Genomic DNA, 57487 nt, shown 5'->3' with positions numbered 1-57487 from the left:
GCCAGTCATGTTCCTCACGAAACCCCAGAACCTCGCGGATCTTGCGGTTGGAGAGCGGGGCCTCGTATTCGTCCAGTTCGCGGGTAATCGGCGTGTTGGGCGCGTATTTGGCGAGGAAGCTTGCGGTTGGTTCGTTGGCGGTGATGGTGTCGTTGGTGGCGTTGAACACCTGAAAGCCGAGGCCGTCCTTCTGAAGGCACAGATCGACGATCTGGCCGAGATCGCGGGCGTCGATATAGCTCCAGGCATTGCGCTTCCGCGAGGGCGGGTCGGCGAGGAAGCCCGGGAAATTGACGTAGTCTTCCGGCGAGATCACGTTGCCGATCCTGAGGGCGTAAATGTCGGCGTTGAAACGCATGGCGAAGGCGCGGGCGGTTTTCTCGTTGCAGACCTTCGAAAGCCCGTAGCTGTCCATAGGGTCGACATCGTAGTCCTCTTCCAGCGGGAACGACTTGAAGTCCTTGTCGCCCTCGGTGAAGCAGACGCCATAGGTGGTTTCGCTGGAAGCGATGATCACCTTGCGCACGCCAAGCTTCATCGCCGCCTCGATGACGTTATAGGTCGAGACCACATTGGTCTCATAGGTCACATTGTCGGGCTGCAGCAGCACCCGCGGCACGGCGGCGAAATGGACGACCGCGTCCGGCGCCTTCGGCAGCGCGCCGCTCTCATAGCCCTCAAAGCCGAAATGCAACGACAGCGCGTTGAAAACCTCGCCGCTCTTGGTCAGATCGGTGGTGAGCGTGTTCACGCCCGGATGGTCGAGCGGTTTCAGGTCGAGATTGAGGACGCTGTGACCCCTGTCCAGAAGATAGGGAATGACATCGCGGCCGGCCTTGCCGCTGCCGCCGGTGAAAACGATACGCTTGCTCATGAGTTCCTCACTGCCCGCCACCTGGAAATGGCGGCTTTTCCCGATCCGTTCAAACGGCGCGAAATCGCCGCCGACCGCTTTTATCGTCTTTGCCCCCCGACCGACAAGCTTCCGCGTGCCGGAAACCGGTTTTCGGGGAATGAGCGGCGGCAGGCGCCGGGACCGGTTCCCTTCCAGCCTTGCAGGCACTAAGCTGCCGCTTGATGAAGGCTCAACGAAGGAAGATAGCGGCCCCGTAATGGCGAAGAAAACCGGCAAAACCTCCCGTCTCGACGACGCGGCGCGCGCCGGCTGGCTCTATTATGTCGCCGGCCGCACCCAGGACGAGATTGCCGCCGCCATGGGCATTTCCCGCCAGAGCGCCCAGCGCCTCGTGTCGCTCGCCATGTCGGAACGGCTGATCAAGGTTCGCCTCGACCATCCGATCGCCGAATGCCTGGCGCTTTCAAGCGCGCTGCAGCAGGAATTCGGGCTGAAACAGGCGGTGGTGGTGCCGAGCGATCCGGGCTCCGACAGTTCCGTCGCCGGTATTGCCGAGGAAGGCGCTGCCGAAATCGAGCGCTGGCTCAAACGCGCCGAGCCGACCGTGCTTGCCATGGGCACCGGCCGCACGCTGCGCGCCGCCGTGGAGCAATTGCCGCCGATGGATTGCCCGCAACACCGGATCGTCTCGCTCACCGGCAATATCAGCCCGGATGGCTCGGCGGCCTATTACAACGTCATCTTCCTGATGGCCGACGCCATCAATGCCCGCCATTTCCCGATGCCGCTGCCGGTTCTGGTCTCAACACCTGAGGAGCGCATCCTGTTTCACGCCCAGCCGCTGGTGAAGCCGACGCTGGAGCTTGGCGCAACGGCGGATGCGACATTCGTGGGCATTGGCGAGCTCGGCCAGCATGCGCCCCTGCTGGTCGATGGTTTCCTGACCGCCGGCGAGATGGAGGAACTGCTTGCCGCAGGGGCCGCCGGCGAAATCTGCGGCTGGATTTTTGACGATAATGGCCAGCTTCTGGACCACCCGATCAACCAGCGCGTCGCCAGCATCCCCATTCCCGTTCACGAGGATACCACCGTGTTTGGCCTCGCCCGCGGCGCGCGCAAGCATCGCGCCATTCGCGCCGCCGTCCGCGGCGGACAGATCAACGCGCTGATCACCGATGAGGACGCGGCGCGCTATCTGTTGAAGGGCTGATGGGGAGGCCCACCCTTCCCCTCTTCGCGATCCTTTTCCCGTAACCCTTCCGCTTCGAGGTTGATTTTACCGTCCGCTTGAATATGTAGACCCCGACAGCCCGTTGCGCCCGGGCGCTTCTTTGACGCCGCCTGAAAGAGGTCACGCCGATGCAAACGCCCTATTATCTCATCGACAAGCAGCGCCTGACGGCGAACATGGAAAAGATAGCATGGCTGCGCGAGGCTTCCGGCGCGAAAGCCCTGCTCGCGCTCAAATGCTTCGCCACATGGTCGGTTTTCGATCTGATGAGCCAGTATATGGACGGCACCACCTCGTCATCGCTCTACGAGGTCAAGCTCGGCTACGAGAAATTCGGCGGCGAGACCCATGCCTATTCGGTGGCCTACGGCGAAGACGAGATCGATGAGGTGCTGGAGAACTGCGACAAGATCATCTTCAATTCGGTCGGTCAGCTTACCCGGTTCGAGCGCCAGTCGGCCGACAGGATCCGCGGCCTGCGCGTCAATCCGCAGGTCTCGAGCTCGGATTTCGATCTCGCCGATCCAGCCCGGCCATTTTCGCGCCTCGGCGAACATGATCCGGCGGTGATCGAGCCGGTGCTCGACAAGGTCTCGGGCTTCATGTTTCACAACAACTGCGAGAACGAGGATTTCGAGCGTTTCGACGACATGCTCGGCGTGATCGAGCAGCGTTTCGGCCATCTCCTGTCGCGGCTCGACTGGGTGAGCCTTGGCGGCGGCATTCATTTCACCGGCGACAACTATCCGCTGGAACGGCTTGCCGCTCGGCTCAAGGCATTTGCGGAGAAATACGGCGTTCAGGTCTATCTGGAACCCGGCGAGGCGGCGATCACCGGTGCTGCGACGCTGGAAGTGACGGTGCTCGACACGCTGAATAACGGCAAGGACCTTGCCATCGTCGATTCATCGATCGAGGCCCACATGCTGGATCTGCTGATCTACCGCGAGCGTGCGAAGCTCTCGCCCGATACCGGGCCGCACAAGGTGATGATCTGCGGCAAGTCCTGCCTTGCGGGCGATATTTTCGGCGAATTTTCCTTCGAGCAGCCCGTCAGGGTCGGCGATCGTCTTTCGATCGAAAACGCCGCCGGTTATACGATGGTCAAGAAGAACTGGTTCAATGGCGTGAAAATGCCGGCGATCGCCCATCGGGAGCTGGATGGAACCATCCGCCCCGTGCGCCAGTTCGGTTATGAGGATTATGTCGCGAGCCTGTCGTGACGCCAGATTTTTCACCGGCCCAGCGGCCACAACGGACGAAACCGGAGACGTTGTCCTGATGAAGAAGAATGTCCTGATTATCGGCGCAGGCGGCGTCGCCCAGGTGGTGGCTCATAAATGCGCCCAGAACAATGATGTGCTCGGCGATATCCATATCGCCTCGCGCACCAAGGCGAAATGCGATGCGATCATCGAAAGCATCATGGAAAAGAAGGCGCTGAAGCAGGAGGGCGTCCTTCAGGCGCACCAGCTCGACGCGCTGGATATTCCGGCAACCGTCGGCCTGATCAAGGAAACCGGCGTCGAGATCGTCATCAATGTCGGCACGGCCTTCCTCAACATGTCGGTGCTGGAAGCCTGCCTTGAAACGGGTGCGGCCTATATCGACACCGCCATCCACGAAGAGCCCGACAAAATCTGCGAAACCCCACCGTGGTATGCCAACTACGAATGGAAGCGGAAGGATCGCTGCGCCGAGAAGGGCGTGACCGCGATCCTCGGCGCCGGCTTCGATCCGGGCGTCGTCAACGCCTATGCGCGCCTTGCCAAGGACGACTATGTCGACGACATCACCGATATCGATATCGTCGACATCAATGCCGGCAGCCACGGCAAGTATTTCGCGACGAACTTCGATCCGGAGATCAATTTCCGCGAGTTCACCGGCGTGGTCTATGCCTGGCAGAACAATGAGTGGACGACGAACAAGATGTTCGAGATCGGCCATGAATTCGACCTGCCGGTGGTCGGCAAGCAGAAGGCCTATATGTCGGGCCATGACGAGATTCACTCGCTGGCAAAGAACATGGGCTCGCCCAATGTGCGCTTCTGGATGGGTTTCGGCGATCACTACATCAACGTCTTCACCGTGCTGAAAAGCCTCGGCCTGCTCTCCGAACAGCCGGTGAAATTGGCCGACGGCCAGGAAGTGGTGCCGCTCAAGGTGGTCAAGGCCGTGCTGCCCGACCCCTCCTCGCTCGCGCCAGGCTATACCGGCAACACCTGCATCGGCGATTTCGTCAAGGGCACCAAGGACGGCAAGCCGGCGGAAGTGTTCATCTACAACGTCTCGGACCACAAGGAAGCCTATAACGAGGTCGGCTCGCAGGGCATTTCCTACACCGCCGGCGTTCCCCCGGTCGCAGCCGCCATGCTGGTCGCCTCGGGCGAGTGGGACGTGAAGACCATGGCCAATGTCGAGGAACTGCCGCCCAAGCCGTTCCTGCACATCCTGAACCAGATCGGCCTGCCGACGCGGGTTAAGGATAAGGATGGCGACCGGGCGCTCGATTTTTCGAAGTAAACCGAGTCTCGGCGCGGCTTGTCGAAACAGGCCGCGCCGCCTTCAGCGTGCAAGGCCGAACTGAATCTCGATCCGGTGATAACCGGCCTTGGCGCCGTTCCAAGCATGATAGATTTCCCGGCTCTCGCCAGAGAAGACATGGCGGGAGTGCTCGATCTCTTCCACAAGCGGCGCGTAGCCCTTCGTGAACAGACCCCGCATCGTGCCCTGATAGGTGGTGGTCGCGACGATGATCGGCTCGAATGCCGTGAGCGTGAACTCCCCCTGATGGCGGTATCCGTCGGGCGCCGTCACCGGGCAACAGATCGTCCAGTCAAACAGCGTCTTGCCGTCATGGGGCAGGTTCTGCGCGATGAATATCCATGGACCGGCGACCGCGAGGCCACATTCCGCGGCCTCGTATTCAATCTGCGGCGATAGCTCGGCCGCGGCCGCCTTGACGTCGCGAATGGCAAGGCGGCGCGTTGCCGTCAGCCCCTTGAATGCTTCCGTCTCGATAATTTTCATCTCGTCCAACCCGTTTCGACAGGCGTGATAGACCCGCATTCGTTTGGAACCAACGAAATCTGTAGAAGATTTTTTCTTTATCGGCGTTCATCAGGCCGTCAGATGAAACAGATTTTTCTTCGGCCAGACTCTCGCCCTTCAAGGGAGGGTTTTTCGGCGCAGCATCCATGCTAATGATAGCGGCAGAATGGTAGGGAAAGCACGCTCATGTCGCTTCAGGAAAAACGCATCCTTCTGATCATCGCCGGCGGCATCGCGGCTTACAAGAGCCTCGATCTGATCCGCCGGCTGAAGGAGCGCGGCGCGGCGGTTACCCCGATCATGACCGCGGCGGCGCAGGAATTCATCACGCCGCTTGCCGTTGGCGCGCTCTCCGGCGGCCATGTGTTCACCGCGCTGTTTTCGCGCGAGGACGAGCAGGATGTCGGTCATATCCGCCTTGCCCGCGAGCACGACCTGATCCTGGTTGCGCCGGCCACCGCCAGCCTGATGGCGAAGATGGCGACGGGCATCGCCGATGACCTCGCCGGCGCGGTGCTTCTGGCGCGTGATTGCCCGGTGATGATCGCGCCCGCGATGAACCCGAAGATGTGGTCAGCAGCGCCGACGGCGCGCAACCTTGCAACGCTTGTCAGTGACGGCGTCATGACCATCGGCCCGATGGCGGGCGAAATGGCCGAGCGCGGCGAGGCCGGCACGGGCCGGATGGCCGAGCCGCTGGAGATCGTGGCGGCCGTCGAAGCATTTTTCGAAGAAGCACCGAAACCGCTTGCCGGACGGCGCGCAATCGTCACCTCCGGCCCGACGGTGGAGGCGATCGATCCGGTGCGCTATATCGCCAACCGCTCCTCCGGCCGTCAGGGACATGCGATTGCAGCGGCCCTCGCGCGGCTTGGCGCGGAGGTGACGCTGGTCGCAGGCCCGGTCAATATCGCCGATCCCGCAGGCGTCACCACCGTGCATGTCGAAAGTGCGCGCGAAATGCTGGCCGCCGTGGAGGCGGCGCTCCCCGCTGATATTGCGGTGATGGTCGCGGCGGTATCGGACTGGCGGGCGGAGGATTCCGCCCCGCAGAAGATGAAGAAGAAGCCCGGCGAGGCCCCGCCGCCGCTGAAGCTCGTTGAAAACCCGGACATCCTGAAAACCGTCGGCCACCACCATGATCGTCCTTCGCTGGTCGTCGGCTTCGCCGCCGAAACCAACGATGTCGCCGCCTATGCCCGCGACAAGCTCGCCCGCAAGGGCGCCGACCTGATCGTCGCCAATGATGTGTCGGAAGAGGGTGTCATGGGCGGCCAGCGCAACCGGGTTACGCTGGTGACGACGGGTGGCGCGGAGGATTGGCCCGATATGGACAAGGCCGAGGTCGCCGAAAGGCTTGCCGCATGGATCGCGGGCCGATTTTAGAACCCCTCCCCCATCCGCAAAGCTGCCCTCACTCCGTCTCCATCCGCCAACGTGGCCAGGTGATGGTGATGCGGGCGCCGCCGTGGTTTTCGAAGGTCAGCGTCGCGCCGGCGCGTTCCAGCAGCGTCTTGGCGATGAACAAGCCGAGTCCCAGCCCGCCGGCCCGGTTGCCCTCCTCGCGATCGGGTTGGCGGTCCGAGACGAAGGGATCGCCGATGCGCGCGAGAATATCCGGCGCAAAGCCGCCGCCATCGTCGCTGACGGTGATGGTCACGCGGGTGGCATCATGGCGCGCCTCGATTTTCACGGCGCGGCCGGCATGCTCGACCGCGTTTTCGATGATGTTGCCGAGGCCGTAAAGCACCGCCGGATTGCGCTGGCCGACGGGTTCGGGGCCGTCGCCCTCGATGCTGATCTCCATTTCCGCGACGAACGGCCGGTGGGGGGCCGCCGCCTCCTCCAGCAGCGAGGACAGCGGCAACCGTCGCATATGGCTCTCGTCCTCCTTGGAAAGCGAGGCGAGCCGGGAAAGGATGTCGCGGCAGCGCTGGCTCTGGCTGACGAGCAGTTGCACATCCTCGCCGTGGTCCGGATCATCGCCGAGTGCGCGCGCCATTTCCTTTGCCACCACCGAAATCGTCGCGAGCGGGGTTCCCAGTTCATGGGCGGCGGCGGCGGCTAGACCGTCGAGCTGGGACAGGTGCTGCTCTCGCTGCAGCACCAGTTCGGTCGCCGCCAGCGCATCCGAGATCTGCTCGGCCTCCAGCGAAATCCGGTGGGCGTAGAAGGCGGCGAAGCTCAGCATCGAGACGATCCCGATCCAGATGCCGAATTTCAGCACCGGCTCGATCTGAAGCGAAAGCCCCTCATACCAGGGCAGCGGAAACGGCTCGATCGCCAGCAGCGAAACGCCCGCGACCGCCAGCACCAGAAGCGCCATCGCGTGGCGCAGCGGCAGCGCCGTGAAGGAAATGATCACCGGCACCGAAATCAGCGGCACGAACGGATTGGCAAGCCCGCCCGTCAGATAAAGCAGGGCGGTGAGCTGGGCGAGGTCGAAGCCGAGCAGCGCGAAGGCGAAGCGCGGCTCCACCCGCTGCGTTGCCGGATAGCGCAGCGTCAGGATCAGATTGCCGAGGGCGAGCGCGGCGATCAGCGCGAACACGGGGATGATCGGCATCGAGAAGTCGATCCCGAAGGCCACGAAGGTCGCGGTCGTTGTCTGGCCCGCGACCGCCAGCCAGCGCAGCCGCACCAGCGTCTGCAGGCGCAGGCTGCGGCGGCGTTCCTTCTCCAGCATTTCCGGCGGCGGCGCCCTCATGGCCTGTCTCCTGTCACGTTCCGCGCGGCTTTGCCCGGCGCGTTGCTTCGGCCTCGGCCGGGTTTTCCGGCCAGAGATGTTTCGGGTAGCGCCCGCGCATATCGGCGCGCACATCCTTCCACGATCCGGCCCAGAAGCCGGGCAGATCGCGGGTCGTCTGGATCGGCCGTCCGGCGGGCGAGGTCAGTTCCAGAAGCAGCGGCACGGAGCCTGCGATCGTCGGATGGGCTTTCAGCCCGTAAAGCATCTGCACCCGGATCGACAACACCGGTTCGTCGCCATCATAGCGGATCGGCAGCCGGTCGCCGGTGGGCGCGGGGAAATGGGTGGGCGCCAGCCGGTCGAGATCGGCGGCAAGCGGATAGGGCAGCAGCGATTTCAGCCCGTCCGTCAGGCTTTTGGGGGTGATCGCGGCAAGCGACGTCTGACCGGTCTGGAATGGCGTGAACCAGGTCTTGAGGCTTTCGAGCAATCCGTCATCGCTGACATCCGGCCAAGGCGGGCCGAGCTTGCGGTGGAGGAAGCCGATGCGCTCTCTCAGATGCGCCGCCTCCTTCGGAAAATCGATGAGCGCCAGTCCGTGCTGGCGCAGCCCCTCGGCAAGGGCCTCGGCTGCCTGCTCACCCGCAGGCCTCTTCACCGCGCGTTCGGACAGCACCAGCGCCCCGAGCCGGCGGACATGGCGGGCGCGCACCGACAGGCTGTCGCGGTCGAACACGCATTCCTCCAGCGTCTCGATCCCCGGCTGCGTTTCGATAACGGCGCGCGACAGCGGGCAGGCGGCGAGTACGCGCCCGCGCGCGGCCGAGCCGGTCAGATCGGCGATGACCAGAAAATCCTCGCCGGCGAGCGGATCGTCCTCGGCAAGCTCGGCCCCGCGCCCGTTCGCCATCAGATAGCGCCCGCGCCCCCCGCGCGCCATCGCGATCCGGTCGGGAAAGGCATGGATCAGCGCTTCGCCGGGGTCGAACGGGCCGTCCGCGCGGCCGCTGCCCGCCGCCTTTGCGATCCGGTCCGCAAGGCCGCGCGCGGCCTCGGCGCGGGGTGAGCGGTCGGCGGCAAACCGCCGCAGCCGCTCCGACAGATCGATGCTTGGACCGCCAAGCCCCTGCTCGCTCATCAGCACGGCAAGTCTTGCCGCATCGCGCCCATGGCCGGTGCGGCCGGCTTCGATCACCATGGCGGCAAGGCGCGGCGGCAGCGACAGCGCGCGGATGCGCTCGCCGGTTTCGGTCAGCCGTCCGTCGTCGCCAAGCGCGCCGAGGGCTGCCAGCAACTTCTTGGCCTCGGCGAGCGCTGGTCCGGGCGGCTGGTCGGGAAAGGCAAGCTGCGCGGGGTCGGTGACGCCCCAATGGGCAAGGTCGAGAACCAGACCGGAGAGATCGGATTTCATGATTTCCGGCGGGCTGAAGGGGGCAAGAGCCGCCGTCTGGCCCTCATGCCAGAGCCTCAGGGCAATCCCAGGCGCGGTTCGGCCCGCGCGGCCGGCGCGCTGGTCGGCTGCCGCGCGCGATACCTTCACGGTTTCCAGCCTCGTGATGCCGGTCGCCGGTTCATAGGCGGGCTGGCGCTGCAACCCGCTGTCGATGACGATCGTGACGCCGTCAATGGTGATCGAGGTTTCGGCGATCGAGGTGGCGAGCACCACCTTGCGGCGGCCCGCAGGCGCGGGCTTGATCGCCGCATCCTGCTCGGCGCGGGTGAGATTGCCGTAGAGCGGGGCGATGTCGGTGTCTTCCCCCACCCTTCCCTCAAGTCGCTCGGCGGTGCGGCGGATTTCCGCCTGGCCCGGCAGGAAGGCGAGGATCGAGCCTTCCTCCGTGGCCAGCATGGCGCGCACGGCGTCCGTGACGCTGTCCTCGATGCGCGATTGCGGCGGCCGGGCCTGATAGCGGATCTCGACAGGATAGGCCCGGCCCTTGCTCTCGATCACCGGCGCATCACCGAGAAGGGCGGCGATCCGGGCGACATCCAGCGTTGCCGACATCACCAGCACCTGCAGGTCCTCGCGCAGGCCGGCGCGGATATCGAGCGCGAGCGCCAGTCCGAAATCGGCATCGAGCGAGCGCTCGTGGAATTCATCGAAAATCACCGTCGAAATGCCGGCAAGCTCAGGATCGTCCAGCGCCATGCGTGCGAACACGCCCTCGGTCACCACCTCGATGCGGGTTTTCGCGGAGACTTTGGTGTCGAGCCGCATGCGATAGCCAACGGTGCCGCCCGGCTCCTCGCCGAGAAGGGCCGCCATGCGAAAGGCGCTGGCGCGGGCGGCAAGCCGGCGCGGCTCCAGCAGGATGATCTTGCCCGGCGGGCCATGTTCCAGCAGGTGTAGCGGCACCAGCGTGGTCTTGCCGGCGCCGGGCGGGGCGGAAAGGACCGCGCGGCCATGGCGCTTCAGCGCCGCCGTCAGCGGCTCCAGCACGGCGGTGACGGGCAGCGCCCTGGCTTCGTCCTTCATGTGTTGGCGGTCCTGCTTCGCATCCGCATCCTGATAGAGCAAAAGCGCGGCTCGGGCAAAGCGTAGCTTGATCGGGTGCTCCTGTCTGCTTCACAAAATCACACTCAAACATAACATATTATCTTCACAATGATTGATTATGGGGGATCGTGATGTTAGTGACCTGTCATCAAACGCAAGGAGCCGCCTGTTGAAGCTTGAAGATCGCCGCCGGGATATTGTCGACCTGCTGGTCGAGGAAGGCACGGTTTCGCTTGACGATCTGGCCGCGCGCTTCGCCGTCTCGAAGATGACGATCCACCGCGATCTCGACGACCTTGAGGCCGAGGGCCTGTTGCGCAAGGTGCGCGGCGGGGCGACGATCGAGGCGAGCGGCCAGTTCGAAAGCGACTATCGCTATCGCGCGAAGATGGCGCCGGCGCTGAAAAGCGCGATCGCGCGGCGCGCCGCCGATTTCATCGAACCGGGCATGAGCGTGATGGTCGATGACGGCTCGACATCCGAGGCGGTTATTCCCTTCCTGATCGAAAAGCGGCCGCTGACGGTGATCACCAACAACCTTTCGATCATTAACGGGCTGTCCGGTCAGGGCGGCATCAGCCTGATCGCGCTTGGCGGCGATTTTTCAAAAAAATTCAACGGCTTTTTCGGCGTCATCACCACCGCTACGCTTGCCGACCTGCGCGCCGATATCGCGCTGATCACCAGTTCTTCGATCCATGGCCGCATCGCCTGCCACCAGGATCAGGAGGTGCTGCAGGTCAAGCGCGCGATGATGGCGGTCGCGCAGAAATCCTATCTGATGGCCGACCATAAAAAGTTCGGCCGCACCGCCCTGCACCGGCTGGCCGATCTCGATGCCTTCGCCGGCGTGGTCACCAGCCGGGCGCTGCCGGAAGACCAGGCCGCGGAGCTCGCAAGCCAGGGCATAGAATTGTATTTCGCAGAGGAAGAATAAGCGATGGCACGGTTTGACCGGTTCTTTGTCGGAACCAGCTGGAAGATGAACAAGACGCTGTCCGAGGCCGTCGCCTATGCTGACGCGCTCGCCGCTGCCGGAAGCGATGACCGCATCCAGCGCTTCGTCATTCCGCCTTTCACCGCGATCCGCGAGGTCAAGGCACGGCTGGCTGATGCCGACGTTCTGGTCGGCGCGCAGAACATGCATTGGGACGATCACGGCGCGTGGACCGGAGAGATTTCGCCGGTGATGCTCGCCGATTGCGGCATGGACATCGTCGAGCTCGGCCATTCGGAGCGGCGCGCCAATTTCGGCGAGACCGACGAGACCGTCGGGCTGAAGACCGAGGCCGCCGTGCGCCACGGCATGATCCCGCTGATCTGCATCGGCGAGACCGAGGCGGAAAAGGATGCCGGCCGCGCCGACGACGTGCTGCACGCCCAGGTCGAGGCCGCGTTGTCGCGTCTGAGCGATGAGCAGAAACAGGCCGAGATCATCTTTGCCTATGAGCCGGTCTGGGCGATCGGCGAACGCGGTCACCCGGCCACGCCTGATTATGCCGAGGCGCGGCAGGCCAAGATCATCGACACCACGCGGCTTGTGACCGGCCGCGAACTGCCCTGCCTCTATGGCGGCAGCGTCAACCCCGGAAACGCGGCCGACATGATCGCCTGCGACCATGTCGACGGGCTGTTCATCGGCCGTTCCGCCTGGCATGTCGAGGGCTATCTCGACATTCTGGAGCGGGTCGCGAAGGTCATCTGAACCACTATTCTCTCGAAAGGAAAGCACCATGAAGATTGCAGTCGCAGGAGACAGCGCCGGAGCCCCGCTCGCCAAGGTCATCGCCGAGCATCTGGCCGGCCGCGAAGGGTTCACCGTCTCCGAACTCAGCACCCCACCCAACAATGGCAACGAATTTTACGCCAACCTGGCCGACCGGGTTACCGCCGGCATTCTGGACGGCACCTATGACCGGGCGATTCTCTGCTGCGGCACGGGCATCGGCGTCGCGATCTCGGCCAACAAGGTCCCCGGCATCCGCGCCGCCCAGACCCACGACACCTATTCGGCCGAACGTGCGGCACTCTCCAACAATGCCCAGGTCATCACCATGGGCGCGCGCGTGATCGGAACCGAACTCGCCAAATCAATCGCCGATGCCTATCTCGCCTGCGAATTCGACCCCAATGGCCGCTCCGCCGGCAATGTCCAGGCGATCAACGATCTGGACGCGAAGTATAACGCCAAGGGCTGATCTGGCCGGCAGGCTCGCCTTGCCCCTTGCGGGGCGAGGCGGCTTTGACAGACCTTTCTAGCTTGCTCTCAACCCCTTGAGCTCCGAAGATCAGCGTCACACGTCCACCGCAAACGCGTCGTCCTTGCCGATCAGCGCCAGCCCATGGGCGATCGACAGCAGTTCGCCGCCGGTCTCGATATCCGCAAACCGGTTCTCGAAAATCCGGCGCACCGCCGGCACGAAGGAGGTGCCGCCGGTGAGGAACACCTTGTCGATGTCTTTCGGCGACAACCCTGCGCCGTCGATGGCCTCGTCGAGCGCAGATTCCATCTGGGCGAGCTCGCCGGCAATCCAGCCCTCGAAATCCGCGCGACGAATGCTGCGGCGGCTGTTGCGACCGAGGGGCGCGAAGAAGAATTCGGCCTCATCCGTTTCCGACAGCGCCCGCTTTGTGGCCGAGACCGCCTCGTAAAGCGGATAGCCCTCGTCATTCTCGATCAGCTCGATGAAAAGCTCCAGCGCGTCCGGATCGGTGGCGTCGCGCACCAGGCTTTTCAGGTCCGTGAAGTCGCGGGTGGTCTTGAAGATCGAGAGCTGGCTCCAGCGGCCGAAATTGGCGTAGTAGTTCGACGGCACGTCGAGCGTCTTGCCGAAGCTCTTGTAATGCGTGCCCTTGCCGATCATCGGGCTCACCACATTGTCGATGATCCGGTAGTCGAACATGTCGCCGGCGACCCCGACGCCGGAATGCGACAGCGGTTCGGCGGAGAGCTTCCCGGCGGCCTTCGAAAACTGGATGATCGAATAGTCGGTGGTGCCGCCGCCGAAATCGGCGACCAGCACATTGGCGTCGCTTTTGAGCCGCTCGGCGAAATACCAGGCGGCGGCCACCGGCTCCAGCACGAAGCGGATTTCCGGAAAGCCGAAACGCGACAGCGCGTCGTTGTAGCGTTCGAGCGCCAGCTCTTCATCCGCGCTGATGCCGGCAAAGCGCACCGGCCGGCCCGCAACCACGCGCGACACGTCGGAAGGCCATCCGTCGCCTGCATAGGTCATCAGCTTCTCCAGAAACACCGCCATCAGGTCGGAGAATGTATGCCGCCGGCCCAGCACCGCCGTCTCCTTGAACAGCGGGCTTGCCGCATAGGTCTTGATCGATTGCAGGAACCGGCACTCGCCGGGATGGTCGATCAGCGTACGGATTGCCGCAGCACCCGCCTCCGTTGCCAGCGGCGCGCCGAAACCTGCCTGACGATCCTTCATGAAGGACAGGCAGGTGCGCATCGTATCGGTGATCCCGGCGCGGCTTTCGAAGGCGAGCGAGCGGGTTTCGCCGGCGCTTGCGCCGGGGATCGCGATCACGGTGTTGGTCGTGCCGAAGTCGAGGCCGAGCGCGGTCATGGGGCTTATCCTGTCATGGTGGGCAAGGGCCGGCGGTTATACGTCGGCGGCCGGCGATTGCAAGGTCCACACCGAAATTTCTGCGATAAACCTATGCGTGTCGGCGGTGGCCATGAAGCCGTGTATGATGCCGTCAGCATAACAGGAGGACCCCATGAAGACTGCTGCCCTCATCGCCATCTCGTTTTCTTTCGCCGCCCTTCCCGCCCTGGCGGAGGACGCGGTTTCGATCACGCTGCCGAGCGGAGCCGCCGAGATTTCCGCCAGCTATGACTGCGGCGATTTCACGCTCGACGCCCGCTATATCAACAGCGACCAGATCATGCTTGCGGAACTCCAGTGGCCCGACAATCACGTCATCGCGGCCAATGTCATCTCGGGTTCGGGCGCGCGCTATGCCGCCGGTCCCTATGTCTGGTGGAGCACGGGCGATGACGCCACGCTCTATGACGTCACCAAGGGCGAGAACGATCCGGGCATCGCCTGCACGGGAAAATCCTGAGACGCAATGGACAATTTCTTCGTCCTTTCCGGCTGTTCGGGCGGCGGCAAGTCGACGCTGCTTGCCGCGCTCGCCCGTCGCGGCTACGCGACGGTGGAAGAGCCCGGCCGAAGGATCGTTGCCGAGGAACTGGCGGGCGAGGGCGCGGCGCTGCCATGGGTGAACCTTGCAGCCTTCGCCCGCCGCGCCATAGATGTCGCGATCGCCGATTTCGAACAAATGCGCGACCATCGCGGCCCGGTGTTCTTCGACCGCGGCCTGGTGGACGCGGCGGCGGCGCTTGCCCATGCCGGCGGCTTTCTCGAACCCGACCTGCTTTCAGCCTATCGCTACAATGCGACGGCGTTTCTCACCCCGCCCTGGCCGGAGATTTTCGAGACCGACGACGAGCGCCGGCACGATCTGGAACAGGGCCGCGAAGAATATCAGCGCCTTCTGCATTTCTACCCCGAACACGGCTATCATCCGGTCATTCTGCCGAAGACGACGGTGGAAGCCCGGGTGGATTTCATCCTCGGCCATCTTTGAGCCTCTCTTTAAGTCTGCGGGCGAACCGCCCGGCCGGTTGCGTGGCTTGACCCTCCGCGAGGGCGGCGCTATCGGCTGGTGACATTGCCCGGCATGCGGGTACAGGCGGGAGGGGTTCATGGCAGCAGCAAGCCGGATGTCCGGCATCGGCCTTGCGGTGGCGGCGGTGGCCCTGCTTTCGGGCGTGGATGCGCTTGCCAAGAGCCTCGGCGCGGAGCTCTCGAGCTTTCAGGTCGTGTTCCTGCGCTACGCCGTCTCGGCGCTGTTTCTTGCGCTGTTCGTTCTTGTCTTCGTGCGCCGCTGGCCGCGCCGGGGCTTCATGAAGGCTCATATGCTGCGCGGTTTTCTGGCGGCGGTGACGGCAAGCCTGTTCTTCTATGGCCTCGCCGGCATGCCGCTGTTGATGGCGCTGGCGCTGGCGATGACCGCGCCGATCTATATGGCGATGCTCGGCGCGCTGGTGTTCGGCGAGCGGCCGGGCCGCTTCGTGCTGATCGCCCTTGTGCTGGCGGTGTCCGGCTCGGCGCTGATCGTCGCCGCCAAGGGCTCGGGCTTCGCCGGCCCGCCGGTGACACTGCCGGTGATCGCGGCGGGGCTCGCCGCACCCCTTGCCTATGCCTTCACCGCGATCGCGATGAAGAAGTCCTCCGCCGACGATCACCCCGTGACGCTGAGCCTTATGCAGACCGCCTTCGCCGCGCTGTTCTGCCTGCCGATGGCCGTGGTGCTGTGGCAGACGCCGGCGGCCGGGCTCACCTGGCAGATCGGGCTGATCGGGCTTTGCGGCGCGCTTGGCTTCATCTGCCTGATTTCGGCGCTCGCCCGCATTCCCGCCTCGCTCTACGCCGTCATCGATTACTCGGCGCTGGTCTGGGCCGGCTTCTACGGCTTCGCGTTCTTCGGTGAGATCCCGGCCTGGCCGACGCTGATCGGCGGCGCGCTGATCGTGATCGCCTGCGTGCTGACGGCGCGCGACCAGCGACGGCCCGACGCGCTACGGGCAAAATCGGGGCTTGAACCCTGATGGTCGCAAGGCCTACATAGCCCGCGACAGAACCGACCGACAGGTGACCCGTGAACACGATTCCGACCGATATCGACGCCCTTGAGGCCGAGCGTCTCCAGCGCGAGGCCATCATGAAGGCGGTGCATGATATTCTGGTGGCGCTCGGCGAGGACCCGACCCGCGAGGGCCTGAGCGACACGCCGCTTCGGGTCGCCAAGATGTACCAGGAAGTCTTCTCCGGGCGCGATGAAGACCCGCGCGCCCATCTTCAGACCGTGTTCCAGGAAGACGGCCATGATGACATCGTGATCGTGAGGGACATCCTGTTCCACACCATGTGCGAGCATCACCTTCTGCCGTTTTTCGGCAAGGCCCATATCGCCTATCTGCCGGAGGGCGGGCGGCTGACAGGGCTTTCGAAACTCGCCCGCGTGGTCGACACCGTCTCGCGCCGCCCGCAGCTGCAGGAGCGCCTGACCGGCGACATCGCCGACGCCATCAATGATGCGCTGGCGTCCAAGGGCGTGATGGTGATGGTGGAGGCCGAGCACATGTGCATGGCAATGCGCGGCATCAAGGCCCACGGCTCCAAGACCGTCACTCTCGTCACCCGCGGCCTGTTCGACACCGACCGCGACCGCCGCGCCGAAACGCTCTCGCTGCTGAAGGGCATTGGCTGACCGCCATTTTTTTAAATGCCCCGCGCGCAAGACGCTTGAAAAACCGCCCGAGAGCCTGTAACAGCGCACTGCAACGCGAAACCGCGTTCGGGCCGCTTTAGCTCAGTTGGTAGAGCACATCATTCGTAATTACCGGGTCCGCCCGAGAATGACGTTCGAAGCCAGCGGGTTGGCGGATGACAGAATAAAATAGTAGGGCCATAGTAGGCCGGCCCTGCGCTTGGTAAGCCGCCTTAGCTCAGTTGGTAGAGCATCGCATTCGTAATGCGGGGGTCACGTGTTCGAGTCACGTAGGCGGCACCAGCTCTCCGAAGAAGAAGATCAGAGTATTCTGGAGAGCTCAGTTTCGATGGTCGCTATCTCATTCTCCAAAAGCCGCTCTGAAATATTTGTAGGCGTTCTGTGAACCTTACCCGCAAAGGCATCGAGAATCCCAAATTTCTCATTACCTGACCCTCGGTAACCACGACTTAACAATATTAGTCCTGCGCCTGCCTGATCGCGATTAATGCGCACATCCTTACTCGGATATATAGCAACAACATGCTGCGCATTTTTAGCTTGGTAAGAAAGTTCGGGCTCGATATGAACCGAGAAGGTCTTATGCGGAGAACGCCAGACGGCGCGCTTCGGTATGCTTGCCTGACCCGGATGACCGGCAACCCAAACCGCTACCCTTTCAAACACTTCCTTATTTCTATCGACAGACTTTGTCGTGGCTGAATTTTCTATATCCCTGAGCACGTTCTCCCGCGTTCGACCTGCTGAGCAATGCTTAACAATGCCATCTCGGGACGGTCTGTAGAAGTCAAACCCGCCCGGCTTTGCATAACGTTCGAGATCCCTAATTTTGTCACCCATATTCAAGGTAAGTAGTTTAAGGAAGGTTGCGAAATGCATTACTACCGGCATGTGAGAAACTCGCTATTTTAGCGTGAAGTTTAATGCTCTCGATCGCGTGGTGGGTTCGGATCGTTGCCGGGTGCGATTGTATCCTTGCTGCGGATCTCGCCGTTGGTTCCCTTTGTCGTGAGCTCGCCACCGCCCTGATTGTGCAGCATTTCTCGAGCTGTTTTGATCGCTTCCTTTTGTGTCTGATGCACACTAGAGGCTCGATTTGTGTCATTGCGCTTATTTACCCACGTCCCATCGGGACGCTTATACACCATCCTGTCTCTGTCTTTGCTCATCGAAATTATCTCCGCAATTAAACAAATAAAAATGTAGCTTGATTCGGGAAATATTGGGAGTCTATTTAATAGTAAATACTAATTTACATAAATATTAGCTGTGTGAGCGCGCCCTGATAGCCTTCCTCACGCGCCGCCAATATGTCTGCGCTGCGCCGTCGCTTCGATACCACGCGTCGTGCTGCCGCAATAAAGCTTCCTCTGAGGGATCGGCGAAGTGTTCAATAAGTTCGTCGGCGACACGCGCGATCTCCTCGGAGGGTATCAGTCGCGGTTTGATCGAGTCCGTCCAGATGCCCCACGCGATCAGTCCAGCGAATGTGATCAACTGCATACTGCAGAAGATCAGAATTAGCCCGGCAAGAAGCTTGATTGCCATATCCCACATCGCAGACCTCGACCTGTTGCGATGTAGCCTATAGTCAACATTCCTTCTGCGAAAGCCGAAAATGAGATTCATCGTCCGTGGGCTTATCGTCTTCATTCGTGACTTATTCCCCCCATGGAAGACGTGCGCGCGATACTCGCCCGAAACATAAAGGCCGCCCGCAAACGGCTGAATATCTCGCAGGAAGAACTTGCCGCGCGGGCCGAGATCGACCGCACCTATGTCTCGGGCATCGAACGCCAGGTCAGGAACCCGACGATCACCGTTGTTGCGCGGTTTGCAGAGGCCCTGGAGACCACCACGGCCAACCTGCTTGATGGCAATAGTCGGTAGCTGTCCCCGAAATACACCCTTCCCGCGACGCTCACGCGCCGCAAAGCCACGGTCGCCACCCATAACCCCGCTCAGCGGCCCGTCGGAGGCCGTCAGACGCGCCCGGCGCGTTTGTGCTGGGGTATTGCCCGCTGCGCTTGGGCGGCCTCGGAGGGCCGTGTGCGGGCGGCGGTGCAGTCCGGTCAATCTGCCCAAAGCTGGCGGCAGCGGGTGTAACCTGTAACCGTAACCTTGGCCCCAAAAAGACAAACGGGAGGAGGGGGAGTATGGCGCTCCCCCTTGCCGCCGCGCGGCACCGCGCACGGCACCGTTACGCGGGTTACGGTTACGCCATTGGCGTATACTCAAAACGGCGGTTCCGCGTCGGGTGAGCCTGCCCTGGCCCGCTCCAGCGTGGGCATGCCGCCATCGCCGCGCCGGGCGATCCACTCCGCCTTGCGCTCATCGTCGGTGCCGCGCGCGAACCCCTTGCGCGGCGAGATGCCGCCCTGGCCCGGATCGTGCAGGCGGAAGGTGTTATAATCCCAACCGATCCGGTCCATGATCATCCGCAGGCGTTGCGCCTCCGGTGCCCGCATCCTGCCGCCCTCGAAGCCGAGGAGGAGCTTGACGCTTTCCAGCGAGACGCGGCCTGTGCGCTCGCCGAACCAGTCTTCGAGCACCGGTTCGAAGGTGTCCTCGACAAGCCGCACGGTTTGCACGTCCGCTGCCGCCTGCCAGAGGTGGCGCGGAAGCCCGATCTCCTCGCCGGCCCGTTCCCGCACCACCGCCTCGGCCCAGAGCTGGTGCACGTCTTCCTTCAGCCTCGCCAGGTCGATTTCGCCCACCTTCACGGGCCAGAAACGGCGATTGCCGGTCAGGTCGCGAAGATAGGCGTCTTCATTGGTGGTGCCGATAATGATGCAGTGCCGCCGATAGCCGCGCGCATCGTGACCGTAGGCCTTGCGGTAATTGTCGGTATCCGTGCTGAGGAATTTCTTCAGGCTCTGGCTCGTGGTGTGGTTCATGCCGTCGAGCTCCTGGCACTCGACAATCCAGGCGCGGGCGAGCAGCTCGGCCTTGGTCTTGTCGTCGCTCTTCAGATCGAGATTGCCGCAGAACCACTCCTTGCGGACGGCAAGCCGCTCCGCGAGGCCGGACTTGCCGGCCCCTTGCGGACCTTCGAGCACCAGCATCGTGTCGAACTTGACGCCGGGCTGCTTGATCCGCCGCACACCGGCGATCAGCAGCTTGGAGCCGAAGGCGCGGTTGAGCTCGCTATCCTCGGCACCGCAATAGTCCCTCAGCCATGTATCGATGCGCGGCGTCCCATCCCAGGCGAGGCCGTCGAGATAGTCGATGACCGGATGATAGGCCTGGTCGTGGGCAACCGCGATCAGCTCCCGTTTGACGGCGCTTGGGCTCGCCTTGAAATGCAGGTCCCGCAGGAACTTGCTGCTCAGGATTTCGATGATCTCGTTGAGGTCGCGGTCGTCGAGACCCTGGCCGGTGATCTCGTCGGCATTGATGAAGAGGTTTCGGCGCGCATCGACGCCGAGCCGCATCAACGCATAGCGGACATTGTCGGGATGGTCCTTCAGCGGGTTGCCTTCGAGGCTCGCCTTCGGCCAGTCGCCGCGCCTGGCCTCGATATAGGCCAATCCCCGCGCCACCTGTCTTTGGGCATACCGCAGCGGATTCGGGTTTTCGAGCACATGCGCGCTGATCTTCAAGCCAGGATCGGTGATGATCGAGACCACGTGACCCGGATCGACATCGTTTCCCAACAGCCAGATGATGCAGGCCAGCACCAGCTCGGACCGCGAATCGTAACTCTTGCCGGGCGGGTCAGTGCCATCGACCAGCGCCGCAGCCCATTCCGGGCTCGGCGGGATGATCTCCGAGAGATCGACCGGCAAGGGAAGGGGCTGGATGTCGGTCGCTTCCGGCGTGGCGAGCGCCCTCGAAGGGGCGGCGAGCGCCTTGGCCGTGTCGATTTTCAGCTTGAAATCCGTCGCCATGTATTCGACGGGCGGATTGTCGAGACCGACCGGCTCCCCCACGAAGGCGAGCGCCGGTTCGCGCCCGGCCTCGCGCTTCTTCTGGTTCAGCCAGTTGACCGTGAACGGCACCCGCATCAATTGCGCGGGGCTCTGGGTATTACCCTTGCCCTGATAGGCCCTCAGGATTGCAAGGTTCAGCGCCTTCGCCGCCTCGCAATCCATCGGCTCCTTCAAGCGCCAGAAGGCCTGATAGCCGCCGCCGGAAAAGCATATCGCGGTCGGTGCCGGCAGGCCCTTCGGCATTCGCTTCGGATCGGTCAGCAGGGCGAGAATGGTTTCAAGCTGCTCCGCTCGCGAGCCGGGATAGTCCTTGCCGTCGAGATCGACATGGAGAAACCGTGCGGCGGAAAGATTGCGCTTGCCCCGGCCGCCGGACAGAAACTCGCCATTCGGCAGGAAATAGATGTTCCGCTGCAGATCGCCGGCATTGTTGATGCCGACGAATTTTTCTGCGGATTCCCGCTCTTGAAGCCCATAGGTCTTCTGTACCGGGCTTTCAGGGCCGACGCTGTTCATGCGTTCGAGATGCAGCGGCGCGCCCTGTGTCAGCCAGGAGAGGAAGGCGATGGCGCGCTTCGGGTCGGCTTGGAGATGGTCAGACATGATCGCCACCCTCCGTGTTGCATTCGCTGGCGGCGAGCCAGTCGAGGACATCGGGAAGGCGATAGCGGATCGCACCGACCTTGCTATGAGCATTCAGGCGGAGATACTTGGGTCCCCCGCCATATATTCTTCTCTTGTGAAAGAACGACGCGCTGAGCCCGGTGAGCGTGGCGACTTCTTTCGTGGTGAGAAGCTTTTCGGGATAGGCAAAGGTGCGCAACGGAGTGGCGCTGCTCGCGCGTGAAAGGGATGCTGCATTGTGAGACATTGTGTTAGTCCGTGAATGGCCGCGCCGTGCCACGGGCGGGCGCAAAGAGGAACGATAGGTTCCGGCCTCCGCTCGCTCTTGGTCTTCATCATTCACAGGACATGGCAGGGAATAATCCCCCGAAGGGTGTAGTCCAGAGTGTCCAAGCCCAAGGTCACCCGCCTACGGATTTTCATCCGCTGGAAGCTGTCTACTCATCCGTGTTAAACATCGCACAATGTCAGGTCTTGTTCAACCGTGAGTGCAGCACGTCAAACCTTTCGCGTCTAGCGGTTTGATTGCAAGCGATTTTGTTTCACCGAGAAGCTGTGATCATCCCATTCCGCAAGCTCGCACAGAATGCGCGAGACTGCCTCATCTCGCAGGGCCTCGGCCGCAGGATCGCTTTCAACGGCCTGTCGCTTATATTCGCGACAAAGCAGGTCTTTCGCCTCGCGGACCTCGAGCGGGCAATCGAGCCCAAGGATTTCACGGGCCGCACTTTCCGCGAGCGAGGCCACCGAACGGGCGGGCGCGCTGTTCGAAGTGGGAACCAGGGCGGACATTTCGGCATTGCAAATATCCCGCCGCCGTTCGCGGACCATATAGGCAAGCGCTTCATTGATTACGCGACCTTGCGCAGACTGCGCACCCAAGAGCGCTTTCATCGCCAGACCCAGGCGGCGTTCGACGCAATGGTCCGTCTCTGCGTCCACCGGATGCGCTGCGATGATTGTCCGCAAGACCCGCTCCAGCACCGTTTCGGTTCCCGATATCATCGCGTCAGTCCGCAGCATCGACCAGCTCCAATATCCGTTGCGCGACCTGTTCCACCGGCCCGCGCAAGCGCTCGGCATTGACGACGATGTAACCGCCCGTCACGTCGCCCGTGGCGCGATGGTTCAGCAGTCGCTTGAGCGCGTAATAGGGAACGTCCAGGCTCTCCGCGATGGTGATGAAGGTGCGGCGAAGGTCGTGAAGCGTGAAGTTGACCCCGGCACCGGCGCTGACGCGCTGAAGAAACTTCTTCGTCTCGATAAGGTGTCCGCCCTTGCCTGGCCCCGGAAACACGAAGGGCGAGCCATTCGACCGTTTGCGGCGCTCAGAGAGAAGATCGAACAGGAAGGTGGAAAGCGGCAGGGTCAGCGGGTCGCCGTTCTTCGTCTTGGGCAGATGCAGCGTCTTCGCGACAAGATCCACATTCTCCCAGCGCAGCGCCATCAGCTCACCCCGACGCATTCCGGTAAAAAGCGCCGTCAGCAGGAAGTCGCGGGAATGCTCCGGCTCCGCATGGACCGCCTTCCACCAGTTCGGCAAATCCTGCGCCGAAACGAGCGTCTGTCGACGCTGCTCGCGATGCCATGCCCGCGCTTGCGTCAATATCTGTGCCGGGTTGGGCGGCAACTCGTCATGCGTTGCGGCGGCGAAATTATAGACCGACCGGAAATGCCGGAACACATTGTTCGCGGTCGTCTTGCCCACTTCCGTCGAAAGCTCCTGATGGCGCTTCAGCACCATCTGTCGGGTGATTTCGTTAATCGGCTTCCTGCGCCAGGATTTCAGATAGAGCCGGGCCGAGCGGGTGTAGTTGTCGACCGTATGTCTGGAAAGGTGGGGACGCGCGGCAAAGAAACTGTCGAACGCATCGGCCAGCGTGACCCGCGCCACGACTTCTCGCTTCTTCTCGGCGTTGGGATCCTGCCCCTCGGCCATTTCGCCCAGGAGCGCCAGCGCCTTCTTGCGGGCCACTTCGGGCGCGAAGATATCCGCCCGCCCGATGGTGACGCGCCGCGTCTTCCGGTTCACCTGCCCCTCGGCGTAATAGACCTTGGATTGGGTGCCAACGCGCAGACCGAAGCCGGTCAGCAGCGTATCGCGATAGAAAACCTGCCCACTCTCGGCATGAGGAATTTCGTCAATCGCACGGCGGGTCAAACGTAAACTTGGCATTGAGACCTCCTTCTGGCCTCAACTCAAGGTAACGTGAATTACTTGAAAATACAAGCAATATCAGATAGTTATGAAAAATATTCTATCGACGGGAAAGACGATGAAACGCCATCCAACGCCTGCGCACGCGCGAGCGGACGAACATGAGCAACACCTGTTTCAGTTTAGCCCGGCGAAACGATTGAGCCCCTCTAATCCCATACCATGCAAAAACGACTTCTTTCATCCCGCAACCAGCCGTTAGAACTTGACCAAATCAGATTGAATGATTCTATCTGCTAAACAAACCATTTAGTCCTGCCAGGCAGATCGCAAAAACACGAGAAGTATAGTCCTAAATGAATATTCAGGCCCATGACCAGTTAAAGTCTCATATCTGGGAAATTGCGAACCGTCTGCGCGGACCATATCGCCCGCCGCAATATCGCTTGGTCATGTTGCCTATTGTCGTTCTGCGCCGCCTCGACTGCGTTCTTGAGCCGAGCAAGGATACGGTTCTCAAACAATACGAAAAGCTTACTGCGCAGAACATGCCGGAAAGCGCGATGGAGCGCCTGCTCGGCCGCGCTGCCGATCCGTATCGCAAGCATCCCCTTTACAATACCAGCCCGTACACGTTCGAGCGGTTGCTAGGTGATCCTGAAAACATCGCGCCGAACCTCGTCGCCTATATCAACGGATTCTCGTCCACCGCCCGGACCATCTTCGAGAAGTTCAAATTCACCGACCAGATCGAAAAGCTTGACGCCAGCAACCGGCTTTTCACCATCGTCAAGGCGATGGCCGATGTGGACCTGCACCCGGATCGCATCGACAACTTGCAGATGGGCTACCTGTTCGAGCATCTGGTGATGCGCTTCAACGAACAGGCGAACGAAGAAGCCGGCGACCACTTCACCCCGCGCGAGGTCATCCGCCTTATGGCGAACCTCGTTTATACGGGCGAGCAGGACGTCTACACGCCGGGCATTTTCCGTACCATCTACGACCCGGCCTGCGGTACGGGCGGCATGTTGTCCGAATCGGAAAAGTTCATCCTCGGTCAGAACAGCCAAGCCAACCTTGCCTTGCACGGGCAGGAGTACAACGACGAGTCCTGGGCAATCTGCTGCTCTGATATGCTCATTAAGGACGAAGACACAAAGAACATCGTGCTTGGCGACACGCTGGGCGACGGCAAGACCCGTGACGGTTTCGAGGGAAGCAGCTTTCACTACATGCTTGCCAACCCGCCCTTCGGCGTGGAGTGGAAAGACCAGAAAGTGATCGTTGAGCGCGAGCACAAGGAGATGGGCTTTTCTGGTCGCTTCGGCGCTGGCCTGCCCGCAATCAATGACGGTTCGCTGTTGTTCTTGCAGCACATGATCGAGAAGATGCACCCCTACGAGCGGGGGGACGAGGATGCGACCGGCTCCAAGATTGCCATCGTCTTCAACGGTTCGCCTCTGTTTTCTGGCGACGCCGGGTCGGGTCCATCGAACATCCGCCGCTGGATCATCGAGAATGACTGGCTCGATGCCATCGTCGCGTTGCCGGATCAGCTTTTCTACAATACCGGCATTTCCACCTACGTCTGGCTCGTCACCAACCGCAAAGCGCCTGAGCGGCGCGGCAAGGTGCAACTGATCGATGGCACACACTTCTTTGAAAAGATGAAGAAGAGCCTCAACAACAAGCGCAATGAGATCAGCGATGACCAGATCAATGATCTGACGCGCCTCTATGGGAATTTCAAAGACGGCGAGAAGGCCGAGGTTGTCATCGACCAGAAGACAGGTAAGAAGGAAGCCCGCGTCGTCTCGCGTATCTTTGAGAACCGCGAATTCGGCTTCCTTAAGGTGACGGTTGAGCGTCCCCTGCGGATGAATTTCGAGGCGACGCCCGAGCGTATCGCCCGGCTGGACGACCAATCTGCTTTTGCCAATCTCGCTATCTCCAAGAAGCGTAAGGATGCGAACGTAGTCGAGGCCGAGGAAGCGGCTGGACGCGCCAAACAGGATGCTATTCGCGCCTTACTTTCAACTTTGGAGGCCAAACGTCGCTACATGGATCGCGAGGCGTTCGATGCCGACCTGACCCGCGCCGCTAAGCGCGCCGGTCTGAAACTCGCCGCTCCTATCAAGAAGGCGATCTTTGCTGCGCTGGGCGAGCGCGATACGGATGCCGCGATTTGCCGCGACAGCAAGGGTAGGCCGGAACCGGACAGCGAGTTGCGCGATACCGAGAATATTCCGCTCCCGGAAAGATTCGAGATGCCCAGGGCATTCCTTAGTGCTGTCAGCAAACCCGAGAATGCAGCGCACAAGGGCGCGAAACTGCCCATGTTTTTCGGGCCGGACAAGCCAAACAGCCATCTCGTTGAGGCAATGCGACCAGCAATCGACGCCTACATGCTGCGAGAGGTGCTACCGCACGTTCCCGACGCCTGGGTTGACTATGACAAGACTAGGATTGGTTACGAAATCCCGATCAACCGGCATTTCTACGTCTACAAACCACCGCGCCCGCTGGCCGAGATTGAAGCCGACATCGGCGCACTGGAAGGCGAAATTGCCGGGCTGCTTAAAGGTTTGGTGATATGATCGTCGGAAACGAAGTAGCGGAAAACTTGCATATTCCCGATGGCTGGCAAGAACGCCGCTTCAAAATGCTTGTCGAGCGCTTCTACAGTGGTGGCACTCCTGCGACAGGGAATGACCTATTTTGGGGCGGCGACATTCCGTGGGTTTCGCCCAAGGACATGAAATTTAGTCGAATTAGTCTCTCTGAAGACAACGTTACAGCGTTAGCGTTGGAGGAAACGAACCTATCGCTTCTGGAGCCTGGACATGTGCTCATGGTTGTCCGTTCAGGCATTCTTAGACACACAATACCGGTCGCGATCAACTCGGTGCCGGTAACAGTAAATCAGGACATAAAGGCGATGCGCCTTTGTCCTGTAGTGGATTCGGACTTTTTCCGTTACTACGTCGAAGGCTTGCAGTCAGATCTTTTGCATCTGTGGCGCAAACCTGGCACGACCGTCGAAAGCTTAGAGTACGACTACTACTCTGAGCACCTGATCCCGGTGCCCCCACTCGCAACTCAGAAGCGGATTACGCGGTTTCTGGATGAGAAGACGGCACGGATCGACGGACTGATCGAGAAAAAGCGCGCGCTTCTGGACCGGCTTGCTGAAAAGCGTCAGGCCCTTATCACCCGCGCCGTCACCAAGGGCCTCAACCCCGGCGCCCCCATGAAGCCCTCTGGCATCGATTGGCTCGGCGACATCCCGGCGCATTGGCAGATTAAGAGATTGTCTTTCGTTGCTAACGTTATCGATTGTAAACACAGAACGCCGGAATACGTTGACGACGGTATCCCGTTGGTGAGTACGACAGAGGTGAAGCCGTTTCGCATTGACTATGCGACCAAACGGATGGTCAGTGATGACGAATTTGCACTGATGTCCGATGGCGGTCGGAAGCCTCACCTTGGCGACATTATCTACAGCAGAAACGCGTCAGTCGGTTCGGCGGCGCTTGTAAAGACAGCAGTTCCACTTTGTCTAGGTCAGGATCTCTGCCTAATTCGGCCGAAAGAGATCAACCCTGCATTCTTGGAGTTTTTCCTAAATTCTAGGGCATGCTTGGAGCAATTAGATCGAGAATTAGTAGGCGCGACGTTCAAGCGAGTTAATGTAGATGCAATAAAGAAATACTTCACAATTCTACCTCCTGCTGCAGAACAGGATGAAATCGTGGCAGGGCTGAATGAACGCCTGGCTAAGGACGAGGCGTGTTCATCAGATGTCGAGAGGAGCCTTGACCTCCTGGTTGAATACCGCGCGGCGATAATTGCCGCCGCGGTCACTGGTCAAATGGCTGACCTTGCATGACTCTCGACGCGTCCAGCTACTTCGATCATATCAAGGCGTACATCAGCGACGAGTACATAGTTCATCGCGGTGCTGGGGGCGAGATCGTGCTCCGCGAGAAGTACTTCCGTGAGGGCGAGACCAAGAAGACAACCCGTGAGGTGAAGCTACCCTACAAAGGCAAAGCATTCGCCATCAAGCTCGACGGACGCAACAACGCGCTGTTCCATTTCCTTGATGACAACGGCAAGGAGTGGTCCAAGCGCTGCGACTTCGTTGTCTTCCAATGCTACAACCGGAAGGTGACGGCATACCTGTTCGAGTTCAAGACGAAGAGCCTCGATGCGGGCTCGATCATCGACCAACTAAAGTCGGGGCTTCATTGGTGCGCCTGCCTGCGAAAGGTGGTCGCCCAGTACACCGGCGATAGCAGGCCGGTGAAGGTCAAGAAATTTGTCCTGACCGAGAACAACAATCCAGGCGCTTATCTCGACGCGGACAATAAATATCTGGCTCGTGATCCGTCTGTTCGTCACTATCACTATGATGAAATTGAAACGCTCGGGCTTGATGATCTTGAGAATGAATCCGTAAATACGGTTTGAGCATGGTGCTGCTGATGAAGGTGGCGTCCGCTGCCCGAATCTTGGCCGTTATCACGGTTGAACGAAAGCTGGGGGATAGAATGGCAATTGAATTTCATGACGGGCCAGACGCCTTAAAAGAGTTGGTAGCTTCGCATTGCATAAAGGGCGAATGGTCTGATGATGGAAAAGGACGCGTCTCGTTCAGGTCGCAGCGCAGTGGAGTCCTGAATTACTGGCCGCATAAGGGAACAGTACAATGTCAGGGAAAGGCAGAACCCAAAGCCGAACTCGAAGCCATTTTTTCGTCCGCTGGCATGGCTGTGCCTGCCGCCACAACGCCCAAGGCCAAGGACGGGAAGACGAAGATTTTTGTCGTTCACGGGCATGATACACGAGCACTTGAACAACTTGAACTGGTCTTACGGCGGCTGGGTCTCGATCCCTATATTCTACAGAACAACGACGGAGAGACCAAAACGCTAATCGAGGCATTGGAGCAGCAGATTTATAAGGAGGCTGCTTTCGGCATTATTCTGATGACACCCGACGATTATGGCTACCCGAAGGCCAAAGCAGACGAGGACCGCCAACCGCGCGCGAGGCAGAACGTTATTCTTGAACTGGGAATGGTTCTGGCATCGCTTGGACGCGAACGAATGGTTCTACTCAAAAAGGGCGCGCTGGAAATGCCTACCGATGTAAGTGGCGTCATCTACCTGGAGTTCAATGAGCATGTGAAAGAGGTCGCTGTTAAGCTTGCAACTCGAATGAAAGGAGCGGGCATCCAGATTGACGACGCACTTATACATGCGGCGGCGGCCTGACGATGGCGGGCCATACTGAAAGCGACTTTGAGACAGCTATTGAAGCCGGGCTGATCGGCGCGGGCGGCTATGTCACGCGGTCGCCGACCGCCTATAACGAGACGCTGGCGCTGTTCCCAGCGGATGTCACCGGCTTCCTAAAAGACAGTCAGGCGGCGAAGTGGGCGCAGCTTGAAGCACTGCTGGGGGCCAAGACCGAGGCGACAGTGCTCGACTGCCTCGCCAAGGAACTCGAAATCAAGGGCACGCTCCACGTTCTGCGACATGGCTTCAAATGTTATGGCAAGACATTCCGGCTGGCCTATTTCCGGCCCAACTCCGGGATGAATCCCGACGCTGCCGCGTCCTATGCCGCCAACCGGCTGACCATCACGCGGCAGGTCGCCTTCACCTCGGTGATGAAAAACGCGGACGGAAAGAACCGGCGCTGCATCATCGACGTGACGATCAGTCTGAACGGCCTGCCCGTAGCGACGGCGGAATTGAAAAACCCGCTGACGGGCCAGCGTGCGGCGGATGCCGTGCGCCAATATTGCGATGCACGCGACGAACGTGATTTGCTGTTCACCTTCAAGAAACGTGCGCTGGTGCATTTCGCGGTGGACCCGGACGAGGTGTGGATGGCCACGCGCCTCAAGGGTAAGGAGACGGTTTTTCTCCCGTTCAACAGGGGCAACAATCATGGCGCGGGCAATCCGCCTGTCGAGGGAAACTGGAAAACCCATTACCTCTGGGACGAGGTGCTACGGTCCGACAGCCTGATCGACATCCTCCAACGCTTCATGCACCTGGAAGTAAAGGAGCGGCAGGTCAAGACCGACAAGGGCGTGCGTACCATCCACAAGGAAGCGATGATGTTTCCGCGCTACCATCAGCTCGACGCGGTACGCAAACTCGTCACCCATGCGCGCGAGAACGGCGCAGGGCGAAACTACCTTATCCAGCACTCGGCAGGATCGGGGAAATCCAACTCTATTGCTTGGCTGGCGCACCGGCTAGCAAGCCTGCACGACGCCAACGACGAGAAGGTGTTTCATTCGGTCGTGGTCGTTACCGACCGCCGCGTGCTCGACCAGCAATTGCAGAACACCATCTATCAATTCGAGCACAAGACCGGGGTGGTCGAGAAGATCGACGAAGACACCCAGCAACTTGTTCGTGCCCTGTCTCAGGGCACGCCGATTGTCATCACGACGATTCAGAAATTCCCGTTCATCTCGCAAGCGCTGTCTACCCTCGAAGGCAAGGGTACAGGTGTGAAGATCGACACGGCAGGCAAGCGCTTCGCCGTGATTGTGGACGAGGCCCATTCCTCGCAAAGTGGCGAGACCGCCACCGCGCTTAAGGGGATGCTGAACAAGGATGGCATTGAGGCCGCGATTGCGGCACAGATGTCCGACGAAGAGGACAGCGACCTTTCCGACGAGGCCAAGGCGGCGATGCTGCGAGATGCGCTGAAGCGCGCCCGTCAGCCAAACCTCTCGTTTTTCGCCTTCACCGCGACCCCGAAATTCAAAACCAAGGTGCTGTTTGACGAGCCGGGACCGTCAGGCACACCGCCGTTCCACGAGTACACCATGCGGCAAGCCATCGAAGAAGGCTTCATCATGGACGTGCTTCTAAACTACACGACCTACAAGCGCTTCTTCGGTCTGATCAAACAGGTGGAGAACGACCCCGAAGTGCCGCGCAAGAAGGCGGCAAAGGCGCTGACCCGTTATCTTGAACTGCATCCGGTCAATATCGAGCAAGTTGTATCGGTCATCGTGGAGCATTTCCGGCTCTATGTCATGCACGAGCTTGGCGGGCGGGCTAAGGCTATGGTCGTCACCGGCTCACGCCTCGCCGCCGTCAAATACAAGCTGGCCTTCGACCGCTATATCAGGAACAACGGCTATACAGGCATTCGGTCATTGGTGGCCTTTTCAGGTACGGTCGAGGACCCAGAAGACCCCGGCGCGTCCTACACCGAGGTTTCTATGAACGAGGGCTTAGCCGAAAGCGAGTTGCCCGAAACCTTTGAGCGCGACGATTACCGCGTGCTCCTGGTCGCCGAGAAATATCAAACCGGCTTTGATCAGCCCTTATTGCAGACCATGTACGTGGTTAAGCGCTTGGCAGGCGTTCAAGCCGTACAGACGCTCTCCCGGCTAAACCGAATGGCTCCCGGCAAGGCGCGCACCTTCGTGCTCGATTTCGCCAATGAGGAAGACGATATCTACAAGGCATTCAAGCCCTACTACGAGGTGACGCCGATTGGCGAGAATGCCGATCCTCACCGGCTTTCGGAATTGCAGCACAAGCTATTGGAATGGGCAATTTTCGCGCCCGACGACGTCAATGCTTTCGCTGAGGTGTGGTATCGCGGCAAGCGCGATCACTCTGCTACCGACCACCGCCTGATGAATGCGGTGCTCGACGCGGTCGTGCAGAGATTTGGCGAGAGGGAAGAACAGCAACAGGACGAGTTTCGCGGCCAACTGACCGCCTTCCGCAACCTCTATGCTTTCCTCTCGCAGATCATCCCCTATCAGGACAGCGATCTTGAAAAGCTGTACGCCTTCGTCCGCAATCTGATCGCCAAGCTACCGCCTCCCGGCGACGGCCAAGCTTTCGCTTTGGACGACGAAGTCGCACTCCGCTTCTTCCGCCTCCAACAGATGACCGAAGGATCAATCGACCTCGGCTATGGCGAAGCTGCGCCGCTCAAAGGACCGACGGATGTCGGAACGGGAGGATTCAGCGAGGAGGCGATTGCGCTTTCAACGCTGGTTTCCAAGCTGAACGAGCGCTTCGGCACCAATTTTACCGAAGCCGACCAGTTCTTTTTCGATCAGATACGTGCGAGCGCGGAAGAAGACGACCAAATCGTCGAAGCCGCCAAGGCGAACAACCTCGCCAACTTCTCTTCCTATCTGGAACGGATGCTGGACGAATTGTTCATCGACCGCATGGAAGGCAACGAGGAAATCTTCTCGCGCGTGATGACCGACAAGGAGTTTCGTTCGGCTGCGCACGAGCATCTTGCGCTCGAAATCTTCCGGCGTGTTCGGGAAGGCAAAGGGGCAGAATGATCGATAACAGTAATAGAAAAACACGCGGGGAATTTTGATTGGCCAAGCATGGACTGCACGCCTTCGTCAGCCGGGGGGCAAAATTGGGGGAGCTACTGTTCCCTCATAAGCACGATGACGGCTGCTATGTCGTATCGAAGTCCCGCTTCGAGAATGACTATGTTCGGTTAGCCAACGAGACGGAAATTTTACCGTGGCTTGAAAAGGGATACGGGCTGCGAATGTCAAACCCAGACAAAGGCATCGCTGCCGCCAGCTTGATTTCGCCAGAGTCGATTTTTAGACCCGTAATCCTTTAGCGCAGCCTCGCGAGTTGACCGCACCGGAAAGCATTCAAGCGCTTAGCTAGATGATGCGGGGAAAGGCCAGAGGCATTTGGCATGAACGAATAGTTCACGCCCCCTCTCGGTGATTTCGGGCTCCAGCCATTGCGCAATTTCGTGATCTTGGAACCGGGCGTTGAGACGAAGCTCGCTGTTCGACGCTATGGCTGGTCGCTTTTTTACAAATGGCCCGTTGCTGACGGACGAGTTGAGTGCTTGGGTCAACAAGGTCAGATTGCCGACGGTATGCATGGCGTTTTGCCTTCTTGCCTCGGGGGTTAACCCATCCGGTTCTGTCGGCTCGGCTGGGTAAGGGTAGTCCGCTATGCTGCCTTGCTGAGGCAGCAAATGTTCAACGCTCACGTTCTCGGGCGCATGCTTGTACTCATTTTTGTTGGTACGCATTGCGTTATCGATGGCCGTCAAAAGCATAACTGCTCGATCCGGCCGGGATTTCACATATGTGGGTTTCTCCAGCCAGCCTTTCTCAAATTCAGTGTCATTTGGCCAACGAACGGTCACGTCATCCGACCTCGTAAGCTCTTCGCGAACAGTGGAAGCCAATTTTTCGCTTGTGGATTTATCATCAGTACCGGGAGCTTCTGCTCCGGCAACTTCTCTGACCTTCGCAAGCAGCGAAACGAAGAACTTATTGTAGTTCTTGTTCGTGAGTTGACAGACAAAGCGCCGTATCAACCAGCTTTCCACGTCAGCAATGATCTGGTTGCGATCAGCGGGGCTTAGCTTTTCTGCCGGGAGTCCGAGCACATAGAGCAATAGCGGGTACACGGTGCTTGTATCGAGAGATCGCAACCTGCCCGCAAAAAGTGCCACCTGATCTGCGCCTGTGGGCGAGATCAGCCCTCGAAAAATAACCGCGTAGCGCTTTAGCTCGCCGAGAAAACCTTCGAGGCTTTGGCCCGACTGGTCACGCCAATCGCGGAACTCCTGGAAAATGTGCCCGATGGAAAGTTCACGTCCAGTCTGCATTACGAGGAAATGGAAAATGAAAAGGTCAATGCGTGGCCTCGTCAGTCGGCCCTGCCTTTCAGTTATATGCCAATACCGGTCTTCCCCGTTGACCGGGACAGGCGTTCGATCATTGTCAAAAGGTCGCCAATAGGTCTCATACAATTCGTCGGCATAGTTCGGATTGCCACTGTGCGCAGGATCAACTGACGCCTGATGAAATATCGTATTGCGGATCAAATCGGACGGCAGAAGTGGTCGGCCGCGCGCGTTCAGAGTTTCGAAGATGACTTGCGGATCGTCGTTGTCTTCGAGCTCTATGACGACAAGCTGCAACCCGGTTCGCAACGCTTGCAACAGCCCGAAAATACGTCTGTCTCTTTCGTCGCTATCGGAAGATGAAGCGTAGCTCTCGACTTGGCGTCGAAAAAACGAATAAGCGCCGATCAATCGTGGCAACTCGCTCTTTTGCGTCAAACCATGCTGTTTGAGCAATGCGTCCGTTCCGCCGGCCATCATAATGGAACGGAACAGTGACCGATCGGTATTTGTGGGCCAGACCTTAAAACTGCTTTCCGAGCCGGGCTTCTCATCCTCGTTAATTGTCAGGCGTTTGAGCTTGTTCGCGTGGGCGGATTCTGTCGCAGCAGCAAAGTCGCGCAATGCCGCCACGAAAATCTGCAAAGTCGTTAGCCGCTGTTGTCCATCAATGACTTCTGAACGAGCGACAGCGCTACCAACGATCTTTTGGACGTTGAGGACAACCGCCCCAAGGAAGTGTGATCGACGGGGAACGCCGTTATCGGCTGCGAGGCACGCGTCCGCCTGCCGCTCTATATCATCCCAGAGGGGCTGCCACTGTTCATCCTCGTTCCACACATACGCGCGCTGGTAAAGCGGAACGGTATATCTGCGCTCTTTCTGAAAAAGGTCGTGGATGGAAAGTTTATCCGGTCTCATATCGCCCCCCAGCGCTAAATCAGCTCAGAAATTATTCATGCATCTATCGCAAATGACTTGCCCGCAATCCACAAAAAATGCCGCCTCGACACCCGACCTTCGTGGACGAAGGAACGTGCGCCATCCCGTCAGATGCTGCAAGGCGTGCAACAGCTTCTTCTAGGAAATTCACACGCAGCAACTTGTAAGAGATACTTACGAGTTCAAGCATGCGACTATGGTCACGTGATCCTTTCGTAATCGGACCTGGCGACCCTACCCAAACCACGATCAAGATCAAGATCAAGAGCCCAAAGACACCAGGACATCCCGGCGCCCATGGACTCCCACCCCCGGCCCAAACGGTCAGTGCCGTTGATGGGGGGAGGTCCGGCCGGTGCCGCGCCAATTAGTAGGGTACGCGGTGAGTTGTAGGCTTCTAGTAGTGGCGCGGGATCAAAGAGGTGGCAACAAGGTGATACCCCATGCTATCGCTCAACTCCTGAAAGTGGATTCTGGCCAAAGGCTTGTGCAATGGCGTCCAACCAAATAGTAGGATGTCTAACTCACTGAAATAATTGCGAAAAACAATTCGTAATGATGGGGTCACGTGTTCGAGTCACGTAAGCGGCACCAGATTTTATCTTTTCATTTATCGAGCCAAGCCCGGTTTTTTGGGTCGTGTTCCGGCGAGTCGCAGTTCTCTCGCAATTTTCACACCAGCGCACTGCTCTTCAACCGCGTCAGATCGCGTGTGATCTCCTTCGACGCTGATTTCAGCACCGGGGCGTAGCGGTCGCAGGCTTCGCGGTGGGAGGAGAAGGCGGAGCGGAAATAGGTGAGGCCGAGGCTGGCGACCACGCGGCCGGAATCGTTGAAGACCGGCACGGCGAGCGTATCGGAATTGCGCGGCTCGACATGGGTGGCGCGGGTGGCATACCCCCTGGCCTTTGTCATCGCGACCAGCCGGTTCATCTTTTCCGGGTTGCGGGCAAGCTCGTTTTCGGGGTCTTCCGAGGTCTGCAGCATGCGCAATATCAGCCCCAGCTCCTCCTCCTCGGCAAAGGCGAGATAGGCAAGGCCGAGCCCGCGGGTGATCAGCGGCAGGCGCATGTTGACGGTTTTGTGGAACGGCGAAACGGAACTGTCCGGCACGGTTGAAAACCGCACCACCACGGCATCGCGATCCAGAAGCGCGATCGAGACCGGCCATTGATGCTTGCGGGTGACGGCCACCGCCCAGGGGCGGCCAGCCTCCACCACCATCGGCTCCTTGTGATAGCCCGACGAGAGAGAGGCCACCAGTGCGGAAAGCTGATAGCCGCCCACGCGCGGATCGTTCTCCACATAGCCCGCCTGTTCCAGCGTCTTCAGAATACGCACCAGCGTCGGCTTCGGCAGTTTGGTGCGCTCGTGCAGGCTGGCGATGGATGTGTAGGGTTGCAGGTTCATTTCCTGCAGCACGCGCAGGCCGCGCTCAATCGAACGTATGCTCACCTTCTCCTCCCGGTCAGCGACGTTTCGTCTGTCGAAACGATATGGGTTTGCGCGTTGTCGGCGCAAATTGTCAAGCCCTATACCTTTTTCCAGCAAGACAAGGAGACTGGCATGGCAGACGTTGGGGCGGAGAACAGGGAGAAGGCGCGCGCGCTGATGGCGACGATCGATGACGGCGTCGTTGACGGGCTGATGAAGGGGGCGGTGGATTTGCACGTCCATTCCGGCCCCTCCACCATGGCGCGCCAGCTCGATCATTTCCAGGCCGTGGAACAGGCGGCAGCCGCCGGCATGCGCGGCATCATGTTCAAGGATCACCACTATTCCGTCGCCCCCTTCCTGCCGATCATGGAGCGCGTGCTCGGCCACCTGAACGTGGCGATGTATGGCGGGCTGGTGCTCAACAACACCACCGGCGGGCTGAACCCCTATGTGGTGGACGCCCAGCTCAACCAGGGCGCCAAGCTGGTGTGGATGCCAACGGCGCAGTCTGCGAACCACATCCGCTCCTCCCACCGCAAGTCCCGGCTTGCCTCCAATGTCCAGCTCAAGAAATCGCCCGGGATCACGGTGCTCGATGCCTATGGCGACATTCTCGATGTGGTGAAGGAGATCCTCGATTCGATCGCCGCGTTCGACGCGATCCTGTCATCGGGGCACCTGCATATCTACGAGATCTGGAAGCTGTTCGAGGAGGCGAAGAAGCGCGGCGTCAAGCGGCTTCTCGTTAACCACCCGATGTACGGCCTGCACTTCACCTATCAGGATATCACGGAGTTGGCCCAGTTCGGCGCGCTGATCGAGCAGTCGGCCTGCCTCTATATCGATTCGCGCTTCAATGTGTTTTCCCCCGACGAGCTGAAGGAACACATCCTTGCGGCCGGCGTGGAACACTCCTCGATCGGCTCCGATCTCGGACAGGTGGATAATCCCTCGCCGGTGGAAGGCATGCGCCAGGCAATCAAGCTGTTGCTCGCCCTCGGCTTTTCCGAGGACGAAGTGCGCCTGATGGTGCGCGACAATTCCGCAAAGCTGGTCGGCCTCGACCTCGGCTGAGCCGTCAAAAAAACAATCCGCCTCAGGAGGTTACCCCGTGAAACTAGGCATGATCAATCATCAGGGCCGACCGGCATTGGTCGCTCAAAAGGACGGCGCGCCGGTGCTGCTCTCCGCGCTCTATGAAAGCGCCGGTCTCGGCGAAGCGCCGCGTTCGATGCTCGACCTGATCGAGGACGGCAAGCTCGCCGAGGTGCGCGCGGCGCTCGACAAGGGCACGGCCGAGCCGCTTGAAGAAGCCGCCCTCGACTGGTTGCCGCCGCAGCCGCGCCCCTCCAAGGTGCTCGGCGTCGCCTTCAACAATATGGGCATTCGCAAATCCGCCCATCGCGATCCGGGCGTGCCGAATTTCTTCCTGAAGGCCCCGTCCTGCCTCACCGGCCACAACAAGCCGATCATCATGGAAGAGCATTTCGGCGAGACCATTCCGGAGCTCGAGCTCGCCGCCGTCATCGGCAAGCGCTGCAAAAAGATCACGGTGGAGGAGGCGAAGGACGCGATCTTCGGCTTCTCGATCATAAACGACGTCACCTCGCACGGCCTCAAATTCGGCATGGATTCGATCGCCACCACCCGCGAGAAGGACCTGATCCGCCCGCATCATCTGGAATGGCGCAACCGCCGTGACGAAAACGACAACGACGTCTATTTTGTCTACCACACCCGCTCCAAGGCGACCGACACGTTCGGCCCGATGGGCCCGTGGATCACCACCGCCGACGAGGTCAAAAACCCCGATGCGCTGGAGGTGAAGGGCTGGTTCGACGGCGAGCCCTTCGCGGTGGATTCGACGGCAAGCTACCGCTTCAAGGTCGCGGAAGTGATCGCCGAGGCGAGCCGCTATTTCACGCTCCTGCCCGGCGACATCATCTGCTTCGGCACCTCGGCCAAGGGCGTTGGCAACTTCCCCAATGGCCACCGTTCGGTCAATATGCACAAGCTTTCCGGTGTGATCGACATCGAGATCGAGGGGCTCGGCCATCTGTCGAACCCCGTCGTGCACGACTGGACGTAAGCTGAAACGACGCATGGCGCGGCGCCTGCCGCTCCATGCCGGGAGGAGTAGCCATGCGGCTTGTGGAAATTCAGGGCGCCGGGGGACCGGAGGTGCTCGCGATTATTGACGGGGCGACCCCCGAACCGAAGCCCGGCGAGGTGCTGATCCGGGTGATCGCCGCCGGCGTCAACCGGCCGGACGTCCAGCAGCGGCGCGGCCTCTATCCGCCGCCGCCGGAGGCCTCGCCGATCCCGGGGCTCGATGTCGCGGGCGAAATCGCCGCGATCGGCGAGGGTGTCACCGGATTCAGCATAGGCGATCCGGTGTGCGCGCTCGTCAATGGCGGCGGCTATGCCGAGTTCTGCACTGTGCCGGCATTGCAGTGCATGAAGGTGCCGCGCGGCCTCACCTTTATCGAGGCCGCCTCGCTGCCGGAGGTCTATTTCACCGCCTGGAACAACGTCATCTGGCTGGCGCGTTTGGCCGAAGGCGAGAGCCTGCTGGTGCAGGGCGGCACCAGCGGCGTCGGCATGGCGGCGATCCAGATCGCCCGCAAGCTCCGCAATGCCAATGTGTTCGCCACCGCCGGCAGCGAGGAGAAGCTTGCCGTGTGCCGCGAAATCGGCGCGCAGCATGCGGTCAACTATCGCGGCGACTGGGCGGCAGAGCTTCGCGCGCTGACCGACGGTTTCGACGTCATCCTCGATGCCCAGGCGGGACCTTACACGCAGAAGCAACTCGATCTTCTGAGGCCCGACGGCCGGCTGGTGTTCATCGCCAGCCACCAGGGCGAAACGGCGGAGGTCAATATCCGCGCGATCGTGCGCCGGCGGCTGACGCTGACCGGCTCGACGCTGCGCCCCCGGCCCGCTGCCTACAAGGGCCGGATCGCCGCCGAGCTTGTGCGCGAGGTCTGGCCGCTACTGGAAAGCGGCGAAATCCGCACCCGAATCCACAAGGTCTTCGCCTTTGCCGATGTCCGCGCCGCCCATCAACTGATGGACAGCAACGAACAGATCGGCAAGGTGGTGCTCGCTGTTGACGAGGCGCGTGCCGGAATGGCGCCGCGCGAAAGGGAAGAGAACTGATGCTGACGGTCGAACACGCCCGTGATCTCGCAAACCATGCCGGACAAAGGCTCGGGCATTCCGAATGGGTGGCGGTGACGCAGGACGCGATCTCCGAATTCGCGCGGCTGACCGGCGACGATCACTGGATCCATGTCGATGTCGAACGCGCCGCCCGCGAGATGCCGGGCGGCAGGACCATCGCCCACGGGCTTTACCTCGTCGGCCTGATGCCGCGCCTGCAGCGCGAGATCTACCGGATCGAGCGGCGCGGGCGGGGCCTCAATTACGGCTATGACCGGATGCGCTTCGTCATGCCGGTGCCGGTCGGAAGCCGCATCCGCCTGGCACTGACGCTGGTGGAAGCCGAGGCGCACCCCAAGGGCACGCGGATCGTCAATGACGCGGTGATCGAGCTCGAGGGGTCCGAACGCCCGGCGATCGTCGCGCGCCATATCCTGCTGATCGAAGACGCGGCGGGAGACGGCGCATGAGCGCGGAAGGCGGCCTGATCGCGGCCATTCTCGCTCATGCCGAGATCCGGCCGGGGGACACGGCGCTTCTCTGCAATGGCGAGAGCGCAAGCTGGGGGCAATTGCGCGACGAGGTGCTTTCGACCGCCGGTGTGCTTTCGGCGCATTGCGAGGGCAATGTCGGCCGTATCGCGCTTCTGGGCACGGCCGATATCGGGCTCGTCACCGCCTATCTCGCCATCATCGCCGCCGGCGGCTGCGCGGTGCCGCTGCCGGCGTCCGCCCACCCCGATGCGCTTGCCGGCATGCTTGCCGATTGCGATCCGGCGCTCGTCTTCGTGCAGGCTGGCCATGACCTGCCGACGGTCTATGCCGGTCGCGTGGTGAAGCTTGACGCCGATGCGGCGGGCGGCGTGCCGGCGGCGTTCCGCAACGAGGCGGCGCCGCTTGCCGCACCCGTCACCGCCGATCCGGATGCGCCGTTCAACATCATCTATTCCTCCGGCACCACCGGGCGCGCCAAGGGCATCGTCCATCCCCACCGCATGCGCTACCGCCAGGCGGCGCGCACGCTGTTCGGGCTCGATGCCGGCTCCACCATGCTGCTCGCCACGCCGATCTATTCCAACACCACGCTGATGCCGATGCTGTCGGCGCTGTTTCACGGCGCCCGCGTGGCGCTGATGCAGAAATTCGACGCCGAACGCTATCTCGATCTCGCCGAAAGCCTCCGCGCCACCCACACAATGCTGGTGCCGGTGCAATACCAGCGCATCCTCGCGGCCGACAGTTTCGGCAAGCGCGATCTCTATGCCTTCAAGGTCAAGCAGTCCACCGGCGCGCCGCTGCCCGCCGCCGCCAAGCGCGCCCTTGTCGACGCCTGGCCGGGCGATTTCTTCGAGGTCTACGGGCTGACGGAGGGCGGTTGCACCGCGATCCTCGATACCGCGCGCTATCCCGACAAGGCCCATACGGTCGGCAAGCCTGCCGCCGGCAACACGATCCGCATCATCGACGACAATGGCAATGACGTGAAACAGGGTGAGCGCGGCGAGATCATCGGCCGCTCGGCGATGATGATGTCCGGCTATTTCCGCAATGACGAGGCCAACCGCGCCTTCTACTGGCGGGACCCGGACGGCACGCTCTATCATCGCACCGGCGATATCGGCATGTTCGACGAGGACGGGTTCCTGGTGCTGCTCGACCGCAAGAAGGACATGATCATCTCCGGCGGCTTCAACATCTACGCCTCGGACCTTGAGGAGAAGCTGCTGGCGCATCCCGGCGTGCTGGAAGCGGCGGTGATCGCGATCCCGAGCGAAAAATGGGGCGAGACGCCGCTCGGTTTTGTCGTGGCGAAGGCGGGGGCGGCGCTCGATCCGGATGCGCTGCGCGACTGGGTCAATGCGCGGCTCGGCCGGATGCAGAAGATTTCCGCCGTCGAAATCCGCGACGCGCTGCCGCGCAACTCCGGCGGCAAGGTGCTGAAGCAGGACCTGAAAAAGCCCTATTGGGAGACGGTTTCATGAGCGACGACATTTTGCCGGTCCGGCCCCGCGTCGCCGTCATCACCGGCGCTTCAGGCGGCATCGGCCGTGCGACGGCTGAACGGCTGGCGGCGCTCGGCGCGTCGATCGTGATCGGCTATCACGGCAATCGCGAAAAGGCCGAGGCGCTGGCTGCCGCGCTGCCGGGCGAGGGGCATTTGCCGCTCCGCATCGCGATCGAGGAGCCGGAGAGCATCGCCGCCGCCGTCGCCGCGGTCGAGACCCGTTTCGGCGCGGTCGATCTGCTGGTCAATAATGGCGGAGCCACCGAGGTGGTGCCTGCAGGTGATCTCGACGGGCTCACCGACGACCTGTTCGACAGGATCACGCGGGTGAACCTGCGCGGCCCCTTCGCCATGGTCCGCGCCTTCCGCCCGCAGCTTTCCCGCGGGCATGACGCGGCGGTGGTCAATGTCTCCTCGATTGCCGCACGCACCGGGATGGGCAGCAATCTCGCCTATTGCGCGGCCAAGGCCGGGCTCGATGCGCTCACCATCGGCCTTGCCAAGGCGCTGGCCCCCGATATCCGCTTGTTTTCGGTCTCGCCCGCTGGCGTCGATACCGGCTTCGTGCCTGGCCGTCCGCGAGAAAAGCTGGAAGCGATGGCGAAAACCCTGCCGCTCCAGCGGATCACCACGCCCGACGACGTCGCCCGCGCCATCATCGCCTGCGCCACGCTGCTCACCAGCTCCACCGGCATCATCGTCCCCGTGGACGAAGGCCGGCATCTCTGAGGCGGCGTTCCGCCGAACCCGGCAGGACACGGCCGCACAGCCCCCAATTCTCTCGCCCCGGACGGGAGAGAGAATATTGGGAGCAAGGTCGGGGACCATAAGCGGGTTGACCGGCCACAAGTCAGCCCAAGCCGACGCCGCGCTCCGCCACATCCAGACCATGTGGATTGTCCACCATCGGCCAGATATCGCGCCGTGCATATTTATAGGCGGTGAGCCTCGGATTATTGGGGTAGGGGGTGCCGGCGGCGCAGTAGATGATCTCGTTGGAAATCCGCGAAAACGCCGCGTGGAAATGATTGGTCGACTTGATGACCAGAATATCCCTTTCCAGCGGATCGATGCCCATCGCGGTAAACAGCGAGGGGTCGTAGCTCTGGGCGCGCACGGTGTTGAGAATGATCTCTATGCCGGCAAGCCGCACCGTCACGGCCGGGCCGAAGGGCACGATGCTGTCGCCGAAGCGCATTTCGGCGTGCAGGTTGATCTTTTCCACCCGCATAATGCCATCGATCGGCGCGCCGGTCCCGGGCGCCGATTTGGCGCCGATGCGCAGCGGGATTTCCGCGCCTTCGCCGGCGGCCATGGCGATGCTGACGGCGACCGGATCCCAGATCGTGCCGACGGCGGTATTGGTTGCCCCCTGGCGCAGCAATTCGGCCAGCACCACCGTGGCGTCGCCCGCCGTGCCGCCGCCGGGATTGTCCCACATATCGGCGATCACCACCGGATGGTTTTTCGATTGCACCGCCTGCCGCACGGCCTGGGTTTCATCGATCTCCGGCATGCGGAAGGTGCCGCGCTTTTCGAACAGCGCCATGCCGAGTTCGCGCGCAAGCCGTTCGCCCTTCTCCCGGTTGCCATCGGTGACCGCGATCATCTTGGTGCCCATTTCCGGCACGTCGCCGGCCATGAAGCCGTGGATCACCGAGAGCGACAGGATTTCCGGATCGGCCTTTTCCAGCGATATCAGCCGATCGACGAAGCCGCGCATAGGATCGCGCGAGGTGGGAAACACGTCGATCATGCAACAGTCGAACACCGACATCACCGGTTTCACCCGGCCTTCCAGCGTATCGAGCGCGATCCGCCACAGATCGCTGGCGCGTTCGACGAAATCTGTATGGGGGAATTCCTTGAAGGCGACGAAGAAATCGGCGGCCGCGACCCTTTTCGCCGTCAGGTGACTGTGCGGATCGAGTTCGGCGCAGACCAGAATGTCCGGTCCGACCATCTCTCTAATACGCGTCAGAAGATCGCCCTCGGGATCCTGATAGCCGGCGGCCACCATCGCGCCGTGCAGGCCGAGCACGACGGCATCGACGGGGAGCGCGGCGCGCAACTGGCCGAGGATTTCGTCGCGCAGGCCCTCATAGGCCTGGCGGTTGACGAGGCCGGCGGGATCGGCCCAGGCGGCGGTGCCCTCGATCAGCTCGAAATTGCGCTCGCGGGCAAAGAGGCGGCCGACCGTGACCGGCGCGGTGCAGAGCGTCGGCGTATCGGGGTGCGTTCCGGGCGAAGCATAAAAGGAGGCGATGAAGGCAGAGCGATCGATGCAGATCGGCGAAAACGTGTTCGATTCCGTTGCCAGCGCCGCCGTGAAAATCCGCATCATCCGTTCCCCCTGCCGTCTGTCAGACCTAAAACGGATGCGGCAGGTAGCCGGTAAAGCCGGCGATCTTCCAGCTTCCGTCCTCGCGCCGGCAATAATAAAGCGTCTGCCAGTTCATGCTGTCAAATCCGCCATCGGCGCGTTTGATGCCGCCGTCGAATTTCTTGCGCACCAGCGCGCTGTCGCCGGAAATTTCGATCTCCTCCAGCCTTGTCGCGTTGAAGATCGCGCTGCGCGGATCGTCGGCATATTGCCCCTTGGCGAAATCCTGCGCCTGGCGCAGCCACTCATCGCGGTAGTGATCGAGATCGGGAAAGCCGAGCCGCCAGTCATCCGGATTGCGCTGCCGCCCGGCATCGAGCGCGAAAAAGCCGACCGAGACGAAGTCATCGGCGACCATCGACCAGTCGGCGGCAAGAAAGGCGTCGATATCGCGCGGCACCAGCATCTCCCAGATCGCGCGTCGGTCCTGATCGGAGAAGGGGTTGGCGAAGGGATCACGCATTTTGGGCCGTCTATCTAAATTTTTTTCGTGAATGGGGATTTTCTCTAGCCAGAATTCCGTTTTTATGGTGCCATGTCAACGAATAAAGAAAATAATTTGCATAGAGCATCGGGCAAAAAAGTGGAATCCGGTTTTTCGATAACCCGATGCGTCAAAACAAAGAGCCCGACCTTTCTGAATCTTTCCGATAAGCTGATTGAAGATTCAGGAACGGCGCCCGGCGCCGGCACAGGGAGAGTGTCGCAGGATATGGATATTTTCGCGGTTCTACAGGAAGAGCAGGATCAGTTTTCGCAGGCCGAAAAGCGCATCTGCGATATCCTGCTCAATGATTTCGATTTCGCGGTCAACGCCTCGATCGTGGAGCTTGCCGAGCGCGCCGGCGTTTCCGCGCCGACGGTGACCCGGTTCTGCCGTCGGCTGTCCTGCCAGAACTTCGCCGATTTCAAGGTCCAGCTCGCCAAGACCGCCTATGTCGGCGTGCGCTACCTCAATCCGGAAGCCAGAAGCTCGGGTGCCTCCGAAGTCGCCGCCGATGTCGTCACCAAGGCGCAGAACGCCCTCTTCCTGATGCATCGCGCGCTCGATCTCGACGCGGTCGAAAAGGCATCCGCCATGATCGCCGACGCGCGGATGATCTATGCCTTCGGTGCGGGCGGCAATTCCTCGATGATCGCGTCGGAGTTACAGAACCGGCTGTTCCGGCTCGGCAAGCAGATCACCGCCAGCGCCGACCATTCGATGCAGTTGATGATGACGGCTGCCGCTGATCCGAAAGACATCGTCGTCGGTTCCTCGTTTTCCGGCCGCAACCACGAGCTTGCCCGCACGCTCGAGATCGCGAAACGGGCGGGGCTGAAGACGGTGGCGCTGACCCAGCGCGACAGCATCGTCGCCAAGGCTGCCGATTGCATCATCGGCATCGACCTGCCGGAGGGCGAGAACATCTTCCGCCCGACCTCGACCCGTTTCGCCTATCTGGCGGCAATCGACATTCTCGCCAATCTGGTCGCCTATCGCACCCGCGACCATGCCGCCACAACGCTCCGCAACATCAAAACCCAACTCGTCCTTCACCGCGACAAGGAAGACAGTCAGCTTCTCGGCGACTGATCTTTCTCGCGCGGCAACACCACGCATAAATAATGAGGGGTCCATGACCAACGCCGCGTCCAGTTCCTTATTCCGTCTCGAAAATGCATGGCGTCCGGTTGAGGGCGACCCCACCGGGGCGCTCGATTTCCGTCTCGTCAATCTCTCCGACGCGCCGATTTCCGGGTTTTCGCTCGCCTATACCTCGCTCACCCGGGTGAGCGGCGTCTCGAAGTTCGAAAACGCGATCTTCATGGAGCGCAACGCCAATTACCACGCGTTCAAGGCGCCGGAAGGCCTCGTGCTTCAGCCCGGCGAGAGCTGGTCGTTCTCGGTGGTGGGGCTGACGCGTCCGGCCAAGCACCGCACCGATGGCGCCAAGTCCGCCTTTCTGATCCTTGAGGACGAACGCTACATCGATGTCGCCTGCGATGACCTGATGCTGGCCGGCGGCGTGGCCGAGCGCCCGCGCCCGCTGCTGCCGGAGGGAAAGATCGATGAGCCCTGGTTCATCCTGCCCTGGCCGGCCGCGCTCTCGCTCGACCCGGCCGAAGAGCCGCCGGTTGCGCTTTATCCGGCGGAAGGCAGCGCCCTTGAGGCCGTGAAGTCCGTCGACGGCATGATCGCGCTGTTTTCAAGGCTGTTTGAAAGCGGCCATGTGCCGTTCAGCCTCGCGCCGGTGGAGGGCGGTCAGGCGATCGTCTTCGAGACCGATGCGAGCATGGGAAAAGAATCCTATGCCATCGGCTTCGGCGATACGATCACGATCCGCGCCGCGACCGCCACAGGCCGCCAATACGCGCTGACCGTGCTGGCGCAGATGCTGTCGGCCGCCCGCGAAAAGGGCTCGGCCTTCCGCTTTCCGGCCTCCGGCACGATCGAGGACGCGCCGCGATATGGCTGGCGCGGCACCCATCTCGATGTCTCGCGCCAGTTCTACGAGACCGCCGATCTTCTGCGCCTTCTCGATATCCTCGCCTGGCACCGGATGAACATCTTCCACTGGCACCTTACCGATGACGAAGCCTGGCGGCTCGAGATCCAGGCTTATCCTTCGCTGACGGAAATCGGCGCCACCCGCGCGCCGGGCACGAAAATGCCGCCGCAGCTTGGCAATGGCGCCGAGCCGGTGCGCGGCTTCTATAGCCAGGATGATGTCCGCGCCGTGGTGTCGCACGCGGCCGCGCTCGGCATTGATGTCATCCCGGAAGTCGATATTCCCGGCCATGCGACCGCCGCGCTTGCAGCCCTTCCCGAGCTTACCGACGGGCAGGAGGCGCCGGAGAGCTATCACTCGGTTCAGGGCTTCCCCAACAATGCGCTGAACCCGGCGATCGAGGAGACCTATGTGTTTCTCGGCAAGGTGTTCGACGAGATGGTCGACCTGTTCCCCGCCCGCTACATCCATATCGGCGGCGACGAGGTGGCCGACAATACCTGGCTTGCCTCTCCGCTTGCACGGGCGCTGATGGAAAAGGAAGAGATCGACAGCACGTTCGGCCTGCAGTCCTATTTCATGAAGCGCATCCAGACGATGCTTGCCGAACGCGGCAAGACTCTTGCCGGCTGGGACGAGGTCTCCCATGGCGGCGGGGTCGCGCGCGAGGGCACGCTGCTGATGGCATGGCAGAAGCCCGAAGTCGGCATCGCGCTCGCCAAAGACGGTTACGACGTGGTGATGACGCCGGGCCAGGCCTATTATCTCGACATGGTGCAGGACGAGGCGTTTCAGGAGCCGGGCGCGAGTTGGGCCGGCACCGTGCCGCCCGGGCACAGCTATCATTACGAGGCAGAGGGCGAATTTCCCGAGGAACTGAAGGCCAGGATGCGCGGCGTCCAGTCCTGCATCTGGAGCGAGCATTTCCTGTCGCGCGGCTATTTCAACCATCTGGTCTTTCCGCGCATTTCGGCGGTGGCCGAGGCGGGCTGGACGCCGAAGGCGCGCAAGAACTGGCTGCGGTTTGCAGCCCTTGCCCCCAAAAGCCCGAAACTGTGAGGCGGACAATGACATTCAGGATCGCTGTCGGCGGCATCCACACCGAATGCTCGACCGGCAACCCGGCGCTGATGACGGCGGAGAATTTTCGGGTTCTCGCAGGCGATGCCTTGCCGAAGGCGGATTATTTCAGCTTTCTGCGGGAGGCGGACAATGTCGAAATCCTGCCGCTGCTTCACGCCCGCGCTGTGCCCGGCGGGCCGGTTTCGGCCAAGACCTATCAGACCTTCAAGGCTGATTTCCTAAAGCGGCTTGAGGCAAGCCTGCCGCTCGACGGGCTTTATCTTGCAATGCATGGCGCGATGAATGTCGAGGGCATGGACGATGCCGAGGCCGACTGGATTTCGGCTGCGCGTGAGACCGTCGGGCCGGATTGCCCGATCGCCGTTTCCTATGATCTCCACGGCAATGTCAGCCAGACGATTATCGACCAGATCGACATCTTTGCCGGTTATCGCACCGCGCCGCATATCGATGTGCGCGAAACCATGGTCCGGGCGTTTTCGATGCTGGTGAAATCGCTTGAAACCGGCGTGCGCCCCGGCGTGATCTGGGCCCCGGTGCCGGTGCTTTTGCCGGGCGAACGGACCTCGACCGAGGACGAGCCCGCCGCTTCGCTCTACCGCCAGCTTCCGGCAATTGACACCCGCGACGGCATCTGGGACGCCAATCTGATGGTCGGCTATGTCTGGGCCGACGAGCCACGCGCCACCGCCTGCGCCGTGGTGACGGCAACCGACCGGGCGGCGGCGGAAAAGGCGGCAACCGAAATCGCGCGTTCCTATTGGGATGCCCGCGCCGACTTCGCCTTCGGACCCGTCACCGGCCCGCTGGAAGAGATGCTGGAGATCGCCGAGAGGGCGGACACGAAACCCGTCATCCTGGCCGATTCCGGCGACAATCCCACGGGCGGTGGGGTCGGCGACCGCGCCGACGTTCTTGTCGCGCTGATCGCGCGCGGCTTCGACGATGCCCTGATTGCCGGCATCGCCGACCGGCCTGCGGTGGAGGATTGTTTCGCGGCCGGCAAGGGTGCGGTGCTCGACCTTTTCATCGGCGGCACGCTCGATGACAGAAGTCCCTCGGCGACCGCCACGGCCCGCGTCATCCGCCTCGATGATCCCGCGGGACCCGACGAGCGGCAGGCCGTGGTCGAGACCGGGGGCATCACCATCGTGTTGTCGGCGCGCAGGCGTCCCTACCACAACATCGCGGATTTCACCCGGCTTGGCCTTGATCCCAAAGCCTTCCGGCTGCTGGTGGTGAAGTCCGGCTATCTCTCGCCCGAACTCGCGCCGATCGCCAGCCCGAACCTGATGGCGCTCACCGATGGCGCGGTCAACCAGGATATCGAGGCCCTGCCCAACCAGAGGCGGCGCGGGCCGTGCTACCCGTTCCAGCGCGATTTCGCCTATGCGCCCGAGCCGCGCTCCTCGAAGCGGTGGAGCGGCACATCACAAGGATGAATGAGCCATGGGCGTCGCGGCGCTGAGAAGAGATCGGCGCTGCCCGCCGGCAACAGCGAGAGAGGCTTTCGCGACGGCGCGATTGCGGATACTGCGCTGGTCGCGATCTTCTGAAAACGCCCCTCGTCCGACGGCCTGACCCATGTCCAACACAGTCTCGCTTATCCTGAAAAACCCGGCGATCCGCATATCGGCGGCGGGGGTTTTCTGTTTCGGCTTCGCGGGCGCTGCAACCTCGCCCTATCTCTCGGTCATCGGCATCCAGGAACTCGGGATGAGCGACCGGGCCTATGCGTTGGTGATGGCGGCGGGGGCGCTGGTTTCGGTGGCGGCAAGCGTACTGATCGGCAACCTCACCGACCGGCTCGGCAGTTACCGGCTGATGCTGGCGCTTTGCGCCCTTTCGGGTTTCGTCGGCTTCACCGGCGTCTACCTTCTGCCGTCGATCGGCAGCTTCGCGCTGGCGAAGGTGGCGTTCATCCCGCTGTTCACGGCGCTTTATCCGCTGCTCTTCGCCAATGTCCGCACCGAAACGGCAAGCCTGCCCTCGGCGGAGGTGGCGTCGGTCAATTCCGGCATCAGGGCGGTCTTGTCGCTCTCGTGGGTGCTGGTGCCGGGCGTGGTCGGCGTCGCGCTCGCTGAAAACAGCAATATGTTGTCCGCCTTTCTGTTTGCCGGTCTGGCTTCGCTCGCCTGCCTCGCGCTGTTCGTTTTCGGCATGGCGAAACCGGACGAGGCACTGCGAGTGCGGCCGGCGGAATCCTTCTTCAGGGCGTTCGCGGCGTTTTCGCAGCGCGGGCTGTGGCTGCGCCTACTGGCGATCACCCTGATCACGGCCATGCTGCATATGAACGCCGCAGTGCTGCCGCTGATCGTGACCGGTCAGGCCGGCGGCGCGGTTGCCGATGTCGGCGTGCTGGTCGGCATCGTCGCCGGTCTCGAGATCGTGTTCATCATCGGCTGGGGCTATGCGGAACGATACGTGTCGCAGCTTGCGATCTTCGTCGTCGGCACGGTGATCTATGCGCTCTACCTGTTCCTGCTCGGCAATATCACGGCGGTCTGGCAGGCCTATGCGCTGACCGGGATCGCCGGCCTCGGGGCGGCCGCGATCATCTCGATCCCGGTGACCTATCTGCAGAACCTGATTGCCAACAAGGCCGGACTCGGTGCCTCGCTGATATCCGTCAACATGTTCGCGAGCGCCGGCATCGCGGCCGCGCAATTCGCGATCGGCACCAAGGTGACCGGCTATGCGGGAACCGCTATCTTGTCCGCCGCCGCCGGGTTCGCCGGCGCGCTGCTGGTGTTTTCTCTCGACCGGAGACGCTCATGACCCCAATCCTTGAAATCTGCGTTGGCGATATCGGCGGGTTTGATACGGCGGTGGCAGCCGGCGCAGACCGGATCGAATTATGCGCGGCACTCGACCAGGGCGGGTTGACGCCGTCCGCAGGGCTGATCGAGCTTGCCGCTGCCGCGCCGGTGCCCGTTCATGTGCTGATCCGCCCGCGCGCCGGCGGCTTCGTCTATTCGGCGCGGGAGTTCGAAACCATGCTGCGCGATATCGCCTTTTGCCGGGCGGCGGGTGTTGCCGGCGTGGTGATCGGCGCGCTCGACCGCAATCACGATCTCGACGCGGACGGGCTTGCGACCCTCATCGCGGCGGCCCAGGGCATGGATATCACCCTCCACCGCGCCTTTGACCTGACCCGCGATCCTTTTGCGGCGCTTGAGAGGGCGATAAGCCTCGGCATTCCGCGCATACTCACATCCGGGCAGGAACAGCGTGCCAGTGAAGGCCGCGATCTGATCATCGAACTGGCGGAGGCTGGGAAGGGCCGTATCGCGCTGATGCCGGGCGGCGGGCTCAACCCCGAAAACGCCCATCTGTTTCTGGCGATCCCGGGCGTCAGCGAACTGCATGCCTCCTGCACGATGCGCCATCAGGCCGAAGGGTTGAAGCTGCAGGGGTTCGAGAGCGCCGCCCCCGGCCGCACCGATGCCGCGGCGATCCGGGCGATGAAAGCGGCGATGGCCTGAACCCGATGTCTCGGGACCAACGCGACGCTGGTTCCCCTATCGCGTCAGGCCGCGGGCATCCACCGGCCATTCGCTGATCTCGCCATCGGCCTCGACCCAGATCTCGTCATGCAGATTGGTCACCGGGCAGACATGGTTGGGCACGATCCGCAGCCGTTCTCCGATCCGTGGTTTGGCGGCCGAGTTAGACAGGTCGACCATGCCGTGTTCCTCGCTCAGCCGGTCGATCACGGCATCGGGATAGGCACGGATAAGGCCATGGCCGGGACCGCCCTTGCCGGAAGGGTCGCTGGTGAGCGACTTCGACCCGGCATCGATGATCGCGCGGTTTTCCTCCGGGCGGCTCACCACGGTGGCGATCACATCAAAGGCGCAATCGGCAAGGCTTGCATGGCCGGCGCCGATCATCATCCTGTCGTTGTAGATATAGGTGCCGACGCGGAGCTCATCGATCACGCCGAGTTCATGGACGCTGAAGGCATCCGGCGTGCCGCCGCCCGAGACCATCGGAATGGCGATGCCGGCGTCATCGAAGGCGGCGCGGGCGGCGTTGACGAAGGCGACGGTATTTTCGTTCGCCGGATAGGTCATCAGCCCGGCAAAGGCCAGATGCGGCGTATCGGTGATCTTGCGGGCGAGTGCCAGCGCGTCCTCGACCCGAACCACGCCTGTGCGTTTCGCGCCGCTGTCGAATTCGACGAGAACGCCGATGTCCCGCTTGGCGAGCGCGGCGGCCTCGGCGGCGGTGGCGAGCGCTTGCTCGCTATCGATCGCGACCGTCACTTTCGCCCGCGCGGCAAGGGCCGCGAGACGCTTCGCCTTGCCGATCAGCGGATAGGAAATCAGGATGTCGTTGATCCCTGCATCGGCCATCACCTCGGCCTCGCCGAGCTTCTGGCAGGTGATGCCGTGCGCCCTGAGCGCGAGCTGGCGTTTCGCCATGGCGATGCTCTTGTGGGTCTTGATATGCGGCCTGAGCCTGATGCCGTGGCGATCGCAATAATCCTGCATCCGCTTCAGATTGGCATCGACAATGGCCAGATTGACGAGCGGGGCGGGGGTTTCGAGGTCTTCAAACGTCACATTATTTCCTTTCGGCGCGGCGCGCTCATGCGGATCGCCTCAGCGATCTTCCAGCGTCAGTTCGCGCGCCATTTGCAGATTGCCGGCCATCAGTCCGCCATCGACCGGCAGCGTCACGCCGGAGATGAAGCCGGCATCGTCGGAGGCAAGGAAGGTCACCGCCTTGGCGATATCGACGGGCTTGGCGACGCGGCCAAGCGGATACCATTTTGTCAGCCCGTCCAGCACGTCGGGCTTTTTCGCGATCCGCGCATCCCAGGCCGGCGTCTGCACCGTGCCAGGGCAGATGATGTTGGCGCGGATATTGTGCGCGCCATACTCGGTCGCCATGGTCCGCGTCAGGCTTTCAAGTCCTGCCTTTGCGGCGCTGTAGGCAGGCTGGCCGAGGGTGGTGAGCCCGTTGACCGAGCCGATCACCACGATCGCGCCGCGGCTGGCCGCCTTCATGCCGTCGATCACCGCGCGCACGGTGTTGAATGTGCCGGCGAGATTGTCGGCGACATCCTGGCGGAAACCTTCCGGCGTGGTCTTGTCGAGCGTGGGCGAGGTGCCGCCGACAAAGGCGTTGGCGACGATGATATCGACCGGACCCAGTGCGCCGCTTGCCGTATCGACGGCAGCCTTGAAGGCCTCGTAGTCGGTGATGCTGGCCGCCGCGCCCGCGACGGCGTGTCCCTCGGCTTTGAGGGATGCGACCGCCTCATTCACCTTGTCGGCGCGAATATCGCTGATGATGACGGCGGCGCCCTCGGTCAGAAAATCCTGCACCACCGCCGCGCCGACACCGCCGACGCCGCCGGTGACGAGCGCCACCCGCCCTTCAAGTCGTTTCATGCGGTCTCTCCATCCGGTTCGGTTTGATTTACCGATGCATAGCCGATGGATCGGGATCGGGAAAGCCTTCGTTGGAGAAGCAGGCCGCAGCCCTGCTACGATGCCTTGGCGCGTTGCGCGAAGCGGTTTTTCTGTGGCAGGTGTGCTGGAGAATGACGGTCCATTTTGCCAAACCGAAGAAAGGCCTTTCCATGAGCAAGATCGAGTATTTTCACGCCGAAGGCGGCGCGTCCAATCCCGCACCCCTGAGCCCTGCCGTCCGGGCCGGCGATTTCGTTTACGTGTCCGGCCAGGTGCCGACCCTTGCCGATGGCTCGGTGGTCGCCCATGACGTCGAGACCCAGACCGCGCAGGTGATGCGCAATATCGAGGAGGCGCTGAAGCTCGCCGGCTGCGAACTCTCCGATATCTGCAAGACCACGGTGTGGCTGCACGACGCCCGCGACTTCGCCCGGTTCAACAAGGCCTATTCGGCGTTTTTCGAACAGGGCAAATTCCCCGCCCGCTCGACCACAGAGGCGCGGCTGATGATCAATATCCTGGTCGAGATCGAGGCGGTGGCCTACAAGCCACAATAATGGAGGTGGCACGGGAGGCCCGATACATCACTGAAACCTTGGTTATCCTTCAAATCTATTCACTGTTCTTATGGCGGAAACGCTGCTAGATCGGAATTTTTGGAGGGTTTGAGGGACAGATGCGCGGGCAATCGGAAACCACCCAGAACATGACCACCATCATGGTCGCCGGCGGGCTCGTGCTGGCGCTCTCCTTCGGGGTGCGCTCGGTGCTCGGCGGGGTGATCGAGCCGCTGTCCAACGATCTGTTCGGCGGGCGGCTGGAGATCTTCTCGATCTCGCTTGCGATCCAGAACCTGGTGTGGGGGCTTGCCCAGCCCTTTTTCGGCATGCTCGCCGACAAATATGGCGACCGGCGCGCGATGTGGCTCGGCTTCGCCTTCTATGTGCTCGGCATGGGCATTTCGATCATCGGCACCACGCCCTTTGCCCAGCATATGGGCGCGGGCGTGCTGGTGGGCATGGGCATTTCCGGCACGGCCTTCGGGACAGTGCTTGCCGTCGTCGGCCGCGCCGCGCCGCCGGAAAAGCGCGGCTTCTATCTCGGCATCGCCTCTGCCTCCGGCTCGGCCGGGCAGGCGATCCTGCCGTTTCTGGTCGCCTTCCTGATCGCCCATTTCGACTGGCGCATGACGATGGCGATCCTGGCGGCGCTTCTGCTGCCGATGGCGTTCGCGATCCCCTTCCTCAAGGTGAAGCAGGCACCCGGCACAAGCGCGCCGCCGCCGATCGATCTGCCGCAGACCCTCAGGCAGGCCTTTGGCCACACCAGCTTCCTGATGCTGGGGCTCGGCTTCTTCGTCTGCGGCTTTCACCTTGCTTTCATCACCGCCCACCTGCCGACCTATGTGCAGAATTTCTGCGCCGGCACCGGCATGTCGCCTTCGCAATTGCGCGGGCTCGGACTGCAGGCGCTGGCGCTGGCGGGCTTCGGCAACATCTTCGGCACGCTGCTTGCCTCCAAACTCGGCAATATCTTTGCCAAGCCGCATGTGCTGGCGGCGATCTATGCCGCAAGGGCCGCTGTCATCCTGGTCTTCATCTGGCTGCCGTTGACGCCCGCCTCGGTGCTGATCTTCGGCATGCTCATGGGCGGGCTGTGGCTTTCCACCGTGCCGCTCACCAGCGGGCTGATCGTGGTGATGTTCGGCCCGCGCGCCATGGGCACGCTGTTCGGCTTCGTGTTCCTGAGCCACCAGATTGGCGGCTTCACCGGCGTGTGGCTCGGCGGCGCGTGGTTCGACCGCTACGGCAATTACGACATGATCTGGTATGCCGCGATCGTGCTCGGGCTTGCTTCCGCGCTGGTGCATCTGACGGTGCGCGAACGACCGGCGCCGGCTTTCGCCTGAAGGCTGACGCCACCCCTTTAAGACTTCCGAAAGCATGTCCGCATAATCTGGCAAGACGCCCGCCGGAACGCAGGCGCTTGCTTTATTTCCGCCGGACTCTTTTCGCGGATTCGTCAAGCGTCTATGTTTTGAAGGGGCGCGATTCGGCAATCGGCCGGATCTTCACGAACATGACATGCCTTGGGGCACAACCGTTTCAAAACGGCGCTGCTCCACAATGGCGATTCCGGCCGTAGCGCCGATCGCCGGAATGACGGATGGATTGATGGGCCGGGGCGGCACTTACAATAACAAGCGGCATCGTCGCGTTGGACGGCAGGCATCTCGCCTGCTTCTGGCTGGCACCGCCCTCGCCTTGACAGCGGCCTCCACCTTCGCCGCCGAGACCGCGCCGCCGATGCTTTCCTCGCGCGAGGTCATGGCGCTTGCGACCTTTGGCGGGATACTGGCGGCCACCGTGCTGTCCACGCTGTGGTTCATGCGCCTGCGTGGCCGCACCGAGGCTGAAAACCAACGCCTTGCCGCCGAGCTTGAGGCCGAGCGCGAGCGGATTTCCAATCTCAAGGCGCTGAACGCGGAAAAGAACCGCCGCATCATTTTCTGGGAAGGCCCTGAAAGTGCGCCGGAATTTCTGGGCGCCTTGCCTGACGAGGCGGGAGCCCCGGAAGACGACGACGCCTTCCTTTCCTTCGCCGACTGGCTGTCGCCCGGCAGCACCAAGCAGCTCGATACCGCTATTGCCGCCTTGCGCAATCGCGCCAAGGCCTTCGAAATGCTGGCCGAAACCAAAGGCGGCTATGTGCTGGAAGTGATCGGCGGCACCACCGGCGGGCGCGCCCATGTGCGCTTCGGCGCGCTGGAATCGCTGAGGGCGGAACTCGCCGAACTGAAACTGGAACACAAGCGCGCCAGGGCCGCGCTGTCGCGGTTCGAGACGCTTTTGAACGGCGTCGACGCGCCGGCATGGCAACGCGATGGCGAGGGCCGGCTCACCTGGGTGAACCGCGCCTATGCCGCAGCCGTGGAAGCGACGGACGCCGAGAGCGCGCTCAGCGAAAACCGCATGCTGCTGTCGGCTCCCACGCAGGAAAAACTCGACGGCAAGATCAGGGCCGGCGAGCCCTTCAAGGGCCGTCAGCCCGTGGTGACCGCCGGCGAACGCGCCTTCTATGATCTCACCGAAGTGCCGACCGGCGATGGCTCGGCGGGGCTCGCGATCGACGTCTCCTCCCTGCAGGCGAGCGAGACGGCGTTGGAGCAGACGCTTGAAAGCCATGCCGACACGCTGAACCACCTCAACACCGCTGTTGCGATCTTCGACGCCGACCGGCGGCTGAAATTCTACAATCAGGCCTTCGAGAAACTCTGGAAGCTTGATATGGGCTTTCTCGAAAGCCACCCCGACAATGGCGAACTGTTCGAGCGACTGCGCGCCGACGGCAAGCTGCCGGAGCCGCATCAGTGGCGCGAGTGGAAGGACAAGGCGCTGTCGGTCTATCACTCGGTCGCGCCCTATAACGACCTCTGGTATCTGCCGAGCGGCGAGACGCTCTCCGTCTTCGCCTCCGCCCATCCGCGCGGCGGCACCACCTGGGTGTTCGAAAACCACACCGAGCAGGTGGCGCTCAAGACCCGATACAACACGCTGGTCAAGGTTCAGGGCGAGACCATCGATCATCTGTCCGAAGGGGTCGCGGTGTTCGGTCCGGACGGGCGGCTGAAGCTTTCCAACCCGGCCTTCCTCGGCCTGTGGCGGATCGGCGAGAACGAGGCCGCGCCCGGCACCCATATCCGCGCGCTGATGCAGATCGGCGAAAAGGACGAGGAAGCGGCAAAGGGCTGGCGGCTGTTTGCCCGGATGATCACCTCGTTTGACGACGAGCGGGTCTCGCGCCAGGGCCGGCTGGAACTTTCCTCCGGCGTGGTGCTGGACTATGCCGTGACGCCGCTGCCCAACGCCCAGACCATGCTGACCTTCGTCAACAAGACGGATTCGGTCAATGTCGAGCGCGCGCTGACGGAAAAGAACGACGCGCTGCGCAAGGCGGAGGAACTCAAGAACGCCTTCCTCGAACACGTCTCCCACGAGCTGCGCACGCCGCTGACCTCGATCATGGGCTTCGCCGAGCTGCTGAAATCCTCCGAGATCGGTCCGCTGACGGCGCGGCAGAGCAATTATGTCGATCACATCGCCAATTCCTCCTCGGTGCTGATGACGATCGTCAACGACATGATCGACCTGAAATCCGCCGATGCCGGCATCCTGCAGCTTGAATGCGACCGGATGTCGCTCGACGACCTTATCGATTCGGTCGCCGAGGATATTTCGAGCCGGCTGCAGGAAACCGGGGTGACGCTTGAAATCACCGCGCCGCCGAAGCTCGGCGAGATCACCGCCGATTTCCAGCGGCTGAAACAGGTGCTGCTGAAGATCCTCGGCAATGCCATCCGCTATGCGCCGCGCGGTTCCATCATCGCGCTGTCGTGCTGGCGCGAAAACGCCGATTTCGTCTTCACCGTCACCGATAGCGGCCCCGGCATCAGCGACGATGCGCTCGAAAACGTGTTCTCCCGCTTCGAATCGGGCGGCAGGCAGGCGCAATATGCCGGCGCGGGCCTTGGCCTTGCGATTGTCGAGAGTTTCGTGGGCCTGCATCACGGCAAGATCTTCATCGATTCCGAAGCCGGCGCCGGGACCACCGTCTCCTGCCGGATTCCCGATGCCGTCGGCGAGAAGCGCTCCGCTGACATTATCGCTGCAGAATGAGCAGCTTCTTTCTTCCCGATGAAACAGCCACCATCGCTTTTGCCGGGCGACTCGCGCCGCTTCTGACGGTAGGCGATTGCCTGCTGCTCGACGGCGATCTCGGCATGGGCAAGTCGACCTTCGCCCGCGCGCTGATCCGCGCCCGGACGGGCGTTCGCGACCTCGAAGTCCCGAGCCCGACCTTCACGCTCGTGCAGGTCTATGACGGCGATCCGCCGATCTGGCATTTCGACCTCTACCGGCTTTCCGACCCCGACGAACTGATAGAACTCGGCATCGACGAGGCGCTGGAGGATGGCGTGAGCCTTATAGAGTGGCCTGACCGGGGCGAAGGGCTGTTGCCGAAGGATGCCTTGCGGCTGGCTTTTGCCGAGGAAGGCGCGGGGCGTCGGGTGCGGCTTACGGGCGCGCGGGCCGGGGACCTGGCGGCGGCGCTGTAGGGGCCTCCAACTTCTCCGGCATCGTGTTTTGAGGAAGCGCTGTTTCCCCTCACCCGGCGCATACGCGCCACCCTCTCCCCTCCGGGGCGAGGGCAGGGGAATCGCATATGGGATTTTTTGTTGCATGGTTGCGTGAAAGGGATTCTTTGAGACAGCAGTTTTTTGAAGGAAACTGCTATGTCCTGTCTCGAGGGTTGTTTTGGAGTGGTGCCGGACCCGCGCGGCGCCAATATCAGTCATCGGCTTGGCGATCTGATCGTGATGATGATCGCCGCAAGCCTGTGCGGTGCGAGCTCGGCGACCGAGTTTTCCCTGTTTGCGCAGGAGCGCCGGCAGGCATGGTCTCAGTTGATCGATTACGACGCGGCCCCAAGCCACGACACGTTCTCCCGCCTC

Annotated in this window: 51 protein-coding genes, 1 tRNA gene and 1 pseudogene (1 of these 53 cut by a window edge); 34 read left to right on the top strand and 19 right to left on the bottom strand. The window is 61.8% G+C overall.

Annotated features, from left to right (window positions below; translation table 11 throughout):
* Window positions 1-874: the 5' portion of an NAD-dependent epimerase/dehydratase family protein gene (locus V6765_RS14530; protein WP_448429972.1), read on the bottom strand. The gene continues 17 nt to the left of window position 1, outside the view; the window shows 874 of its 891 coding nt (coding positions 1-874); the start codon lies at window positions 872-874; the stop codon falls past the left edge of the window.
* Between the two features lie 238 nt (window positions 875-1112).
* Between V6765_RS14530 and V6765_RS14525 the strand changes: the two genes are divergently transcribed.
* From V6765_RS14525 to V6765_RS14515, 3 genes are all read left to right on the top strand, one after another.
* On the top strand, window positions 1113-2066 hold the full coding sequence (locus V6765_RS14525; protein ID WP_448429970.1) for a sugar-binding transcriptional regulator: 954 nt from the start codon (window positions 1113-1115) through the stop codon (window positions 2064-2066).
* Between the two features lie 149 nt (window positions 2067-2215).
* On the top strand, window positions 2216-3310 hold the full coding sequence (gene nspC, locus V6765_RS14520) for a carboxynorspermidine decarboxylase (protein ID WP_448429968.1): 1095 nt from the start codon (window positions 2216-2218) through the stop codon (window positions 3308-3310).
* Between the two features lie 58 nt (window positions 3311-3368).
* Window positions 3369-4613 carry a saccharopine dehydrogenase NADP-binding domain-containing protein gene (locus V6765_RS14515; RefSeq protein WP_448429966.1) on the top strand — a complete coding sequence of 415 codons (1245 nt, stop codon included), beginning with the start codon at window positions 3369-3371 and terminating at the stop codon, window positions 4611-4613.
* 42 nt (window positions 4614-4655) lie between these two features.
* Here V6765_RS14515 and V6765_RS14510 read toward each other — a convergent pair whose 3' ends face one another.
* A complete protein-coding gene (locus V6765_RS14510; RefSeq protein WP_448429964.1) occupies window positions 4656-5120 on the bottom strand; it encodes a hypothetical protein in 465 nt (154 codons plus the stop codon).
* Between the two features lie 207 nt (window positions 5121-5327).
* Here V6765_RS14510 and coaBC point away from each other — a divergent pair, with 207 nt between their 5' ends.
* Window positions 5328-6527 carry a bifunctional phosphopantothenoylcysteine decarboxylase/phosphopantothenate--cysteine ligase CoaBC gene (gene coaBC / locus V6765_RS14505; protein ID WP_448429962.1) on the top strand — a complete coding sequence of 400 codons (1200 nt, stop codon included), beginning with the start codon at window positions 5328-5330 and terminating at the stop codon, window positions 6525-6527.
* A 28-nt stretch (window positions 6528-6555) separates the two neighbouring features.
* Here the strand turns inward: coaBC and V6765_RS14500 are convergent, their stop codons facing one another.
* Both V6765_RS14500 and hrpB read right to left on the bottom strand, forming a co-directional pair.
* Window positions 6556-7848, bottom strand: coding sequence for an ActS/PrrB/RegB family redox-sensitive histidine kinase (locus V6765_RS14500; protein WP_448429960.1), 1293 nt, complete (start codon window positions 7846-7848; stop codon window positions 6556-6558).
* Window positions 7849-7861: 13 nt separating this feature from the next.
* Entirely contained in the window at window positions 7862-10306 is a 2445-nt protein-coding gene (hrpB, locus tag V6765_RS14495) for an ATP-dependent helicase HrpB (protein WP_448429958.1), read from the bottom strand.
* Between the two features lie 190 nt (window positions 10307-10496).
* On the opposite strand from hrpB, the gene V6765_RS14490 reads away from it, so the two are divergent.
* The 3 genes from V6765_RS14490 to derI are packed head-to-tail and all read left to right on the top strand — an operon-like array spanning window position 10497 to window position 12525.
* Window positions 10497-11264, top strand: a complete 768-nt coding sequence (locus tag V6765_RS14490) for a DeoR/GlpR family DNA-binding transcription regulator (protein WP_448429956.1) — start codon at window positions 10497-10499, stop codon at window positions 11262-11264.
* A gap of 3 nt (window positions 11265-11267) precedes the next feature.
* Window positions 11268-12032 (top strand): triose-phosphate isomerase, encoded by a 765-nt coding sequence (locus V6765_RS14485; protein WP_448429954.1) that lies wholly within the window; start codon window positions 11268-11270, stop codon window positions 12030-12032.
* Between the two features lie 28 nt (window positions 12033-12060).
* Window positions 12061-12525, top strand: a complete 465-nt coding sequence (derI, locus tag V6765_RS14480; protein WP_448429952.1) for a D-erythrulose-4-phosphate isomerase — start codon at window positions 12061-12063, stop codon at window positions 12523-12525.
* 96 nt (window positions 12526-12621) lie between these two features.
* On the opposite strand, the gene V6765_RS14475 is transcribed toward derI, so the two are convergent.
* A complete protein-coding gene (locus tag V6765_RS14475; RefSeq protein WP_448429950.1) occupies window positions 12622-13908 on the bottom strand; it encodes an Hsp70 family protein in 1287 nt (428 codons plus the stop codon).
* Window positions 13909-14062: 154 nt separating this feature from the next.
* Here V6765_RS14475 and V6765_RS14470 point away from each other — a divergent pair, with 154 nt between their 5' ends.
* The 5 genes from V6765_RS14470 (at window position 14063) to V6765_RS14450 (ending at window position 16927) form a co-directional block, all read left to right on the top strand.
* Window positions 14063-14410: an MliC family protein gene (locus tag V6765_RS14470; protein ID WP_448429948.1), complete on the top strand. Its 348-nt coding sequence runs from the start codon at window positions 14063-14065 to the stop codon at window positions 14408-14410.
* 6 nt (window positions 14411-14416) lie between these two features.
* Window positions 14417-14938, top strand: coding sequence for an AAA family ATPase (locus V6765_RS14465; protein ID WP_448429946.1), 522 nt, complete (start codon window positions 14417-14419; stop codon window positions 14936-14938).
* Window positions 14939-15056: 118 nt separating this feature from the next.
* Entirely contained in the window at window positions 15057-15962 is a 906-nt protein-coding gene (locus V6765_RS14460) for a DMT family transporter (RefSeq protein ID WP_448429944.1), read from the top strand.
* Between the two features lie 50 nt (window positions 15963-16012).
* A complete protein-coding gene (folE, locus tag V6765_RS14455) occupies window positions 16013-16624 on the top strand; it encodes a GTP cyclohydrolase I FolE (RefSeq protein WP_448429942.1) in 612 nt (203 codons plus the stop codon).
* Between the two features lie 227 nt (window positions 16625-16851).
* Window positions 16852-16927: transfer RNA gene (locus tag V6765_RS14450), tRNA-Thr, on the top strand.
* 18 nt (window positions 16928-16945) lie between these two features.
* Here the strand turns inward: V6765_RS14450 and V6765_RS14445 are convergent.
* The 3 genes from V6765_RS14445 to V6765_RS14435 all read right to left on the bottom strand — a co-directional run bounded on the left by V6765_RS14445 (window position 16946) and on the right by V6765_RS14435 (window position 18193).
* Window positions 16946-17536: a hypothetical protein gene (locus tag V6765_RS14445; protein ID WP_448429940.1), complete on the bottom strand. Its 591-nt coding sequence runs from the start codon at window positions 17534-17536 to the stop codon at window positions 16946-16948.
* Between the two features lie 29 nt (window positions 17537-17565).
* Complete coding sequence (locus tag V6765_RS14440; RefSeq protein ID WP_448429938.1) at window positions 17566-17814, bottom strand: DUF2188 domain-containing protein; 249 nt, start codon at window positions 17812-17814, stop codon at window positions 17566-17568.
* Between the two features lie 94 nt (window positions 17815-17908).
* Complete coding sequence (locus V6765_RS14435) at window positions 17909-18193, bottom strand: hypothetical protein (protein WP_448429936.1); 285 nt, start codon at window positions 18191-18193, stop codon at window positions 17909-17911.
* A 123-nt stretch (window positions 18194-18316) separates the two neighbouring features.
* Here V6765_RS14435 and V6765_RS14430 point away from each other — a divergent pair, with 123 nt between their 5' ends.
* Window positions 18317-18535: a helix-turn-helix domain-containing protein gene (locus V6765_RS14430; protein WP_448429934.1), complete on the top strand. Its 219-nt coding sequence runs from the start codon at window positions 18317-18319 to the stop codon at window positions 18533-18535.
* Between the two features lie 344 nt (window positions 18536-18879).
* On the opposite strand, the gene V6765_RS14425 is transcribed toward V6765_RS14430, so the two are convergent.
* From V6765_RS14425 to V6765_RS14405, 5 genes and pseudogenes are all read right to left on the bottom strand, one after another.
* The gene (locus V6765_RS14425; RefSeq protein WP_448429932.1) at window positions 18880-21180 is read right to left on the bottom strand and encodes a VapE domain-containing protein; all 2301 of its coding nucleotides are present in this window, start codon (window positions 21178-21180) and stop codon (window positions 18880-18882) included.
* Window positions 21173-21448, bottom strand: a complete 276-nt coding sequence (locus V6765_RS14420) for a helix-turn-helix transcriptional regulator (RefSeq protein ID WP_448429930.1) — start codon at window positions 21446-21448, stop codon at window positions 21173-21175. Before V6765_RS14420 ends, V6765_RS14425 begins: the two co-directional genes overlap by 8 nt.
* A gap of 266 nt (window positions 21449-21714) precedes the next feature.
* Window positions 21715-22170, bottom strand: coding sequence for a hypothetical protein (locus V6765_RS14415; protein ID WP_448429928.1), 456 nt, complete (start codon window positions 22168-22170; stop codon window positions 21715-21717).
* Window positions 22171-22210: 40 nt separating this feature from the next.
* The gene (locus tag V6765_RS14410) at window positions 22211-23095 is read right to left on the bottom strand and encodes a tyrosine-type recombinase/integrase (RefSeq protein WP_448430906.1); all 885 of its coding nucleotides are present in this window, start codon (window positions 23093-23095) and stop codon (window positions 22211-22213) included.
* Between the two features lie 15 nt (window positions 23096-23110).
* Window positions 23111-23377 (bottom strand): annotated as a pseudogene (locus V6765_RS14405) (integrase arm-type DNA-binding domain-containing protein); the annotation flags it as partial.
* A gap of 338 nt (window positions 23378-23715) precedes the next feature.
* Here V6765_RS14405 and V6765_RS14400 point away from each other — a divergent pair.
* The 5 genes from V6765_RS14400 to V6765_RS14380 are packed head-to-tail and all read left to right on the top strand — an operon-like array spanning window position 23716 to window position 31718.
* Window positions 23716-25959: a type I restriction-modification system subunit M gene (locus tag V6765_RS14400; protein ID WP_448429927.1), complete on the top strand. Its 2244-nt coding sequence runs from the start codon at window positions 23716-23718 to the stop codon at window positions 25957-25959.
* Window positions 25956-27254, top strand: coding sequence for a restriction endonuclease subunit S (locus tag V6765_RS14395; RefSeq protein ID WP_448429925.1), 1299 nt, complete (start codon window positions 25956-25958; stop codon window positions 27252-27254). The genes V6765_RS14400 and V6765_RS14395 overlap by 4 nt, the downstream gene beginning before the upstream one ends.
* Window positions 27251-27838 carry a hypothetical protein gene (locus tag V6765_RS14390; RefSeq protein ID WP_448429923.1) on the top strand — a complete coding sequence of 196 codons (588 nt, stop codon included), beginning with the start codon at window positions 27251-27253 and terminating at the stop codon, window positions 27836-27838. The genes V6765_RS14395 and V6765_RS14390 overlap by 4 nt, the downstream gene beginning before the upstream one ends.
* Window positions 27839-27840: 2 nt before the next feature.
* Window positions 27841-28644: a TIR domain-containing protein gene (locus V6765_RS14385; protein WP_448429921.1), complete on the top strand. Its 804-nt coding sequence runs from the start codon at window positions 27841-27843 to the stop codon at window positions 28642-28644.
* 2 nt (window positions 28645-28646) lie between these two features.
* Window positions 28647-31718, top strand: coding sequence for a type I restriction endonuclease subunit R (locus V6765_RS14380; RefSeq protein WP_448429920.1), 3072 nt, complete (start codon window positions 28647-28649; stop codon window positions 31716-31718).
* Between the two features lie 341 nt (window positions 31719-32059).
* On the opposite strand, the gene V6765_RS14375 is transcribed toward V6765_RS14380, so the two are convergent.
* Complete coding sequence (locus V6765_RS14375) at window positions 32060-33970, bottom strand: DUF262 domain-containing protein (protein ID WP_448429919.1); 1911 nt, start codon at window positions 33968-33970, stop codon at window positions 32060-32062.
* Between the two features lie 693 nt (window positions 33971-34663).
* Window positions 34664-35446, bottom strand: a complete 783-nt coding sequence (locus V6765_RS14370; RefSeq protein WP_448429917.1) for a helix-turn-helix domain-containing protein — start codon at window positions 35444-35446, stop codon at window positions 34664-34666.
* A 111-nt stretch (window positions 35447-35557) separates the two neighbouring features.
* On the opposite strand from V6765_RS14370, the gene V6765_RS14365 reads away from it, so the two are divergent.
* Genes V6765_RS14365 through V6765_RS14340 form a run of 6 tightly spaced genes read left to right on the top strand, consistent with a single transcriptional unit; the run spans window position 35558 to window position 41323 of the window.
* Window positions 35558-36502, top strand: coding sequence for a DUF6282 family protein (locus V6765_RS14365; protein WP_448429915.1), 945 nt, complete (start codon window positions 35558-35560; stop codon window positions 36500-36502).
* A 37-nt stretch (window positions 36503-36539) separates the two neighbouring features.
* The gene (locus V6765_RS14360; protein ID WP_448429913.1) at window positions 36540-37517 is read left to right on the top strand and encodes a fumarylacetoacetate hydrolase family protein; all 978 of its coding nucleotides are present in this window, start codon (window positions 36540-36542) and stop codon (window positions 37515-37517) included.
* A gap of 53 nt (window positions 37518-37570) precedes the next feature.
* Complete coding sequence (locus V6765_RS14355) at window positions 37571-38587, top strand: NAD(P)H-quinone oxidoreductase (protein WP_448429911.1); 1017 nt, start codon at window positions 37571-37573, stop codon at window positions 38585-38587.
* On the top strand, window positions 38587-39060 hold the full coding sequence (locus tag V6765_RS14350; protein ID WP_448429909.1) for a MaoC family dehydratase: 474 nt from the start codon (window positions 38587-38589) through the stop codon (window positions 39058-39060). The genes V6765_RS14355 and V6765_RS14350 overlap by 1 nt, the downstream gene beginning before the upstream one ends.
* Entirely contained in the window at window positions 39057-40571 is a 1515-nt protein-coding gene (locus V6765_RS14345) for an AMP-binding protein (RefSeq protein ID WP_448429907.1), read from the top strand. The genes V6765_RS14350 and V6765_RS14345 overlap by 4 nt, the downstream gene beginning before the upstream one ends.
* Window positions 40568-41323: an SDR family NAD(P)-dependent oxidoreductase gene (locus V6765_RS14340; protein ID WP_448429905.1), complete on the top strand. Its 756-nt coding sequence runs from the start codon at window positions 40568-40570 to the stop codon at window positions 41321-41323. The genes V6765_RS14345 and V6765_RS14340 overlap by 4 nt, the downstream gene beginning before the upstream one ends.
* Window positions 41324-41444: 121 nt before the next feature.
* Here V6765_RS14340 and V6765_RS14335 read toward each other — a convergent pair whose 3' ends face one another.
* Together V6765_RS14335 and V6765_RS14330 are read right to left on the bottom strand one after the other, a co-directional pair.
* Complete coding sequence (locus tag V6765_RS14335) at window positions 41445-42935, bottom strand: M81 family metallopeptidase (protein WP_448430904.1); 1491 nt, start codon at window positions 42933-42935, stop codon at window positions 41445-41447.
* A gap of 28 nt (window positions 42936-42963) precedes the next feature.
* Complete coding sequence (locus V6765_RS14330; RefSeq protein ID WP_448429903.1) at window positions 42964-43440, bottom strand: hypothetical protein; 477 nt, start codon at window positions 43438-43440, stop codon at window positions 42964-42966.
* Window positions 43441-43689: 249 nt separating this feature from the next.
* Between V6765_RS14330 and V6765_RS14325 the strand changes: the two genes are divergently transcribed.
* The 5 genes from V6765_RS14325 (at window position 43690) to V6765_RS14305 (ending at window position 50037) form a co-directional block, all read left to right on the top strand.
* On the top strand, window positions 43690-44553 hold the full coding sequence (locus V6765_RS14325) for a MurR/RpiR family transcriptional regulator (RefSeq protein WP_448429901.1): 864 nt from the start codon (window positions 43690-43692) through the stop codon (window positions 44551-44553).
* Between the two features lie 43 nt (window positions 44554-44596).
* Window positions 44597-46528, top strand: coding sequence for a beta-N-acetylhexosaminidase (locus V6765_RS14320; protein WP_448429899.1), 1932 nt, complete (start codon window positions 44597-44599; stop codon window positions 46526-46528).
* 8 nt (window positions 46529-46536) lie between these two features.
* Window positions 46537-47994, top strand: a complete 1458-nt coding sequence (locus V6765_RS14315; protein WP_448429897.1) for a M81 family metallopeptidase — start codon at window positions 46537-46539, stop codon at window positions 47992-47994.
* 142 nt (window positions 47995-48136) lie between these two features.
* Entirely contained in the window at window positions 48137-49330 is a 1194-nt protein-coding gene (locus V6765_RS14310) for an MFS transporter (RefSeq protein ID WP_448429895.1), read from the top strand.
* The gene (locus V6765_RS14305) at window positions 49327-50037 is read left to right on the top strand and encodes a copper homeostasis protein CutC (protein ID WP_448429893.1); all 711 of its coding nucleotides are present in this window, start codon (window positions 49327-49329) and stop codon (window positions 50035-50037) included. Before V6765_RS14310 ends, V6765_RS14305 begins: the two co-directional genes overlap by 4 nt.
* Before the next feature lie 36 nt (window positions 50038-50073).
* On the opposite strand, the gene V6765_RS14300 is transcribed toward V6765_RS14305, so the two are convergent.
* Together V6765_RS14300 and V6765_RS14295 are read right to left on the bottom strand one after the other, a co-directional pair.
* Window positions 50074-51120: an alanine racemase gene (locus V6765_RS14300; protein ID WP_448429891.1), complete on the bottom strand. Its 1047-nt coding sequence runs from the start codon at window positions 51118-51120 to the stop codon at window positions 50074-50076.
* Between the two features lie 39 nt (window positions 51121-51159).
* Window positions 51160-51954, bottom strand: coding sequence for an SDR family oxidoreductase (locus V6765_RS14295; RefSeq protein ID WP_448429889.1), 795 nt, complete (start codon window positions 51952-51954; stop codon window positions 51160-51162).
* 191 nt (window positions 51955-52145) lie between these two features.
* On the opposite strand from V6765_RS14295, the gene V6765_RS14290 reads away from it, so the two are divergent.
* The 5 genes from V6765_RS14290 to V6765_RS14270 all read left to right on the top strand — a co-directional run.
* Window positions 52146-52532, top strand: coding sequence for a RidA family protein (locus V6765_RS14290; protein ID WP_448429887.1), 387 nt, complete (start codon window positions 52146-52148; stop codon window positions 52530-52532).
* Window positions 52533-52651: 119 nt separating this feature from the next.
* Window positions 52652-53884: an MFS transporter gene (locus V6765_RS14285; RefSeq protein ID WP_448429886.1), complete on the top strand. Its 1233-nt coding sequence runs from the start codon at window positions 52652-52654 to the stop codon at window positions 53882-53884.
* Between the two features lie 265 nt (window positions 53885-54149).
* Entirely contained in the window at window positions 54150-56651 is a 2502-nt protein-coding gene (locus tag V6765_RS14280; RefSeq protein ID WP_448430901.1) for an ATP-binding protein, read from the top strand.
* Entirely contained in the window at window positions 56648-57091 is a 444-nt protein-coding gene (gene tsaE, locus V6765_RS14275; protein ID WP_448429884.1) for a tRNA (adenosine(37)-N6)-threonylcarbamoyltransferase complex ATPase subunit type 1 TsaE, read from the top strand. The genes V6765_RS14280 and tsaE overlap by 4 nt, the downstream gene beginning before the upstream one ends.
* 177 nt (window positions 57092-57268) lie before the next feature.
* On the top strand, window positions 57269-57487 hold a 219-nt coding region (locus V6765_RS14270; RefSeq protein ID WP_448429882.1), incomplete at its 3' end, for a transposase family protein.

The sequence above is a fragment of the Martelella sp. FOR1707 genome, from assembly GCF_053484265.1.
Note: the sequence above shows the minus strand (reverse complement) of the source record. Positions and strands in the feature narration are given on the sequence as shown.

Excerpts from the sequence above, each read along its gene's own strand:
- V6765_RS14355 (WP_448429911.1), top strand. The coding sequence starts at position 37,571 with ATGCGGCTTGTGGAAATTCAGGGCGCCGGGGGACCGGAGGTGCTCGCG.
- V6765_RS14345 (WP_448429907.1), top strand. The coding sequence starts at position 39,057 with ATGAGCGCGGAAGGCGGCCTGATCGCGGCCATTCTCGCTCATGCCGAG.
- V6765_RS14440 (WP_448429938.1), bottom strand. The coding sequence starts at position 17,814 with ATGAGCAAAGACAGAGACAGGATGGTGTATAAGCGTCCCGATGGGACG.
- V6765_RS14470 (WP_448429948.1), top strand. The coding sequence starts at position 14,063 with ATGAAGACTGCTGCCCTCATCGCCATCTCGTTTTCTTTCGCCGCCCTT.
- nspC (WP_448429968.1), top strand. The coding sequence starts at position 2,216 with ATGCAAACGCCCTATTATCTCATCGACAAGCAGCGCCTGACGGCGAAC.
- V6765_RS14350 (WP_448429909.1), top strand. The coding sequence starts at position 38,587 with ATGCTGACGGTCGAACACGCCCGTGATCTCGCAAACCATGCCGGACAA.
- V6765_RS14420 (WP_448429930.1), bottom strand. The coding sequence starts at position 21,448 with ATGTCTCACAATGCAGCATCCCTTTCACGCGCGAGCAGCGCCACTCCG.
- V6765_RS14365 (WP_448429915.1), top strand. The coding sequence starts at position 35,558 with ATGGCAGACGTTGGGGCGGAGAACAGGGAGAAGGCGCGCGCGCTGATG.
- V6765_RS14400 (WP_448429927.1), top strand. The coding sequence starts at position 23,716 with ATGAATATTCAGGCCCATGACCAGTTAAAGTCTCATATCTGGGAAATT.
- V6765_RS14525 (WP_448429970.1), top strand. The coding sequence starts at position 1,113 with ATGGCGAAGAAAACCGGCAAAACCTCCCGTCTCGACGACGCGGCGCGC.
- V6765_RS14465 (WP_448429946.1), top strand. The coding sequence starts at position 14,417 with ATGGACAATTTCTTCGTCCTTTCCGGCTGTTCGGGCGGCGGCAAGTCG.
- V6765_RS14445 (WP_448429940.1), bottom strand. The coding sequence starts at position 17,536 with ATGCCGGTAGTAATGCATTTCGCAACCTTCCTTAAACTACTTACCTTG.
- V6765_RS14280 (WP_448430901.1), top strand. The coding sequence starts at position 54,150 with ATGGGCCGGGGCGGCACTTACAATAACAAGCGGCATCGTCGCGTTGGA.
- V6765_RS14515 (WP_448429966.1), top strand. The coding sequence starts at position 3,369 with ATGAAGAAGAATGTCCTGATTATCGGCGCAGGCGGCGTCGCCCAGGTG.
- V6765_RS14330 (WP_448429903.1), bottom strand. The coding sequence starts at position 43,440 with ATGCGTGATCCCTTCGCCAACCCCTTCTCCGATCAGGACCGACGCGCG.
- V6765_RS14310 (WP_448429895.1), top strand. The coding sequence starts at position 48,137 with ATGTCCAACACAGTCTCGCTTATCCTGAAAAACCCGGCGATCCGCATA.
- V6765_RS14285 (WP_448429886.1), top strand. The coding sequence starts at position 52,652 with ATGCGCGGGCAATCGGAAACCACCCAGAACATGACCACCATCATGGTC.
- V6765_RS14375 (WP_448429919.1), bottom strand. The coding sequence starts at position 33,970 with ATGAGACCGGATAAACTTTCCATCCACGACCTTTTTCAGAAAGAGCGC.
- V6765_RS14500 (WP_448429960.1), bottom strand. The coding sequence starts at position 7,848 with ATGAGGGCGCCGCCGCCGGAAATGCTGGAGAAGGAACGCCGCCGCAGC.
- V6765_RS14295 (WP_448429889.1), bottom strand. The coding sequence starts at position 51,954 with ATGAAACGACTTGAAGGGCGGGTGGCGCTCGTCACCGGCGGCGTCGGC.
- V6765_RS14390 (WP_448429923.1), top strand. The coding sequence starts at position 27,251 with ATGACTCTCGACGCGTCCAGCTACTTCGATCATATCAAGGCGTACATC.
- V6765_RS14485 (WP_448429954.1), top strand. The coding sequence starts at position 11,268 with ATGGCACGGTTTGACCGGTTCTTTGTCGGAACCAGCTGGAAGATGAAC.
- V6765_RS14380 (WP_448429920.1), top strand. The coding sequence starts at position 28,647 with ATGGCGGGCCATACTGAAAGCGACTTTGAGACAGCTATTGAAGCCGGG.
- V6765_RS14510 (WP_448429964.1), bottom strand. The coding sequence starts at position 5,120 with ATGAAAATTATCGAGACGGAAGCATTCAAGGGGCTGACGGCAACGCGC.
- hrpB (WP_448429958.1), bottom strand. The coding sequence starts at position 10,306 with ATGAAGGACGAAGCCAGGGCGCTGCCCGTCACCGCCGTGCTGGAGCCG.
- V6765_RS14315 (WP_448429897.1), top strand. The coding sequence starts at position 46,537 with ATGACATTCAGGATCGCTGTCGGCGGCATCCACACCGAATGCTCGACC.
- tsaE (WP_448429884.1), top strand. The coding sequence starts at position 56,648 with ATGAGCAGCTTCTTTCTTCCCGATGAAACAGCCACCATCGCTTTTGCC.
- V6765_RS14395 (WP_448429925.1), top strand. The coding sequence starts at position 25,956 with ATGATCGTCGGAAACGAAGTAGCGGAAAACTTGCATATTCCCGATGGC.
- V6765_RS14335 (WP_448430904.1), bottom strand. The coding sequence starts at position 42,935 with ATGCGGATTTTCACGGCGGCGCTGGCAACGGAATCGAACACGTTTTCG.
- V6765_RS14430 (WP_448429934.1), top strand. The coding sequence starts at position 18,317 with ATGGAAGACGTGCGCGCGATACTCGCCCGAAACATAAAGGCCGCCCGC.
- V6765_RS14320 (WP_448429899.1), top strand. The coding sequence starts at position 44,597 with ATGACCAACGCCGCGTCCAGTTCCTTATTCCGTCTCGAAAATGCATGG.
- V6765_RS14340 (WP_448429905.1), top strand. The coding sequence starts at position 40,568 with ATGAGCGACGACATTTTGCCGGTCCGGCCCCGCGTCGCCGTCATCACC.
- V6765_RS14305 (WP_448429893.1), top strand. The coding sequence starts at position 49,327 with ATGACCCCAATCCTTGAAATCTGCGTTGGCGATATCGGCGGGTTTGAT.
- V6765_RS14435 (WP_448429936.1), bottom strand. The coding sequence starts at position 18,193 with ATGGCAATCAAGCTTCTTGCCGGGCTAATTCTGATCTTCTGCAGTATG.
- derI (WP_448429952.1), top strand. The coding sequence starts at position 12,061 with ATGAAGATTGCAGTCGCAGGAGACAGCGCCGGAGCCCCGCTCGCCAAG.
- V6765_RS14325 (WP_448429901.1), top strand. The coding sequence starts at position 43,690 with ATGGATATTTTCGCGGTTCTACAGGAAGAGCAGGATCAGTTTTCGCAG.
- V6765_RS14460 (WP_448429944.1), top strand. The coding sequence starts at position 15,057 with ATGGCAGCAGCAAGCCGGATGTCCGGCATCGGCCTTGCGGTGGCGGCG.
- V6765_RS14290 (WP_448429887.1), top strand. The coding sequence starts at position 52,146 with ATGAGCAAGATCGAGTATTTTCACGCCGAAGGCGGCGCGTCCAATCCC.
- V6765_RS14425 (WP_448429932.1), bottom strand. The coding sequence starts at position 21,180 with ATGTCTGACCATCTCCAAGCCGACCCGAAGCGCGCCATCGCCTTCCTC.
- coaBC (WP_448429962.1), top strand. The coding sequence starts at position 5,328 with ATGTCGCTTCAGGAAAAACGCATCCTTCTGATCATCGCCGGCGGCATC.
- V6765_RS14475 (WP_448429950.1), bottom strand. The coding sequence starts at position 13,908 with ATGACCGCGCTCGGCCTCGACTTCGGCACGACCAACACCGTGATCGCG.
- V6765_RS14385 (WP_448429921.1), top strand. The coding sequence starts at position 27,841 with ATGGTGCTGCTGATGAAGGTGGCGTCCGCTGCCCGAATCTTGGCCGTT.